Annotated in this window: 50 protein-coding genes, 1 tRNA gene and 1 pseudogene; 28 read left to right on the top strand and 24 right to left on the bottom strand. The window is 69.3% G+C overall.

Translation table 11 applies throughout. The features are described from left to right. Nucleotides 1-196: 196 nt before the first annotated feature. Nucleotides 197-1063, top strand: a complete 867-nt coding sequence (locus ACFYX4_RS25590) for a GNAT family N-acetyltransferase (RefSeq protein ID WP_389337773.1) — start codon at nt 197-199, stop codon at nt 1061-1063. Between the two features lie 19 nt (nt 1064-1082). Here ACFYX4_RS25590 and ACFYX4_RS25585 read toward each other — a convergent pair whose 3' ends face one another. Together ACFYX4_RS25585 and ACFYX4_RS25580 are read right to left on the bottom strand one after the other, a co-directional pair. Then, nucleotides 1083-1505, bottom strand: coding sequence for a heme-binding protein (locus tag ACFYX4_RS25585; RefSeq protein ID WP_389337769.1), 423 nt, complete (start codon nt 1503-1505; stop codon nt 1083-1085). A gap of 77 nt (nt 1506-1582) precedes the next feature. Next, on the bottom strand, nt 1583-2800 hold the full coding sequence (locus ACFYX4_RS25580; RefSeq protein WP_389337766.1) for an MFS transporter: 1218 nt from the start codon (nt 2798-2800) through the stop codon (nt 1583-1585). 143 nt (nt 2801-2943) lie between these two features. Here ACFYX4_RS25580 and ACFYX4_RS25575 point away from each other — a divergent pair, with 143 nt between their 5' ends. Both ACFYX4_RS25575 and ACFYX4_RS25570 read left to right on the top strand, forming a co-directional pair. Continuing rightward, on the top strand, nt 2944-3411 hold the full coding sequence (locus ACFYX4_RS25575; RefSeq protein WP_389337762.1) for a MarR family winged helix-turn-helix transcriptional regulator: 468 nt from the start codon (nt 2944-2946) through the stop codon (nt 3409-3411). Nucleotides 3412-3420: 9 nt separating this feature from the next. After that, nucleotides 3421-3873: a GNAT family N-acetyltransferase gene (locus tag ACFYX4_RS25570; RefSeq protein WP_389337758.1), complete on the top strand. Its 453-nt coding sequence runs from the start codon at nt 3421-3423 to the stop codon at nt 3871-3873. A gap of 91 nt (nt 3874-3964) precedes the next feature. Here ACFYX4_RS25570 and ACFYX4_RS25565 read toward each other — a convergent pair whose 3' ends face one another. Then, the gene (locus ACFYX4_RS25565) at nt 3965-5350 is read right to left on the bottom strand and encodes a serine hydrolase domain-containing protein (RefSeq protein ID WP_389337755.1); all 1386 of its coding nucleotides are present in this window, start codon (nt 5348-5350) and stop codon (nt 3965-3967) included. A gap of 153 nt (nt 5351-5503) precedes the next feature. Here ACFYX4_RS25565 and ACFYX4_RS25560 point away from each other — a divergent pair, with 153 nt between their 5' ends. Further along, complete coding sequence (locus ACFYX4_RS25560) at nt 5504-6070, top strand: dihydrofolate reductase family protein (RefSeq protein WP_389337752.1); 567 nt, start codon at nt 5504-5506, stop codon at nt 6068-6070. Nucleotides 6071-6105: 35 nt separating this feature from the next. On the opposite strand, the gene dnaB is transcribed toward ACFYX4_RS25560, so the two are convergent. Beyond that, nucleotides 6106-7584 carry a replicative DNA helicase gene (gene dnaB / locus ACFYX4_RS25555; protein ID WP_389337749.1) on the bottom strand — a complete coding sequence of 493 codons (1479 nt, stop codon included), beginning with the start codon at nt 7582-7584 and terminating at the stop codon, nt 6106-6108. Nucleotides 7585-8055: 471 nt separating this feature from the next. On the opposite strand from dnaB, the gene ACFYX4_RS25550 reads away from it, so the two are divergent. Then, a complete protein-coding gene (locus ACFYX4_RS25550) occupies nt 8056-9393 on the top strand; it encodes an MATE family efflux transporter (RefSeq protein ID WP_389337746.1) in 1338 nt (445 codons plus the stop codon). A 176-nt stretch (nt 9394-9569) separates the two neighbouring features. On the opposite strand, the gene rplI is transcribed toward ACFYX4_RS25550, so the two are convergent. The 4 genes from rplI to rpsF all read right to left on the bottom strand — a co-directional run bounded on the left by rplI (nt 9570) and on the right by rpsF (nt 11278). Further along, nucleotides 9570-10016: a 50S ribosomal protein L9 gene (gene rplI / locus ACFYX4_RS25545; RefSeq protein ID WP_389337743.1), complete on the bottom strand. Its 447-nt coding sequence runs from the start codon at nt 10014-10016 to the stop codon at nt 9570-9572. Between the two features lie 18 nt (nt 10017-10034). Beyond that, complete coding sequence (gene rpsR, locus ACFYX4_RS25540) at nt 10035-10271, bottom strand: 30S ribosomal protein S18 (protein ID WP_130439187.1); 237 nt, start codon at nt 10269-10271, stop codon at nt 10035-10037. Between the two features lie 45 nt (nt 10272-10316). Continuing rightward, a complete protein-coding gene (locus ACFYX4_RS25535) occupies nt 10317-10907 on the bottom strand; it encodes a single-stranded DNA-binding protein (RefSeq protein WP_389337739.1) in 591 nt (196 codons plus the stop codon). Between the two features lie 80 nt (nt 10908-10987). After that, nucleotides 10988-11278 (bottom strand): 30S ribosomal protein S6, encoded by a 291-nt coding sequence (gene rpsF / locus ACFYX4_RS25530; protein ID WP_004950685.1) that lies wholly within the window; start codon nt 11276-11278, stop codon nt 10988-10990. Nucleotides 11279-11564: 286 nt separating this feature from the next. On the opposite strand from rpsF, the gene ACFYX4_RS25525 reads away from it, so the two are divergent. The 3 genes from ACFYX4_RS25525 to ACFYX4_RS25515 all read left to right on the top strand — a co-directional run bounded on the left by ACFYX4_RS25525 (nt 11565) and on the right by ACFYX4_RS25515 (nt 14522). Then, the gene (locus ACFYX4_RS25525) at nt 11565-11876 is read left to right on the top strand and encodes a hypothetical protein (protein ID WP_389337736.1); all 312 of its coding nucleotides are present in this window, start codon (nt 11565-11567) and stop codon (nt 11874-11876) included. A gap of 343 nt (nt 11877-12219) precedes the next feature. Further along, nucleotides 12220-13341, top strand: a complete 1122-nt coding sequence (gene femX, locus ACFYX4_RS25520; RefSeq protein WP_389337733.1) for a peptidoglycan bridge formation glycyltransferase FemX — start codon at nt 12220-12222, stop codon at nt 13339-13341. Nucleotides 13342-13490: 149 nt separating this feature from the next. Beyond that, nucleotides 13491-14522 (top strand): alanine racemase, encoded by a 1032-nt coding sequence (locus ACFYX4_RS25515; RefSeq protein WP_389337730.1) that lies wholly within the window; start codon nt 13491-13493, stop codon nt 14520-14522. Between the two features lie 109 nt (nt 14523-14631). On the opposite strand, the gene ACFYX4_RS25510 is transcribed toward ACFYX4_RS25515, so the two are convergent. Both ACFYX4_RS25510 and ACFYX4_RS25505 read right to left on the bottom strand, forming a co-directional pair. Then, a complete protein-coding gene (locus ACFYX4_RS25510) occupies nt 14632-16131 on the bottom strand; it encodes a glycosyltransferase family 87 protein (protein WP_389337727.1) in 1500 nt (499 codons plus the stop codon). A 130-nt stretch (nt 16132-16261) separates the two neighbouring features. Further along, nucleotides 16262-18925, bottom strand: a complete 2664-nt coding sequence (locus ACFYX4_RS25505; RefSeq protein WP_389337724.1) for a transglycosylase domain-containing protein — start codon at nt 18923-18925, stop codon at nt 16262-16264. Between the two features lie 386 nt (nt 18926-19311). Here ACFYX4_RS25505 and ACFYX4_RS25500 point away from each other — a divergent pair, with 386 nt between their 5' ends. From ACFYX4_RS25500 to ACFYX4_RS25485, 4 genes are all read left to right on the top strand, one after another. Further along, entirely contained in the window at nt 19312-19995 is a 684-nt protein-coding gene (locus ACFYX4_RS25500; RefSeq protein ID WP_389337721.1) for a PadR family transcriptional regulator, read from the top strand. Nucleotides 19996-20039: 44 nt separating this feature from the next. Continuing rightward, nucleotides 20040-21122 (top strand): inositol-3-phosphate synthase, encoded by a 1083-nt coding sequence (locus ACFYX4_RS25495; RefSeq protein ID WP_389337718.1) that lies wholly within the window; start codon nt 20040-20042, stop codon nt 21120-21122. A gap of 105 nt (nt 21123-21227) precedes the next feature. Next, nucleotides 21228-22490 (top strand): MFS transporter, encoded by a 1263-nt coding sequence (locus tag ACFYX4_RS25490; RefSeq protein WP_389337715.1) that lies wholly within the window; start codon nt 21228-21230, stop codon nt 22488-22490. Nucleotides 22491-22608: 118 nt separating this feature from the next. Beyond that, nucleotides 22609-23106 carry a hypothetical protein gene (locus ACFYX4_RS25485; protein ID WP_389337712.1) on the top strand — a complete coding sequence of 166 codons (498 nt, stop codon included), beginning with the start codon at nt 22609-22611 and terminating at the stop codon, nt 23104-23106. Nucleotides 23107-23224: 118 nt separating this feature from the next. Here the strand turns inward: ACFYX4_RS25485 and ACFYX4_RS25480 are convergent, their stop codons facing one another. After that, nucleotides 23225-24691 carry a CCA tRNA nucleotidyltransferase gene (locus ACFYX4_RS25480; protein WP_389337709.1) on the bottom strand — a complete coding sequence of 489 codons (1467 nt, stop codon included), beginning with the start codon at nt 24689-24691 and terminating at the stop codon, nt 23225-23227. Nucleotides 24692-24952: 261 nt separating this feature from the next. On the opposite strand from ACFYX4_RS25480, the gene ACFYX4_RS25475 reads away from it, so the two are divergent. The 7 genes from ACFYX4_RS25475 (at nt 24953) to trxA (ending at nt 34720) form a co-directional block, all read left to right on the top strand. Next, entirely contained in the window at nt 24953-27337 is a 2385-nt protein-coding gene (locus tag ACFYX4_RS25475; RefSeq protein WP_389337706.1) for a DUF6049 family protein, read from the top strand. 44 nt (nt 27338-27381) lie between these two features. Then, nucleotides 27382-29667 carry a murein biosynthesis integral membrane protein MurJ gene (murJ, locus tag ACFYX4_RS25470; protein ID WP_389337703.1) on the top strand — a complete coding sequence of 762 codons (2286 nt, stop codon included), beginning with the start codon at nt 27382-27384 and terminating at the stop codon, nt 29665-29667. A gap of 137 nt (nt 29668-29804) precedes the next feature. Continuing rightward, the gene (locus tag ACFYX4_RS25465) at nt 29805-31523 is read left to right on the top strand and encodes a serine/threonine protein kinase (RefSeq protein WP_389337700.1); all 1719 of its coding nucleotides are present in this window, start codon (nt 29805-29807) and stop codon (nt 31521-31523) included. Nucleotides 31524-31549: 26 nt separating this feature from the next. Beyond that, nucleotides 31550-32275: an RNA polymerase sigma factor SigM gene (sigM, locus tag ACFYX4_RS25460; protein ID WP_389337696.1), complete on the top strand. Its 726-nt coding sequence runs from the start codon at nt 31550-31552 to the stop codon at nt 32273-32275. Beyond that, entirely contained in the window at nt 32272-33207 is a 936-nt protein-coding gene (locus ACFYX4_RS25455) for an anti-sigma factor family protein (RefSeq protein WP_389337693.1), read from the top strand. Before sigM ends, ACFYX4_RS25455 begins: the two co-directional genes overlap by 4 nt. 168 nt (nt 33208-33375) lie before the next feature. Then, nucleotides 33376-34344: a thioredoxin-disulfide reductase gene (gene trxB / locus ACFYX4_RS25450; RefSeq protein WP_389337690.1), complete on the top strand. Its 969-nt coding sequence runs from the start codon at nt 33376-33378 to the stop codon at nt 34342-34344. A gap of 46 nt (nt 34345-34390) precedes the next feature. After that, nucleotides 34391-34720 (top strand): thioredoxin, encoded by a 330-nt coding sequence (gene trxA / locus ACFYX4_RS25445; RefSeq protein WP_389337687.1) that lies wholly within the window; start codon nt 34391-34393, stop codon nt 34718-34720. A gap of 122 nt (nt 34721-34842) precedes the next feature. On the opposite strand, the gene ACFYX4_RS25440 is transcribed toward trxA, so the two are convergent. The 9 genes from ACFYX4_RS25440 to rpmH all read right to left on the bottom strand — a co-directional run bounded on the left by ACFYX4_RS25440 (nt 34843) and on the right by rpmH (nt 41739). Beyond that, the gene (locus ACFYX4_RS25440; RefSeq protein WP_389337684.1) at nt 34843-35460 is read right to left on the bottom strand and encodes a GNAT family N-acetyltransferase; all 618 of its coding nucleotides are present in this window, start codon (nt 35458-35460) and stop codon (nt 34843-34845) included. 329 nt (nt 35461-35789) lie between these two features. Further along, entirely contained in the window at nt 35790-36887 is a 1098-nt protein-coding gene (locus tag ACFYX4_RS25435; RefSeq protein ID WP_389337681.1) for a ParB/RepB/Spo0J family partition protein, read from the bottom strand. Continuing rightward, complete coding sequence (locus ACFYX4_RS25430; RefSeq protein WP_389338299.1) at nt 36884-37957, bottom strand: ParA family protein; 1074 nt, start codon at nt 37955-37957, stop codon at nt 36884-36886. The genes ACFYX4_RS25435 and ACFYX4_RS25430 overlap by 4 nt, the downstream gene beginning before the upstream one ends. A 265-nt stretch (nt 37958-38222) precedes the next feature. Further along, nucleotides 38223-38939: a 16S rRNA (guanine(527)-N(7))-methyltransferase RsmG gene (rsmG, locus tag ACFYX4_RS25425; protein WP_389337678.1), complete on the bottom strand. Its 717-nt coding sequence runs from the start codon at nt 38937-38939 to the stop codon at nt 38223-38225. A gap of 119 nt (nt 38940-39058) precedes the next feature. Beyond that, nucleotides 39059-39571: a protein jag gene (locus ACFYX4_RS25420; protein ID WP_389337675.1), complete on the bottom strand. Its 513-nt coding sequence runs from the start codon at nt 39569-39571 to the stop codon at nt 39059-39061. A 15-nt stretch (nt 39572-39586) separates the two neighbouring features. Beyond that, entirely contained in the window at nt 39587-40855 is a 1269-nt protein-coding gene (yidC, locus tag ACFYX4_RS25415; protein ID WP_389337672.1) for a membrane protein insertase YidC, read from the bottom strand. Nucleotides 40856-40858: 3 nt separating this feature from the next. Next, nucleotides 40859-41212, bottom strand: a complete 354-nt coding sequence (gene yidD / locus ACFYX4_RS25410) for a membrane protein insertion efficiency factor YidD (protein ID WP_389337669.1) — start codon at nt 41210-41212, stop codon at nt 40859-40861. After that, on the bottom strand, nt 41209-41580 hold the full coding sequence (rnpA, locus tag ACFYX4_RS25405) for a ribonuclease P protein component (RefSeq protein ID WP_389337666.1): 372 nt from the start codon (nt 41578-41580) through the stop codon (nt 41209-41211). Before rnpA ends, yidD begins: the two co-directional genes overlap by 4 nt. Nucleotides 41581-41601: 21 nt before the next feature. Then, the gene (gene rpmH / locus ACFYX4_RS25400; RefSeq protein WP_003956500.1) at nt 41602-41739 is read right to left on the bottom strand and encodes a 50S ribosomal protein L34; all 138 of its coding nucleotides are present in this window, start codon (nt 41737-41739) and stop codon (nt 41602-41604) included. Between the two features lie 377 nt (nt 41740-42116). Between rpmH and dnaA the strand changes: the two genes are divergently transcribed. From dnaA to ACFYX4_RS25355, 9 genes are all read left to right on the top strand, one after another. Continuing rightward, nucleotides 42117-44162 carry a chromosomal replication initiator protein DnaA gene (gene dnaA, locus ACFYX4_RS25395; RefSeq protein WP_389337663.1) on the top strand — a complete coding sequence of 682 codons (2046 nt, stop codon included), beginning with the start codon at nt 42117-42119 and terminating at the stop codon, nt 44160-44162. An 859-nt stretch (nt 44163-45021) separates the two neighbouring features. Then, nucleotides 45022-46152, top strand: a complete 1131-nt coding sequence (gene dnaN, locus ACFYX4_RS25390; RefSeq protein ID WP_389337660.1) for a DNA polymerase III subunit beta — start codon at nt 45022-45024, stop codon at nt 46150-46152. A 229-nt stretch (nt 46153-46381) separates the two neighbouring features. Beyond that, nucleotides 46382-47257 (top strand): phosphogluconate dehydrogenase (NAD(+)-dependent, decarboxylating), encoded by an 876-nt coding sequence (gene gnd, locus ACFYX4_RS25385; RefSeq protein WP_389337657.1) that lies wholly within the window; start codon nt 46382-46384, stop codon nt 47255-47257. 99 nt (nt 47258-47356) lie between these two features. Beyond that, the gene (gene recF, locus ACFYX4_RS25380) at nt 47357-48478 is read left to right on the top strand and encodes a DNA replication/repair protein RecF (protein ID WP_389337654.1); all 1122 of its coding nucleotides are present in this window, start codon (nt 47357-47359) and stop codon (nt 48476-48478) included. After that, a complete protein-coding gene (locus tag ACFYX4_RS25375) occupies nt 48475-49011 on the top strand; it encodes a DUF721 domain-containing protein (protein ID WP_389337651.1) in 537 nt (178 codons plus the stop codon). The genes recF and ACFYX4_RS25375 overlap by 4 nt, the downstream gene beginning before the upstream one ends. A gap of 457 nt (nt 49012-49468) precedes the next feature. Continuing rightward, the gene (gene gyrB / locus ACFYX4_RS25370; protein WP_389337648.1) at nt 49469-51547 is read left to right on the top strand and encodes a DNA topoisomerase (ATP-hydrolyzing) subunit B; all 2079 of its coding nucleotides are present in this window, start codon (nt 49469-49471) and stop codon (nt 51545-51547) included. Between the two features lie 42 nt (nt 51548-51589). Then, on the top strand, nt 51590-54184 hold the full coding sequence (gyrA, locus tag ACFYX4_RS25365; RefSeq protein WP_389337645.1) for a DNA gyrase subunit A: 2595 nt from the start codon (nt 51590-51592) through the stop codon (nt 54182-54184). An 18-nt stretch (nt 54185-54202) separates the two neighbouring features. Continuing rightward, nucleotides 54203-55150, top strand: a complete 948-nt coding sequence (locus ACFYX4_RS25360) for a DUF3566 domain-containing protein (protein ID WP_389337642.1) — start codon at nt 54203-54205, stop codon at nt 55148-55150. Between the two features lie 134 nt (nt 55151-55284). Beyond that, nucleotides 55285-55361, top strand: a tRNA-Ile gene (locus ACFYX4_RS25355). A 78-nt stretch (nt 55362-55439) separates the two neighbouring features. Here the strand turns inward: ACFYX4_RS25355 and ACFYX4_RS25350 are convergent. The 4 genes and pseudogenes from ACFYX4_RS25350 to ACFYX4_RS25335 form a co-directional block, all read right to left on the bottom strand. Next, nucleotides 55440-56231 (bottom strand): tyrosine-type recombinase/integrase, encoded by a 792-nt coding sequence (locus tag ACFYX4_RS25350; protein WP_389337639.1) that lies wholly within the window; start codon nt 56229-56231, stop codon nt 55440-55442. Nucleotides 56232-56275: 44 nt separating this feature from the next. After that, nucleotides 56276-56685, bottom strand: a pseudogene (locus tag ACFYX4_RS25345) (DUF2637 domain-containing protein); the annotation flags it as partial. A gap of 23 nt (nt 56686-56708) precedes the next feature. Continuing rightward, nucleotides 56709-57215 carry a cupin domain-containing protein gene (locus ACFYX4_RS25340; protein ID WP_389337636.1) on the bottom strand — a complete coding sequence of 169 codons (507 nt, stop codon included), beginning with the start codon at nt 57213-57215 and terminating at the stop codon, nt 56709-56711. Between the two features lie 82 nt (nt 57216-57297). After that, nucleotides 57298-57489, bottom strand: coding sequence for a hypothetical protein (locus ACFYX4_RS25335; protein WP_389337633.1), 192 nt, complete (start codon nt 57487-57489; stop codon nt 57298-57300). Nucleotides 57490-57671: the final 182 nt, after the last annotated feature.

The following is a 57671-nucleotide window of genomic DNA, read 5'->3' as shown; positions in this document are numbered from 1 at the left end:
GAACCGGAGTCGACCATACCGGGCATCGCCCCTAGCCCACATGCCCCCATCCCCGGGCGTGGGAACACTCGTGTTTCACGTGAAACAGCACCGCCCGACGACAGCCCGTGCGCTGGGACACGACATGGCCAAAAGCACGTACGTGTCCCGGGAATGAGGTGGACGACCAGGCCACCGGTCGGACAGCCTGATCCGCGTGCCGACTCCTTCCCCCGCCGCCCTCCCCATCCGCCGCCTGACGCACCGTGACCTCACGGCATGCGCCGACCTGTCAGAGAACCGGGGGTGGCCACGCGAGGAACACAAGTGGGGACTCCTGCTCACCGCCGGGACCGGCTACGGCATCGACGACCCCGACGGCGGCCTCGTCAGCGCCTGCGTGATCACCGAGTACGGCCCCCACGGACGACCCGCCCTCGCGGCCGTCGGCATGGTGCTGGTCGCGGAGCGGCATGCCAGGCAGGGCGTCGGCCGGCGGCTGATGCGACATGTCGTCTCCGCCATGGGCACCACTCCGCTCACCCTGCACGCCACGCCGAACGGGCGCCCGCTCTACGAGGAACTGGGCTTCAAGACCACGGGACGAGCCGAGATGGTGGTCGGGCGCTTCACCCCCGGCGATCCGGAGCCCGACACCATCACTCGCGCCGCCACGGCCGAAGACCTCCCCGCGATCATCAGGCTCGACGAGGAGGTGTTCGGCGCCGACCGCACCCATGTCATCGCCCGGCTTCCCGCCTTCGCCGACCAGGTGCGGGTCGCCGAGGAGAACGGCCGGATCATCGGCTACGCCGCCGCCTGGCCCAACATGGACACCCATGTCGTGGGCCCTCTGATCGCCCGGGACACGAGGACGGCGAAGGCACTCGTGGCGTCTCTGGCCGCCCGCACCGACCGCCCTCTGCGCACCGACATCGACGTACGGCACGAGGAACTGCTGACGTGGCTGAAGGCCCGGGGCCTGGAGTCCGTCGCCTTCAACGCCGTGATGACCTACGGGACCGCCGAACTGCCCGGTGACTGGAGCCGGCGATTCGCACCGCTCACGGTGGCGGCCGGCTGACGTTCCGGACGTCCCGCCGTCAGGCGAGGGCCTGCACGGCGGCCGTGGCGAAGCCGTGGTCCTGCTCCGGCGCGCCGCCGCCGACGCCGATCGCGCCGATCAGCCGGCCGTCGCGGTGGACCGGTACGCCGCCCGCGATGAAGAGCAGCGGCCGGTCGAGCGCCGTGGGCAAGGTGTGGAAGAGGCCGCCGGGCTGCACGGCGTCGACGAGGTCCGCGGTCGGGGCGTTCAGCTGGAGCGCCGTGTAGGCCTTGCGGGTGCTCGTCTCGCCGGAGATCAGCACGGCGCGGTCGTCGCGGCGGAAGGCCAGCAGATGGCCCCCTGCGTCCAGGACGGTGACGCTGACCGTGACCCCGGCGGCCTCGGCGGCGCTGCGGGCGGCCGCAACGAGGACATCGGCGTCGTCGACGGTCAGGGGGGCGACGGCGGTGGTGGTGCTCATGGAAGGAACTTCTCTCTGTATTCGGTGCGGTCGTGGGGGGCCTGGCGAGGGAACGGCCCCGGCCGGGCCGGACGGCCTCAGTGGTGGACGGCGGTCCGCTGCTCGGCCGGCGTGCCGGCGGCTACGACGGAGCTCGAGGAGCCGTCCGCGTTCTCGCGGCGCTCCAGCGCGGCGGAGACGAAGGCGAGCAGCAGGGCGGCCGCGGCGAGGGCGGCGCCGACCCAGTTCGGGGCGGTGTAGCCCAGTCCGGCGGAGATGACGATGCCGCCGAGCCAGGCGGACAGGGCGTTGCCGAGGTTGAAGGCGCCGATGTTCACCGCCGAGGCGAGTGTCGGAGCGCCGTGCGCCTGATCGAGGACGCGCTTCTGGAGCGGCGGTACGGAGGCGAACCCCAGGGCGCCGATCAGAGCGATCGTGACGGCCGCGAGGGCCTTGTTGTGGGCGGTCAGCGTGAAGAGGGCCAGGACGACGGCCAGGGCGCCCAGAGAGACGTACAGCATCGGCATCAGGGCGCGGTCGGCGAACTTGCCGCCGAGAAGGTTGCCGCCGACCATGCCGAGCCCGAAGAGGACCAGCAGCCAGGTGACGGAGCCGTCGGCGAAGCCGGCCACGTGGGTCATCATCGGCGCGATGTAGGTGATGGCCGCGAACACGCCGCCGAAGCCGAGGACGGTCATCGCCATGGCGAGCAGGACCTGGGCGTTCTTGAACGCGGCCAGCTCGTGGCGCAGGCGTACGCCCTCCGGCTCGGGCATCTCGGGCACCAGCTTGGCAATGCCGACCAGGCCGACGACGCCGAGCGCGGCGACGACGGCGAAGGTGACACGCCAGCCGATGCTCTGCCCGACGAGGGTGCCCAGCGGGACGCCGACGACGTTGGCGACGGTCAGGCCGGTGAACATCATCGCGATGGCTCCCGCCTTCTTGTCGGGAGCGACCAGCTCGGCCGCGACGACCGAGCCGATGCCGAAGAACGCGCCGTGCGCCAGCGAGGCGACCACGCGGCCGGCCAGCATGACGCCGAAGGCGGGGGCGACGGCGGACAGCAGGTTGCCGACGATGAACAGGCCCATCAGCAGCATCAGCATCCGCTTGCGGGGAACCCTGGTGCCGAGCACGGTCATCAGCGGGGCGCCGAACATGACGCCCAGCGCGTAGCCCGTCACGAGGAAGCCCGCGGTGGGGATGGAGACCCCGAAGTCGCCCGCGACCTCGGGCAGCAGGCCCATGATCACGAACTCGGTCGTTCCGATCCCGAAGGCCCCGATCGCGAGGGCCAGGAGCGCGAGAGGCATGGTGGATACGCCTTCCGAAAAGATTGCAGGTGCGCTTTACGAGCGTCCACAATAGTTGCAGACGCGGGATACTTGCAAACGCCGTCTATTGCGATGTTGTTTTATCCTGGGCTCAGCCGCTCCGGGACGGAGGAAGGACGCCCATGACCGCCACGGACCCCGCACTCACCGCCCTCGCTCAGGGCTGGTGCGCCCTCTCCCTGCTGCACGGCAGGATCGAGGCGCACATCGAGCGCGCGCTCCAGGCCTGCCACGACCTGAGCGTGCGCGAGTACTCGCTGCTCGACGTGCTCAGCCGTCAGCACGACGGCGAGGGCGGCCACCTCCAGATGAAGCAGGTCGCCGACGCGGTCGTCCTCAGCCAGAGCGCCACCACCCGACTGGTGACGCGCCTCGAGGACCGGGGGCTCCTGGAGCGTTACCTCTGCCCCACTGATCGTCGCGGCATCTACACGAACGTCACCGAGGCCGGTCTCCGCCTCCTCGGCGCAGCCCGCCCGACCAATGACGCGGCGCTGCGCGAAGCCCTCGACGAGGCGGCCAGGAAGCCGGAGTTGGCCCCGCTCGTCCGGGTCGTGGAGAACCTGAGCACCGCGCCCGCCGCTGCATAGGCTGCGGCCATGGGAGATCTTGAAATACGTGCCGCCGTCGCCGATGACGTCCCCGCGATCGTCGCCATGCTCGCTGACGACGCCCTGGGCGCGCAGCGGGAGTCACCGGACGACCTCGCCCCCTACCTCACCGCCCTGGAACGTCTCAGCGCGGACCCGAACCAGCGCCTGGTCGTCGCCGTTCGGGAAGGCCGCGTCGTCGGCACGCTCCAGTTGACGATCGTTCCGGGCCTCTCCCGGCGCGGGGCCACCCGGTCGATCATCGAGGGCGTACGCGTCCATGCCGACGAGCGCGGCAGTGGCCTCGGTACGCGGTTCATCGAGTGGGCGATCGAGGAGTCCCGGCGAGCGGACTGCCGGTTGGTGCAGTTGACGTCCGACTCCACCCGCACCGACGCCCACCGCTTCTACGAGCGGCTGGGTTTCGAGGCCTCGCACGTCGGCTTCAAGCTCCCCCTCTGAAGCTGCGGCAAGCAGGGAGAAGCAGCCCGCGGGAAGCGCCCTGTTTCACGTGAAACAGGGCGCTTCCTGACTCATCGTCGACTGAAGCGGGCTAACCGATCCCCCGCCATCCCTCCGGGTCGACGCCACCGGGTACGTCGGCGCCCTCGTCGTACGGCTGACGGGTCAACACGAACGAGCCGAGGTCCAGGTGGTCCACGGTGCCGTCCGGGCGTCGTACGGCCCGGAGGAGCTCGTCCGTGAAGTAGCCGTCCAGCCCCGTCCAGGTGCCGTCGTCGTTCGGCCGGAACCGTGAGCGCCGGCCGCCGCCGGAGAGCGGTCCGAGGAAGAGCAGCCCGTCAGCCGTGATCCGCAGTGCGTAGGGGCTGGTCCCCCAGTACCACTGGCCCGTCAGCTCCAGGACCGAGGCGTCGGCCTCCGGCAGGGGCCGCCATGGCTCGGGAATCCGCGGCTCGGCCTCGGCGACGATACGGACGAGGTCGGCGGCCACCTGGGTCACCAGCGGGCCGGAGGTGCAGTCGGCGAGCACCACCGCGGCGACGTCGTCGGCGACGCTCAGCGTGAGGCTCGCCAGGAATCCCGGCACCGAACCGGAGTGGCCCGCGAGCACGCGACCGCCCTGGTTCTCGATCCGCAGACCCAGCCCGTAAGCGCCGCCGTCGGCGAAGTCCGCCGGGTCGGCCGGCGCGGCGGGCGTCCGCATCTCCCGCAGCGACTCCGCGCTCAGCACCCGGTCGTCGCCGTGCGCGAGGAAGGCCGCGAACCGGGCCAGATCCCCGGACGTCGACCAGAGTTGACCGGCCGCGGCCATCCGTCCGAAGTCCTCGACGGGTTCGGGCAGCATGACGTCGGCCCACGGGTGCACCGCCCAGCCGCCCGCGTGAGGGGGCTCGGGACGTGCACTCGTACGGTCCAGGCTCAGGGGTTCGAGCACTTCACGCCGTAGCACCTCGTCCCACGGCGCTCCCCGGAGCTCTTCCACAAGAGCCCCCAGGAGGCCGTAACCGGGGTTGGAGTAGTGGAACCGGCGGCCGGCCGGATGCAGCACGGGACGGTCGCCGAGGACGTCGGTGAGGCCGGGACGCAACGCGCCCGGCGTCCGCTCCCACCAGGGCCCGGGCGTTTCGGCCGCCAGCCCGCCGGTGTGGGCGAGCAGCTGCGCGATCGTCGCCTCTCCCGCACCCGTGCCCGGCAGATGCTTCTCCAGGGGATCCCCGAGGTCGAGTGCCCCCTCGTCGCGCAGCCGCAGCACGAGCACCGCGGTGAAGGTCTTGGTGATCGAACCGATGCGGTACTGCACGTTCTCGTCTGGCGCGTGCCCGTCGACCGAGGTCCGCGCCCCGTGCCACACGGCTCGCCCGTCCCGTACGACGGCGGCGACCAGCGACGGAGACCGCCCCTCGGCCTGGGCCACGGCGATCCTGTGCAGCAGCGCACGCCGGGTACCGGGGAGCAGCTCTTCCTGCGATGTCGTCATGGGGCCAGTCCACCTGGCGTGACAGCGTGAGTCGAGCCCATTTCACCGGCCCGTGCAGGGTCTCGGGCTACCGGCGAGCCCGGATCGCGCACCGATGAGTTTCCCGCGCCGCGTCGGTCTGTACACCGGCACCCACGGACGGAAGGCTGGGCCATGCGGAAACTGATCTACGGCATGAACCTGACCCTGGACGGCTACATCGCCGCCGCCGACGACGACATCAGCTGGGGCGGGCCGCCGAGCGACGAGCTGTTCCAGTGGTGGCTCGACCACGAGCTGGCGAGTGGTCTGTCGCTGTACGGGCGCAAGCTGTGGGAGACGATGAGCTCCTACTGGCCGACCGGCGACCAGCAGCCCGACGCCAGCCCGGCGGAGATCGAGTTCGCACGGAACTGGCGGGACACGCCGAAGGTGGTGTTCTCCTCGACGATCGACAAGGTCGACTGGAACACCCGCCTGGTCACCGGCGACGCGATCGCCGAGATCACCCGGCTCAAGGCCGAGGACGGCGGCCCCATGAGCATCGGCGGCGCAACGCTCGCCGGGGCGGCCATGCGCGCCGGGCTGATCGACGAGTACGCGATCGCCACCCATCCGGTCCTGGTGGGCAGCGGCACGCCGTTCTTCACCGCACTGGACAACTGGGTGAACCTGAACCTGGTGGAGACGCGGACGTTCCCCGGCGGCGTGATCGTCACCCGGTACCGGACGAGACACTGAGCGACGTCAGCCGCGAGGCCCTACAGCCCGGCGGCTCAGGTCTGGGCCATGTCCACGAAGCGGGAGTAGTGGCCCTGGAAGGCGACGGTGATCGTCGCCGTCGGGCCGTTACGGTGCTTGGCCACGATCAGGTCGGCCTCGCCCGCGCGCGGTGACTCCTTCTCGTAGGCGTCCTCGCGGTGCAGCAGGATGACCATGTCGGCGTCCTGCTCGATGGAGCCCGACTCACGCAGGTCGGAGACCATCGGCTTCTTGTCGGTGCGCTGCTCGGGGCCACGGTTGAGCTGGGACAGCGCGATCACCGGGACCTCCAGCTCCTTGGCGAGGAGCTTGAGGTTACGGGACATGTCCGAGACCTCCTGCTGGCGGTTCTCGGCACGCTTGGAGCCGCCCGACTGCATCAGCTGGAGGTAGTCGATGACGACCAGCCGGATGTCGTTGCGCTGCTTGAGCCGGCGGCACTTGGCGCGGATCTCCATCATCGACAGGTTCGGGGAGTCGTCGATGAAGAGCGGGGCGGCCGAGACGTCCGGCATACGGCGGGCCAGCCGGGTCCAGTCCTCGTCGGTCATCGTGCCGGACCGCATGTGGTGCAGGGCGACCCGGGCCTCGGCGGACAGCAGACGCATCGCGATCTCGTTGCGGCCCATCTCCAGGGAGAAGATGACGCTGGGCAGGTTGTTCTTGATCGACGCGGCGCGCGCGAAGTCCAGCGCGAGCGTGGACTTACCCATGGCGGGACGGGCCGCGATGACGATCATCTGGCCCGGGTGCAGCCCGTTGGTGAGCGAGTCGAAGTCGGTGAACCCGGTCGGCACACCGGTCATCTCGCCGCTGCGCGAGCCGATCGCCTCGATCTCGTCGAGGGCGCCTTCCATGATGTCGCCGAGCGGGAGGTAGTCCTCGCTGGTGCGCTGCTCGGTGACCGCGTAGATCTCCGCCTGAGCGCGGTTGACGATCTCGTCGACGTCGTCGTCGGCCGCGTATCCCATCTGGGTGATCCGCGTGCCGGCCTCGACCAGGCGGCGCAGGACCGCCCGCTCGTGCACGATCTCCGCGTAGTACTCGGCGTTGGCCGCTGTGGGCACCGTCTGGACCAGCGTGTGCAGGTACGACGCGCCGCCGACCTTGTTGATCTCGCCGCGCTTGGTGAGCTCGGCGGCGATCGTGATGGGGTCGGCCGGTTCGCCCTTGGCGTAGACGTCGAGGATCGCCTGGTAGATCGTCTCGTGCGCGGGCTTGTAGAAGTCGTGGCCCTTGAGGATCTCGACCACGTCGGCGATGGCGTCCTTGGACAGGAGCATGCCGCCGAGCACCGACTGCTCGGCGTCCAGATCCTGCGGCGGCACCCGCTCGAAGGCCGTGCCGCCGCCTTCCCACTCGCCGTTGTCCCGGCCTCGGTCGTGCTGTTCGTCCCGCCCGCGGCCGGCGTCGCCACGCCGCCGGGAAGAAGGCAGACGATCGCTGGGGCCGCTGTCGGCCCAGGGATCGTCCAAGGGCTCGGAAATGCTCACCGAGCCACCTCCTCCCGTCCGCGGAGCGGACCTCGCCGCGCACGTCATTTCTACGTCACGGCACTGACAACTGAGAGGCCCAACTCCGGTTCTCGCGGGCCTGATCTGAGGGGGCTCCCCAGTCGACTCCGCAGCCGGTGGACGGAGCGGGCGCCGGACCACGGTAGGCCCGCGGGCACCGTCAGCCAATCTGGTTATCCACAGGCCATGTGGACGACGGCCCGGATGCTGTGGAGAACTCCGCAAAACCTGTGCACGACCCGGTGGACAGCCCTGTGAACAAGCCCTCTTCTTTTTTCTCGCCACCAAGCTGACCTGCACTTTTCCCATCCACCGGCTGTGCAGAAGAAAAACTTTCCCAGTCGGGCCAAGATCGCTTCGAACGGTGCGCGAGAAGTCAGCGGACCGAAAGATCAGTAAGGGTCATATCACACTTGTGTCGCTTACCTGTGGAAGATTAGATTGGTGCTCATGACACAGGCTCCCGCGACCGCCAAGGCCACCCGGCGACAGCACGATCGAGAGATCGTCGCACTGGCCGTCCCGGCCTTCGGCGCACTCGTCGCCGAGCCTCTTTTCGTCATGGTCGACAGCGCGATCGTGGGCCACCTCGGCACCGCCCAGCTCGCCGGCCTCGGCATCGCCTCCGCACTCCTCATGACCGCGGTCAGCGTCTTCGTCTTCCTCGCCTACGCCACCACGGCGGCCGTCGCCCGTCGCGTGGGCGCCGGCGACCTTCCGGCCGCGATCCGCCAGGGCATGGACGGCATCTGGCTGGCTCTGCTCCTCGGCGCCGCCGTGATCGCCGTCGTCCTGCCCACGGCCCCCGCCCTCGTGGAAGTCTTCGGCGCTTCCGAGACGGCCGCCCCGTACGCGACCACCTATCTGCGCATCTCGGCTCTCGGCATCCCGGCCATGCTCGTCGTACTGGCCGCGACCGGCGTCCTGCGCGGGCTCCAGGACACGAGGACACCGCTCTACGTCGCCATAGCGGGCTTCGTGGCCAACGCCGTCCTCAACGTCGGACTCGTCTACGGCGCGGAACTCGGCATCGCGGGCTCCGCCTGGGGCACCGTCGTCGCTCAGTGCGGGATGGCCGCGGTCTACCTCGTCGTGGTGATCCGGGGCGCCCGCCGCCACGGCGCCTCGCTGCGTCCCGACGCCGCCGGCATCCGGGCGTCGGCCCAGGCGGGCGTGCCCCTGCTGGTGCGCACCCTCTCCCTGCGAGCCGTCCTCATGATCGCCACAGCCGTGGCGGCGCGACTCGGTGACGCCGACATCGCGGCGCACCAGATCGTCCTGTCGCTGTGGAGCCTGCTCTCGTTCGCCCTCGACGCCATCGCCATCGCCGGACAGGCCATCATCGGGCGCTACCTCGGTGCCGGCGACACCCGTGGGGCCCGGGAGGCCTGTCGCCGCATGGTCGAGTGGGGCCTCGCCGTGGGTGTGGTGCTGGGCGTGCTGGTGGTGCTCGCCCGGCCGCTCTTCCTGCCGCTGTTCACCGGCGATCCGGTCGTGAAGGACGCCGCGCTGCCGGCCCTGCTCGTGGTGGCCCTCTCCCAGCCCATCTGCGGCATCGTCTTCGTCCTGGACGGTGTGCTGATGGGCGCGGGCGACGGCCCCTACCTCGCCTGGGCGATGGTGCTCATCCTGGCCGTCTTCGCTCCGGTCGCCCTGCTGGTGCCGGTCCTCGGCGGAGGGCTGACCGCCCTCTGGGGAGCGATGACGCTGATGATGGCGATGCGGTTGCTCACCCTCTGGCTCCGTGCCCGCTCGGGCCGCTGGATCGTCACCGGCGCGACGCGCTGACGTCGCACACGCCACGGACACCGCACACGCCGCACGCCGCACGCCGCACCGCAACGTCCCGCCCACGTTTCACGTGAAACCGGCCCTCAGTCCAGGAGCCGCTTCCGAGCATGCGGAAGGGGCCGCACCCCTAAAGGTGCGGCCCCTTCTTCAGCTCTATCAGCCGAGTGCGGCGATCAGGCCGCGATGACCTCGATGTTGACCTTGGCGGCCACCTCGGGGTGCAGACGCACGGACGTCTCGTGGGCGCCCAGGGTCTTGATCGGCGCACCGAGCTCGATGCGGCGCTTGTCGACCTCGGGGCCACCGGCAGCCTTGATCGCCGAGGCGATGTCGGCCGGGGTGACGGAACCGAAGAGACGACCGGCGTCGCCGGAGCGGACGGCCAGGCGGACCTTCACGCCCTCGAGCTGGGCCTTCACGGAGTTGGCCTGCTCGATGGTCTGGATCTCGTGGATCTTGCGAGCGCGACGGATCTGCTCGACGTCCTTCTCGCCGCCCTTGGTCCAGCGGATAGCGAACTTCCGCGGGATCAGGTAGTTGCGAGCGTAGCCGTCCTTGACGTCGACGACGTCGCCCGCGGCGCCGAGGCCGGAGACCTCGTGGGTGAGGATGATCTTCATGTGTCGGTCACCCTTCCCTTATCGCGCGGTGGCGGTGTAGGGCAGCAGCGCCATCTCACGGCTGTTCTTCACGGCCGTGGCGACGTCACGCTGGTGCTGCGTGCAGTTGCCGGTCACGCGGCGGGCACGGATCTTGCCGCGGTCGGAAATGAACTTCCGCAGCATGTTCGTGTCCTTGTAGTCCACGTACGTGACCTTGTCCTTGCAGAAAGCGCAGACCTTCTTCTTCGGCTTGCGCACAGGCGGCTTCGCCATGGTGTTTCTCCTGTGTGATCAAGAAGTTGGGGTACGAGCCCGCCCTCAGAAGGGGGGCTCGTCCGAGTAGCCGCCGCCACCGCCGCCGCCGGAGCTTCCACCCCAGCCGCCACCGCCGCCCTGGTTGCCGCCGGCGGGAGCGCTGGTCGCCCACGGGTCGTCGGAGGGAGCTCCGCCGCCCTGCTGCTGGCCGCCGCCGGAGCCACCGCCCCAGCCGCCGCCACCCTGGCCACCGCCGCCGTAACCGCCGCCGCCACCCTGGCCACCGCGACCGGTGGTCTTGGTGACCTTGGCCGTGGCGTTGCGCAGGCTGGGGCCGACTTCCTCGACGTCCAGCTCGTAGACCGTGCGCTTGACGCCCTCACGGTCCTCGTAGGACCGCTGCTTCAGCCGACCCTGCACGACGACGCGCATGCCTCGCTGGAGCGACTCGGCGACGTTCTCCGCCGCCTGACGCCAGACCGAGCAGGTGAGGAAGAGGCTCTCGCCGTCCTTCCACTCGTTCGTCTGGCGGTCGAAGGTGCGGGGGGTGGACGCGACACGGAACTTCGCGACCGCCGCACCGGAGGGGGTGAAGCGCAGCTCGGGGTCATCGACAAGATTGCCGATGACCGTGATGACGGTCTCGCCTGCCATGGGGAACCTCTCGGCGGGTTTGCTGCTGCTGGCTGCTGGTGCTGCTACTCAGATTCCCGAGATCAGCTGAGCGGGAGAGCTCAGTGGGTCTCGGGACGGAGGACCTTGGTCCGGAGGACCGACTCGTTCAGGTTCATCTGGCGGTCGAGCTCCTTGACGACCGCAGGCTCGGCCTGAAGGTCGATGACCGAGTAGATGCCCTCGGGCTTCTTCTTGATCTCGTAGGCGAGACGACGACGGCCCCAGGTGTCGACCTTCTCCACCTTTCCGTTGCCCTCACGGACGACGGAAAGGAAGTTCTCGATCAGCGGGGAGACAGCGCGCTCCTCGAGATCGGGGTCGAGGATGACCATCACCTCGTAGTGACGCATGTGGAACCCACCTCCTTCGGACTCAGCGGCCACGGTCGTTCCGTGGCAGGAGGGTTGTGATGCGTACGCAACGGTATCGGCCGCCACTGACAGTCGGGGGCGGCTTGCGACATCCCCGCGCCGAGCTGGGCGGACTCCCTGGCTGTGCCTGGGCAGACACCGGTGCAGACGCTACAGACTACCTGCACGCGTGCTTGCGGTTGAAATCAGGCCGGGAGGACCCTCAATCTGTACACATCGGGTGTGTACGGCGCTACGTTGCGCCGCCTTCCGCAGGAGGTGCCCCATGGCACAGGCATTGCGACCCAACACCGCCGGCTCTCTCTTCGCCACCGACGGCAAACCCCATCCGGTCCAGCGCGCTCTGATGGCCACGACCCTGGTTCTCGGGGTGGTGGCCTTCGTCACGGCGATGTTCGACAGTCTCCACCTGCTCAGCTCGTGGGCCGGCCTGGTGGGGATCGTCGCCGGCGCGTACGGGCAGTGGATCTCCGAGACCACCCGTGAGCGCTTCTTCCTGATCCTCGGCCTCGGCGCCTCCAGCGTCGGCTTCGGCCTCGGCATGGCGAACGGCGGCCTCTTCGGCGGCCTCTGGTGAGCTGACCGCCGACGGACCGGCCCCGGACACCGCCCGGACCACCCCGGCCCGACGGCCGGACACCGCCCCGGTCCGGCGACCGGGCACCGCCCGGGACCGACGCCGGACCCCCCGGACCGACGACCGGAGACCACCCCGCACCGACGCCGTACCGCCCCCGCACACCGTCCGCACCCCACCACCACACCGCCATCACTCGCCCCGCGAGCCGCCCCGACCGTCCGTCGGCCGGGGCGAAGGGCCTGTGCACCCCGTAGGGCTGCTCCCCAGGCGCAGTAGGCTTCGGCGCGAGAGCCGGAGCCCCTGTACCCATGGGGACACACCAGCCCGAGGAGCGCCCCGAATGAGCCTGACCCTGAGGACGATCAGCCGCGAGCAGCATCTGGCGTACATCCAGAGCCTGCCGTCGGCGAGCCACATGCAGGTTCCGGCCTGGGCAGACGTCAAGGCCGAATGGCGTTCGGAGAACCTCGGCTGGTTCGACGGCAGGACCGGTGAGCTCGTCGGCGTGGGTCTCGTCCTCTACCGCCAACTCCCGAAGATCAAGCGCTATTTGGCCTATCTGCCCGAGGGCCCGGTCATCAACTGGTATGCGCCGAATCTGACCGAGTGGCTGGAACCGATGCTCGCGCATCTCAGGCAGCAGGGCGCCTTCTCCGTGAAGATGGGCCCGCCAGTGATCATCCGGCGCTGGGAGGCCGCCTCCATCAAGGCGGGCATCCAGAACCCGGATGTGAAGCGACTGCGCGACATCGAGGCCGACTTCATCGAGCCGCGCGCCTTCGAGGTGGCCGACAAGCTGCGCCGGATGGGCTGGCAGCAGGGCGAGGACGGCGGCGCCGGCTTCGGCGACGTCCAGCCCCGTTACGTGTACCAGGTGCCGCTGGCGAACCGTTCCCTTGAAGAGGTCCACAAGAACTTCAACCAGCTGTGGCGCCGCAACATCAAGAAGGCCGAGAAGGCCGGCGTCGAGGTCGTCCAGGGCGGTTACCACGACCTGGAGGAGTGGCAGCGGCTGTACGAGATCACGGCCGTGCGCGATCACTTCCGGCCACGTCCGCTGTCGTACTTCCAGCGCATGTGGACGGCCCTCAACACCGAGGACCCCAACCGCATGCGGTTGTACTTCGCCCGTCACGACGGCGTGAACCTGTCGGCGGCGACCATGCTGATCGTCGGCGGCCACGTCTGGTACTCCTACGGCGCGTCCGACAACATCGGCCGCGAGTTCCGCCCCTCGAACGCCATGCAGTGGCGGATGCTGCGCGACGCCTACGCGCTCGGCGCGACCGTCTACGACCTGCGCGGCATCTCCGACTCGCTGGACGAGTCGGACCACCTGTTCGGCCTGATCCAGTTCAAGGTCGGCACGGGCGGACAGGCCGCCGAGTACCTCGGCGAGTGGGACTTCCCGCTGAACAAGCTGCTCCACAAGGCGCTCGACATCTACATGTCGCGCCGCTGAGCACGCGTTCGCCGCTTCGCGGACGTCACCGGCGGACGTCCGCCATCCGACGTCATCGTCCGACGTCACCAGCCGGGACAGCTCTCCTCCCTCCGAGCTTCCCTCACTCCCGACACTCCCCAGCCACGAGAAAGGTTCCGGGTCCGGCCATGGCGCTCACGCTTTACGTCGACACCGCGCGCTGGCGGGCGCATCACAAGCACGTGCAGGAGCAGTTCCCGGGACTCGTCCCGGTCTGCAAGGGCAACGGCTACGGATTCGGCCACGAGCGGCTGGCGGAGGAGGCCACGCGGCTGGGCTCCGACGTCCTCGCCGTCGGCACCACGTACGAGGCCGCGCGGATCAAGGACTTCTTCAGCGGTGACCTGCTGGTACTGACGCCCTACCGGCGAGGCGAGGAGCCCGTCCCGCTGCCCGACCGGGTCGTGCGCTCGGTGTCGTCGGTCGACGGCGTGTACGGGCTCGTGGGCGCTCGCGTGGTCATCGAGGTGATGTCCTCGATGAAGCGGCACGGCATCAGCGAGCAGGACCTGCCGCAGCTGCACGCCGCCATAGAGAACGTCCGCCTCGAAGGGTTCGCGATCCACCTGCCGCTGGACCGCACCGACGGCTCCGACGCCGTCGAGGAGGTCATCGGCTGGATGGACCGGCTGCGCGCGGCCCGGCTGCCGCTGCACACGATGTTCGTGAGCCACCTCAAGGCCGAGGAACTCGCCCGGTTGCAGCAGCAGTTCCCGCAGACCCGGTTCCGCGCCCGCATCGGCACGCGGCTGTGGCTGGGGGACCACGAGGCCACCGAGTACCGCGGGGCAGTCCTGGACGTCACCCGTGTCGCCAAGGGCGACCGGTTCGGCTACCGCCAGCAGAAGGCCGCCTCCGACGGCTTCCTGGTGGTCGTGGCGGGCGGCACGTCGCACGGGGTGGGCCTGGAGGCTCCCAAGGCCCTGCACGGCGTCATGCCGCGCGCCAAGGGCGTCGCCCGGGCCGGCCTCGCCACGGTGAACCGGAACCTCTCGCCGTTCGTCTGGGGCGGCAAGCAGCGCTGGTTCGCCGAGCCGCCGCACATGCAGGTGTCGATCCTGTTCGTCCCGTCGGACGCCCCGGAGCCCCAGGTCGGCGACGAGCTCGTGGCCCATCTGCGGCACACCACCACACAGTTCGACCGGATCCTGGACCGCTGAGCACAGCGCGGGGACCACGAAGGCCGTACACGGAACTTCCGTGTACGGCCTTTCGTCTGTGGTCTCCCGCCGAGCGGCCTCTCGTCCGCTCGGGCAGCGCCGTGTTCGCTCAGGGCGAACTGTCGGCCGCCTCCTGCTTGCCCCACTCCACCGCGGGGCGGTCGAAGTGGGCCGCGGGCCGGGACGGACGGGCCGCTGAGCCGAAGACGAAGACGTCCTCCGCCCCGTCGAGCACACCGCCCGAGGGATCGTCCTCGCCGGTCTGCCGGACCACGTCCCGCTCCGGCACCAGGATGTCCCGCACCACCATGACGCACAGGTAGAGGGTGCCCAGCAGGTGCACGCCGACGGCCCAGTGGTAGCCGTCGGTCGGCAGTCCCTTGTGGGCGTCTCCGCTGGTCGTGTACGCGAGGTACATCCAGATCCCCAGGAAGTACATGACCTCGGCCGCCTGCCAGATCAGGAAGTCCCGCCACTTGGGCCGGGCCAGGGCGGCCAGCGGCACCAGCCACAGGACGTACTGCGGCGAGTAGACCTTGTTGGTGAGGATGAAGGCCGCGACCATCAGGAAGGCGAGCTGGGCGAAGCGGGGTCGGCGCGGGGCGGTCAGCGTGAGTCCCGCGATGCCGATCGCGGACACCAGGACCAGGCCGGTGGCCAGCGTGTTGACGCTGTCGGTGGTGAGGGGGTCGTCGGAGTTCTGGGCCAGGATCAGCCAGAAGGAGCCGAAGTCGACGCCGCGCTCCTGGCTGAACGTGTAGAACTTCGACCAGCCCTCGAAGGCGAAGAGCATCACCGGCAGGTTCACCACGAGCCAGGCGACGAGCGCGCCACCGACGGCGGTGACGTACTCCCGCCACTTCCCCGCGCGCCAGCACAGGACCAGCAGCGGTCCCAGCAGGAAGACGGGATAGAGCTTGGCGGCCGTGGCGAGCCCCAGGAGGACGCCGAAGGCGAGGGGACGGCTCCGGGACCACATCAGCATCGCCGCGGCCGTCAGAGCGACCGCCAGCAGGTCCCAGTTGATCGTGGCGGTCAGGGCGAAGGCGGGCGCCAGGGCGACCAGCAGACCGTCCCAGGGGCGCCGGGTGTGCGTACGGGTCACGCACACGGCGATGACCGCCGCGCACGCCATCAGCATCCCGGCGTTGACCATCCAGTACCACTGCTCCTGGTGCTGGATGCTGCCGCTGCCCGGCGTCAGCCAGCTGGCCACCTCCATGAAGACACCCGTGAGCACCGGGTACTCGAGGTACGCCATGTCGCCGGGGAGCTTGTCGAAGTACGGCACGAGCCCGTCGGCGAAACCGCGCCCCTGGTAGAGGTGCGGGATGTCCGAATAGCAGGCCTGCGTGTACTGCGAGCTGGCCCCGTAGAACCAGCCGCCGTTGTAGCAGGGAGCCTTCTGGACCAGGCCGAGGGCGAACATCCCGATCGCCACGAGCGCGATGACCCGTACGGGAGTCAGCCAGGAGGTCCCGGTCAGGGCTCGCCGTCCCAGAGGGCCGCCGATCAGTTCGCTGCCGGCCGCAGCGATCTCGTCGTCCTTGGTGGGCCGTACCGGCTCCGGCTCGTGCACGCGCGCTGGCGTCGATTCTGCACTGGGCATGGGCCACATCCTGCCGTACGCACCTAGGAAAACGCCGAGGGCCGCCCCACCTGGTCGGGTGGGGCGGCCCTCGTTTCACGTGAAACACGGACATGTTTCACGTGAAACGCCCTTACGGGGCAATAGGCGACTAACCGTTCTGGCCGCCTCCGAAGAAGCCTCCACTGTCGTTGCCTCTCACGCTGCCTTCGGACTCCGAGGGGCTGGGCGACGGACTGGTCTCGCCTGAGCCGCCGTCCGCGCCTCCGTTGTCCGACCCACCCGATTCGTCGTCACAGCCGAAGAAGCTGGTGCATGTGTCACTCGGTGAGGGCGAGGGCTTGACCTCCGACTTGCTGGGACTCGGAGACGGCGACGGCGACTCCTCCTCTTCCTCGGTCTCGCTGACCGAGGGGCTGGGAGACGGCTCCGGGTCCTCGTTGAGGACCTCACCGATGTCCTCCGGAGTCGGGAAGTCCTTCGACGGCAGGCCGTCCATGGCCTCGGCCATGTAGTCGTGCCAGATCTCCGCCGGGAACGAGGCGCCGTGGATCTTCTTCTGGCCGCCCGTTCCGAACATCTCCAGGAAGCTGCGGTTCTTGTTCGTCTCGTCGTCGTCCATCCGGAACATGGTGATCGCGGTGGCGAGCTGCGGCGTGTAGCCGACGAACCAGGCCGACTTGTTGCCGTCGGTGGTGCCGGTCTTGCCTGCCACCTCACGGCCGCGGAGCTGGGCGGCGGTGCCGGTCCCGTCCTCGACGACGGTCTTCAGGATGTCCGTGACGTTGTCGGCGACCTTCGCGGTGAACGCCTGGTTCGTCACGGTCTTGTGCTTGTAGATCACGCCCTCCTTGCTGGAGACCTGATCCACGGAGTAGGGCTCCCGCTGCTTGCCGCTGGCCGCGAAGGTGGCGTAGGCGCCGGCCATGCGGATCGCGCTCGGGTCGGAGATGCCGATCGAGAACGACGGGAAGCCGGAGCCCGTGAGGCTGCCCTTCTTCAGGCCGGCGTTGAGGGCCGCCTCCCGCACCTTGTCCAGGCCGACGTCCATGCCCAGCTGCACGAAGGCGGAGTTCACCGACTCGCGCATGGCCTCGCGCAGGTCGATCTTGAACTTGGGTGGGGTGCCGTAGGAGGCCTGACCGTCATTGGTCTGGAGCCACTCCTGGCCCTTCTCGTTCTTCCAGACCGACCCGTCGTACTCACGGATCTTGAGCTTGTTCTCACCGCTGAACAGGCTCTTGGGGGAGACGACCGTGCGCTCGTCCTGAGCCTGCGACGACCCCAGATCGGGGTCGCGGACGCCCCAGGTCATCGCGGCCGCGAGCACGAACGGCTTGAACGTCGAACCGACCTGGGCGCCGGTCTGGTCGGAGTTGTTGGTGAAGTGCTTGGTGGCGTCCGCACCGCCGTAGATCGCCTCGATGGCACCGCTCGTCGGGTTGACGGAGGCCCCGCCGAACTGGACGTGCGTATCCGTCTCCGGGCGCTGCTCCGGCTTGATGTTGGCCTTCTGGACCTTCGTGACGGCCGCCTCGAGTTCCTTGACCTTGCTCTTGTCGAAGGTCGTGCGGATCGAGTAGCCACCCCGCTGCAGATCATCCTGCGTGATCCCGGTTTCCTCGCTGTGGGTGACCACGTAGCTGTTCGCGAGGTCGACGAGGTAGCCGATCTGTCCGCTCAGCGCGGTGTTCGACCGCGGGTTCTGCCACTTCGGGAGCTGGGAGTGCTTGACCCGCTCGGTGAGGTCCAGGTGCTTGTACTCGACCATCTTGTCGAGGGTGTCCTGCATCTGGTTGAGCGCCCGCCTGGCGTTCGCCTCGGCCGTGGCGGCCGGGTCGATCGACCTCGCGCCCGCGGGGTCGTAGTACGTGGCGCCCTTCAGCATGGCGGCCAGGAAGGCGCACTCGCCCGGATTGAGCTCGAGTGCCGGCTTGTTGAAGTACGCGCGGGCTGCGGCCTGGATCCCGTAAGCGCCGCGCCCGTAGTACGCGGAGTTCAGGTAGCCGGCCATGATCTTGTCCTTGTCGACCTCCGCCCCCACCTTGACGGCGACGAAGATCTCCTTGACCTTCCGGGAGACCGTCTGGGACTGGTCGTTCAGCATGGCGTTCTTGACGTACTGCTGGGTGATGGTCGAGCCACCCTGCGTCTGGCCGCCCCGCGCCATGTTGAACACGGCTCGGGCGATGCCCTTGGGGTCGATGCCGTTGTCATCGTAGAAGGTCTTGTTCTCCTGCGAGATCACCGCCCAGCGCATCGCCTCGGGGATCTGCGAGAGGTCGACGATCTGCCGGTTCGTCTCACCACCGGTGGCGACCATCTGGCTGCCGTCCGCCCAGTAGTAGACGTTGTTCTGCGCCTCCGCCGTCTTGTCGACGTCCGGGACGGACACCATGGCGTACCCGATGCCCGCGGCGGCCACCAGACTGCCGAAGAAGGCGACGAACAGACCGGTGACGAGCTTCCAGGACGGCGTCCAGCGGCGCCAGCCGTCCTTGCCCCACCGTGGATAGTCGATCAGGCGCTTGCCGGGCGGCGGCCCGGACGGGCCGCCGCGGCGGCCCCCCACGGGTTCGGCTGCTCTCCGGCGGCCACCCGCGCTTCTCTGGGCCGCGCGACGGGCCTCGGCCCGGCCGCTGGACGCCCCTTCGCCTCCCAACCCGTAGAAGCCCGACCCGTTGGAGTCGGAAGGAGACCCGGTGGCGCCTCGCGGTGCCGCTCGGCGGCCGGAGGGCGAGCCGGGCTGGCCGCGTCGGGCCGCGGCACGTCCGCCCTCCTGCGGCTGCGGCGGTTTGCGACGGTGCTCGCTCATCGAACGATTACTCCTCGGGCAGGCGCATCCGTGCGCGCCTGGAAACGGCGGCTGGTTCCCTGTCCCCCCGAAGTACGGACGCGGTCGCTCGCTCATTCATCCGTACGGCACCGGAGACCTCGACGCCCCCCGGCGTCACGCGGGTCCCGGTGATGTGCATGGCGCACAGACTACGCACCGCCAAAACCTGCCTAGCCCCGAAGTTCACCCCAAACCCGACAACTTGCCCTCAACTAATCCGTGATGTGACCCCGTTCACGATCTCCCCTCTTGTCGCATCTCGGAGGCCGCTCTATCGTCGTGATGTATCGAGTCGATACATCAGCGCGACATAAAACCGTCCGGGGAACCCGCCACAGCGGGTCGGGGCAGAGGGGAGGCGACCCATGAGCCGGCGTTCCGGGATCCTTGAGTTCGCCGTCCTCGGTCTCCTCCGCGAATCCCCGATGCACGGCTATGAGCTGCGCAAACGACTCAATACATCGCTGGGGGTGTTCCGTGCGTTCAGTTACGGAACGCTGTATCCCTGCCTCAAGACGCTGGTCGCCAACGGCTGGTTGATCGAAGAGGCGGGAAGCACGCCGGAGGACGCCCTCGCCGCCTCCCTCACCGGCCGCCGTGCCAAGATCGTCTACCGGCTGACGGCGGAAGGTAAGGAACACTTCGAGGAGCTGCTCTCCCAGACGGGGCCCGACGCGTACGAGGACGAGCACTTCGCCGCTCGCTTCGCCTTCTTCGGGCAGACCTCCCGCGATGTGCGCATGCGCGTCCTGGAGGGCCGCCGCAGCCGCCTGGAGGAGCGTCTGGAGAAGATGCGCGCCTCCCTGGCGCGCACCCGGGAGCGCCTCGACGACTACACGCTCGAGCTCCAGCGCCACGGGATGGAGTCCGTGGAGCGCGAAGTGCGCTGGCTGAACGAGCTCATCGAGAGCGAGCGGGCCGGACGGGACCTGAGAGGTTCCGCTTCCGGGGAGTCCGCTCAGCAGGACACCACATCTGGAGCGCCGGGCGGCCTGCCCCGTGCCGGGGAGACCCCCCGGACGGATACGCCCGACGACACCGCCACGTGAGCGCCCGGTCAGGGCCTCACTCGTACACACAGGGAGCAACCGGAATGGGTTCGGTTCGCGTAGCCATCGTCGGCGTGGGCAACTGCGCCGCGTCGCTGGTGCAGGGCGTGGAGTACTACAAGGACGCCGACCCGGCGTCCAAGGTCCCGGGCCTGATGCACGTCCAGTTCGGCGACTACCACGTCCGCGACGTCGAGTTCGTCGCCGCGTTCGACGTGGACGCCAAGAAGGTCGGCCTGGACCTCTCGGACGCCATCGGCGCCTCCGAGAACAACACCATCAAGATCTGCGACGTGCCCACCACCGGTGTCACCGTGCAGCGCGGCCACACCCTCGACGGTCTCGGCAAGTACTACCGGGAGACCATCGAGGAGTCCGCCGAGGAGCCGGCCGACATCGTCCAGGTCCTCAAGGACAAGCAGGTCGACGTCCTCGTCTGCTACCTGCCCGTCGGCTCCGAGGACGCGGCGAAGTACTACGCCCAGTGCGCCATCGACGCCAAGGTCGCCTTCGTCAACGCCCTCCCGGTCTTCATCGCCGGCACCAAGGAGTGGGCGGACAAGTTCACCGAGGCGGGCGTCCCGATCGTCGGCGACGACATCAAGTCCCAGGTCGGCGCCACCATCACGCACCGCGTCATGGCGAAGCTGTTCGAGGACCGGGGCGTCGTCCTGGACCGCACGATGCAGCTGAACGTCGGCGGCAACATGGACTTCAAGAACATGCTCGAGCGCGACCGCCTCGAGTCCAAGAAGATCTCCAAGACCCAGGCCGTCACCTCGCAGATCCCCGACCGCGAGCTCGGCGAGAAGAACGTCCACATCGGCCCGTCCGACTACGTGGCCTGGCTCGACGACCGCAAGTGGGCGTACGTCCGCCTGGAAGGCCGCGCCTTCGGCGACGTCCCGCTGAACCTGGAGTACAAGCTCGAGGTCTGGGACTCCCCGAACTCGGCCGGCGTCATCATCGACGCCCTGCGCGCCGCGAAGATCGCCAAGGACCGCGGCATCGGCGGCCCGATCCTCTCCGCGTCGAGCTACTTCATGAAGTCCCCGCCGGTCCAGTACTTCGACGACGAGGCCCGCACGAACGTCGAGAAGTTCATCAAGGGCGAGGTCGAGCGCTAGCCGGACCGCTGCGCGCACCAGCTCGCTGAGTCGCTCCTGCCAGGGCCGAAGAGGGTCCCCGGGTCGCAGGCCCGGGGACCCTCTTCGTATGTGAGGCTGTGCCCCATGCCTGTCGTCCGTGATCTGCGCGTCCTGCTGCGGTTCGGCAACTTCCGGCGTCTGCTCGCCGTGCGGCTGCTCTCGCAGTGCGCCGACGGCGTCTACCAGGTCGCGCTGGCCACCTACGTCGTCTTCTCGCCGGAGAAGCAGACCTCGGCCGCGGCGATCGCCTCGGCGATGGCCGTGCTGCTGCTGCCCTACTCCCTGGTGGGTCCTTTCGCCGGCGTCCTGCTGGACCGCTGGCGCCGCCGGCAGGTCTTCCTCTACGGCAACCTGCTGCGTGCCCTGCTGGCGTCGGCGACCGCGGTCCTGATGATCACGCCGGTCCCCGACTGGCTCTTCTACGTCTCCGCGCTGTGCGTCACCGCGGTCAACCGCTTCGTCCTCGCCGGTCTCTCCGCGTCCCTGCCCCGGGTCGTCGACGGCGAGCGCCTGATGATGGCCAACTCCCTCTCCCCGACGGCCGGAACCCTGGCGGCGACGGCCGGCGGCGGTCTCGCCTTCGTCGTCCGGCTGGCGGCAGCGGACTCCGACGCGGCCGTCGTCCTGCTCGGCGCCGCCCTGTATCTGTGCGGGGCGCTCGCCTCGCTGCGCATGGCCCGGGACCTGCTCGGTCCCGATGCCGCGTCGGTGCAGCCGCGGTTCTCGGCAGCGCTCGCCGGGACGGTCCGCGACCTGGTGGCGGGCGTACGGCATCTCGCCGAGCCGTCGCGCCGGGAGGCCGCGTCGGCGCTCGCCGCGATGACGCTGATGCGCTTCTGCTACGGCGCCCTGCTGGTCATGCTGCTGATGCTGTGCCGGTACGCCCTGACCTCCGACACCGACGACGGTCTCGCCCTGCTGGGGCTGGCTTTGGGCGTCTCCGGCGCCGGCTTCTTCGCCGCGGCCGTGGTGACGCCGGGGGCGGCGGGACGGCTCGGGCCGGGTGGCTGGATCGTCGTGTGCGCGGGAGCCGCCGCGGTGCTGGAGCCAGCCCTGGGCCTCCCGTTCGCCACCGTCCCCCTGCTGGCCGCGACGTTCTTCCTGGGCCTGACCACCCAGGGCGCGAAGATCGCCACGGACACGATCGTGCAGTCCTCGGTCGACGACGGCTTCCGTGGCCGGATCTTCTCCGTTTACGACGTGCTGTTCAACGTCGCCTTCGTGGGCGCGGCCGGGCTGGCCGCGCTGATGCTGCCGCCGGACGGGCGCTCGGCGGCCCTGGTGGTCACGGTGGCCGTGATCTACGGAGCGGTTGCTGTGGCTATGGCCCGCTTTGCTCGTGCATAAGGGTCACATCAACGCCACAGAGTGCTCTAGGAAAAGCAAAGTGCCACCGGGGGCCCGGTAACTTACGTGGGTCTTACTTTGCGCCAAGCGCGCCCAGTTCCAGGGGGGACTACCCACCATGACCACGCCGCCGCCCCAGGGCCAGAACCCGTACGCCCAGACGCCCGCTGACCCCACGGCGCAGCAGCCCGGCCTGCCGGGAGTCCCCACCCAGGGCACGCCCGCTCCCTACGCTCCCTTCCCCCACCAGGGCGCCCCGGTGCCCCCGCCGGCGCCGCAGCGGCAGGTGGGCAAGAAGGTGAAGCGCATCCTCGTCGTGATAGCCATCGCCATCCTCATCGGTGTCGTCAAGGCCGGCATCGGCTGGTGGGCGACCTCGACGGACGCGGAGACGACCTCGGTCGGCGCCTGCCTGCACAACGAGGGCAGCGAGACCTCGCCCGACCTCAACGAGGTCGACTGCGGCTCCGCCAACGCGGAGTTCACGGTCGTCGAGAAGTTCGACGGCACGAGCAACGACACCAAGTGCGAGGCCGTCACCAAGGAGTGGACGGTCTCCTACATCCAGTCCGGTGGCGGTCATGACGTGGTGCTCTGCCTGAAGGAAACGAAGTAAGGCCGCAGCACAGAAGCGTGCACAGAAGCGGGAAGGGGCGGTGTTTCACGTGAAACACCGCCCCTTCGGTCTGTGGAACGGGTCATGTTTCACGTGAAACATGACCCGTTCCACAGACTCAGCTCTGCTCGGCCCACCACTCCTTGAGTGCCGTCACCGCCGCGTCGTGCTCCATGGGCCCGTTCTCCAGCCGCATCTCCAGCAGGAACTTGTAGGCCTTGCCGATGGCGGGGCCAGGTCCGACGCCCAGGATCTCCATGATCTGGTTGCCGTCGAGGTCCGGACGGATCGCGTCCAGCTCCTCCTGCTCCTGAAGCTGGGCGATCCGCTCCTCCAGCCCGTCGTACGCACGCGAGAGCGCCGCCGCCTTGCGCTTGTTGCGCGTGGTGCAGTCCGAGCGGGTCAGCTTGTGCAGACGGTCGAGGAGCGGACCCGCGTCCCGCACATAGCGGCGGACCGCGGAGTCCGTCCACTCCCCGGTGCCGTACCCGTGGAAGCGGAGGTGGAGTTCGACCAGACGTGAGACGTCCTTCACCAGCTCGTTGGAGTACTTCAACGCGGTCATACGCTTCTTCGTCATCTTCGCCCCGACCACCTCGTGGTGGTGGAACGAGACCCGGCCGTCCTTCTCGAAGCGACGGGTGCGCGGCTTGCCGATGTCGTGCAGCAGCGCGGCCAGCCGGAGGGTGAGGTCGGGGCCGTTCTCCTCCAGCGCGATCGCTTGTTCCAGCACGATCAGCGTGTGCTCGTACACGTCCTTGTGCCGGTGGTGCTCGTCGCTCTCCAGCCGCAGGGCGGGGAGCTCCGGCAGGACGTGCTCGGCGAGCCCGGTCTCGGCCAGCAGCGCCAGTCCCTTGCGCGGGTGCGCGGACAGGATCAGCTTGTTCAGCTCGTCCCGGATCCGCTCGGCGGAGACGATCTCCAGGCGGTCGGACATCTCGTTCATCGCCGTGATCACCTCGGGGGCGACCTCGAAGTCGAGCTGGGCGGCGAAGCGGGCGGCACGCATCATGCGCAGGGGGTCGTCCGAGAAGGACGCCTCGGGAGTGCCCGGCGTGCGCAGCACCTGCGCCGCGAGGTCGTCGAGGCCGCCGTGCGGATCGACGAACTCCTTCTCGGGGAGCGCCAGGGCCATCGCGTTCACGGTGAAGTCCCGCCGGACCAGGTCCTCCTCGATGGAGTCCCCGTACGACACCTCGGGCTTGCGGGAGGTGCGGTCGTAAGCCTCCGACCGGTAGGTGGTGACCTCGATCTGGAAGGTCCGGTCGGCGTCTCCGACCCGGGCGTTCTTCTGCGCCCCGACGGTGCCGAAGGCGATCCCGACCTCCCAGACGGCGTCCGCCCAGGGCCGGACGATCTTCAGGACGTCCTCGGGGCGGGCATCCGTCGTGAAGTCGAGGTCGTTGCCGAGCCGGCCCAGCAGCGCGTCCCGGACCGAGCCGCCGACCAGGGCGAGGGAGAAGCCGGCCTCCTGGAAGCGGCGGGCGAGGTCGTCGGCGACCGGGGCGACCCGCAGCAGTTCGTCGACCGCGCGGTGCTGCACCTGGTTCAGGGCGCTGAGGTTGTCTTCGTTGGCGTTCGGCACAACAGAAGAGGGTACGTGGCCCCGCGGCCCCCGGGCGCCCTGATTATGGTGGGGGACAACTCCCCCGGACCGGCGCAAGATCAGCTTTCACGACGTACACTCCCACCCCTCTATATACGTAGGCGCAGCGGACAGTCGTCGGTTCTTCCCGATCTTGTGGAGCGGTCCGCGGCACTTCCCCTCAGCGCGCATCGTTACCATGCGTGGACGCACTTTCCGACGACCACTGACGACCACTGACGACGAGGGACGGACGAGCACGTGGCCGAGGCGGCAGACTTCCCGGGGACGACCCCCTCACCTGCCCGCCGCTGGCTGCGGCGCGCCGGAGCGCTGCTCGCGGCGGCGCCTCTGCTGGCCGGTCTGCTCCAGCTGCCCGCCCCCGTCGCGCACGCCGCCGTCCAGGACTCCGTCAAGGCCGCCACCGGCGCGGGCTCGGTGGCCGTCGCCGTGGACTCCCTCACACCCAGCGCCCCCACCGCCGGCGACACGCTGACCGTGTCCGGCACCGTGACCAACAACGGCAAGCAGACGGTCACCGGAGCCCAGGTGGACCTGCGGGTGGGAGCCCCGCTGGCGACCCGGTCAGCCGTCGCCACCACCGCCGACCGCGCCGACGACCTCGCGGGCGCCGGCGCCGGAACCGAGGTGGGCGGCAAGTACGTGGCCAAGTTCGCCCAGCTCACCCCCGGCATCGCCCAGTCGTTCAGCATCTCCGTGCCGGTCGACGCGCTCAAGCTCAAGGACGACGGGGTCTACCCCCTGAACGTCTCCCTCTCGGGTCAGACGTCCGCGAGGCTCTGGGAGCAGACGCTGGGCGTCCAGCGCACCTTCCTGCCCTGGCACCCGGACGCGGCGGCCACGGCGACCCGGACGACCGTGCTGTGGCCGCTGCTCTCCACCGTCCACATGACGGCGGAGACCGGTTCCGACGAGCAGCAGACGCCGGTCTTCCTCGACGACGACCTCGCCAAGGAGATCTCTCCGGGCGGTCGCCTCGACCAGCTCGTGACCCTGGGCAGATCCCTGGACGTCACCTGGGTGATCGACCCGGACCTGCTGGCGTCCGTCGACGCGATGGCCGACCGCTACACCGTCCGCAGCGACCTCGACACCCCCACGGCCGGCGCCCACCAGGCGGTCGCCAAGCGGTGGCTCGCCGAGCTCCAGGACGCGGTGCGGGGCAAGGAGGTCGTCGCCCTGCCCTTCGGCGATCCCGACCTCGCCTCCCTCGCGCACAACGGCACGGGCGTCACCGGCTCGCTGAACCAGCTCAAGGCGGCCACCGACGTCGCCGCCACCACGGTGGAGACGGTGCTCCACGTGACCCCGAGCACCGACTTCGCCTGGCCGACGGAAGGCGCCGTCGACCCGTCGATCGTGAAGGTCGCCACCTCCGCCGGCGCGGACAAGGTGATCACCCGCAGCGACAGTCTCCGGGAGACCGGACTGACGTACACCCCCTCCGCGGCCCGGCCCATCGGCGGCGGCACCACGGCGGTCGTCGCGGACGCGGAGCTGTCGACGGCGTTCACCGGCGACCTGACGAGGGCCTCCACGTCCACGCTGGCCGTGCAGAAGTTCCTCGCGCAGAGCCTGGCGCTGAACCTCCAGACGGGCAGACAGCGCAGCATCGTCGTCGCCCCGCCGCGCATGCCGACCGCGAGCCAGGCCCAGGCGATGGCGGAGGCGGTCACGGCGCTCCAGAACGGCACCTGGTCGCAGCCCCAGCAGCTCACCGCGGCGGCCTCGGCCAAGCCCGACCCCGCGGCCGCCACCAAGGTGCCGGCGCAGTCGAAGTACTCCGCCGCGCTGCGTAAGCAGGAGCTGCCCCGCTCCGCCTTCGAGCGGATGGCGGCCACCCAGGCCAAGCTCGACAACTTCGAGCTGATCCTCACCGACGAGTCCCGGGTGGTCACTCCCTTCGGGCGGGCGATCAACCGTGAGATGGCCACGTCATGGCGGGGCCGGGTCACCGCGGCGCGCACCTTCCGCCAGGACGTGCAGACCTACCTGACCACGCTCACCAGCCAGGTCAAGCTGATCGAGAAGTCGGAGACCAAGCTCTCGGGGCGCAGCGCCACCATCCCCGTGACCGTGCAGAACAACCTGGTGCAGGGCGTCGACCGCCTGGTGCTGCGCCTCACGTCGACGAACCCGACGCGTCTGGAGATCGGCGGCGACGACTACTCCGAGCAGCTCATCGAGGTCTCCGGCGGGCACAGCACGACGGTGAAGTTCACCACGTCAGCCAACGTGAACGGCCAGACGTCGGTGGTCGCCCAGCTCTACACGGAGGACGGCCGCCAGTACGGCGCCCCGGTCAGGTTCGACGTGAAGGTCACCGAGATCACGGCGGCTGCCATGCTGGTCATCGGCGGCGGTGTGCTGCTGCTCGTGCTGGCCGGCTTCCGCATGTACACCCAGCGCAAGCGCGCCGCGGCCCGGGAGGCCGAGGAGGACGCCCGCGACGGGGCGGAGGCCCCCGAGGACGCCGCGATCGCGGCCGTTCCGGAGGGCCGGCCGGCCGAGGAGCCGGGTGCGGAGGCCGGGGCGGACGCCCCGGTGCAGCCGAGTGACGAGACGCTGGACACCGCAGCGGAAAGCACCGGCCCGTCCGGGACGGGTGAGAGAGTGGACCGTTGAGGATGTCGTGGCCGGTCGGCCCGGGACGATGAGGTGGGGTAACCATGAACGCGCCGTACGACGGTGACCGCGGCCAGGCCGCGGGCAGCTCGGGTCACCCCGAGGGCCCGCCGCCCGACGGCCAGGTGCCGCCGCAGCACCCCGCGGACATGTACCTCCAGGACGCCTACGACCAGGACCCCTACCGCGGCCAGGACCTCACCGCGCAGGATCCGGTCGTCGAGGCGCTCTACGACCGTGCCGCCCACCCGCCGCCGCCCCCGGGCACGTACCAGCCGCAGCAGCCGATGTACGGGCAGCCGGAGCAGTCCCCGTACGCGCCCGACCCACGGGTGTGGGCGCAGACCCCGGCGCCCGAGCCGGAGGGTCCCACCCAGTACCTGCCGTACGGCGACAATCCCCGCACCACCCAGTTCGTGGGGGTGGACGACCTGGTCACCCACTCCGGCGAGGAGCGGCACGAGCCCGACGCGTTCGCGCATCTCTTCCGGGACCAGCAGCAGGGCGGCGTCCGCCCGCTGACGGATCCTCCGGCCGTCCCGGGACCGACCGCGGCCCCTGGCGGCCCCGGGCCGGCGGCTCCCCGCCCGCCGGCGCACGCGGAGCCGTCGCCCGCGATCGACGAGACCATGAATCTCACCGCCACTCCCGCCGCGCCCCCGCCCCCGGCCCCGGCGCCCGCCCCGGCCGCGAAGAAGGGCGGCCGGGCCTCGGGCCTGCTGAAGTCCAGCGCGGTGATGGCGGCGGGCACGATGGTCTCGCGCCTCACCGGCTTCGTCCGGTCCGCGATGATCGTGTCGGCGCTCGGCCTCGGTCTGCTGGGCGAGTCCTTCCAGGTGGCCTACCAGCTGCCGACGATGATCTACATCTTGACCGTCGGCGGCGGTCTCAACTCGGTCTTCGTGCCCCAGCTCGTCCGCGCCATGAAGGAGGACGACGACGGCGGCGAGGCGTACGCCAACCGGCTCCTGACCCTGGTCATGGTGGCCCTTGCCGCGCTGACCGCGCTCGCCATGTTCGCGGCGCCGCTGCTGGTCAGCGCGCTGTCGACGAAACTGGCCTCGAACCCCGCCGCCAACGAGACCGCGGTCACCTTCACCCGCTACTTCCTGCCCTCCATCTTCTTCATGGGCGTCCACGTGGTGATGGGACAGATCCTCAACGCCCGCGGCCGGTTCGGCGCGATGATGTGGACCCCGGTCCTGAACAACATCGTCATCATCGTGACGCTCGGCTCGTTCCTGTGGGTCTACGGCAGCGCGGCCGACTCCCGGATGAAGGTCGAGACCATCCCCGCGGAGGGGGTGCGGCTGCTGGGCGTCGGCGTCCTGCTCGGACTCGTCGTGCAGGCCCTCGCGATGATCCCGTACCTGCGGGAGACCGGGTTCCGGCTCAGGCTGCGCTTCGACTGGAAGGGCCACGGCCTGGGCAAGGCCGCCATGCTCGCCAAGTGGACGATCCTCTTCGTGCTGGCCAACCAGGCCGGGGCGCTCGTCGTCACCCAGCTCGCCACCGCCGCGGTCAGCGAGACCAAGATCGACGGCACCGGCTTCAGCGCCTACGCCAACGCCCAGCTGATCTGGGGCCTCCCGCAGGCCATCATCACCGTCTCCCTGATGGCCGCCCTGCTGCCCCGCATCTCGCGCTCCGCGTCGGAGGACGACGCAGGCGCCGTCCGCGACGACATCTCCCAGGGCCTGCGCACGACCGCCGTCGCGATCGTGCCCATCGCCTTCGGCTTCGTCGCGCTCGGCGTCCCGATGTGCACCCTGATCTTCGGTCCCTCGGGCATCGCCGCGGCCACCAACATGGGCTACATGCTGATGGCCTTCGGCATCGGCCTGATCCCGTACTCCGTGCAGTACGTCGTCCTCCGCGCGTTCTACGCCTACGAAGACACCCGCACGCCCTTCTACAACACGGTCATCGTCGCCGCGGTGAACGCGAGCGCGTCGGCGGTCTGCTTCCTGGTGCTGCCCGCCCGCTGGGCGGTGGTCGGCATGGCCGCTTCCTACGGCCTCGCCTACGTCATCGGCGTCGGCATCGCCTGGCGGCGGCTGCGCAAGCGGCTGGGCGGCGACCTGGACGGCGGACGCGTGCTGCGCACGTACACCCGGCTCAGCCTGGCCTCGGTGCCGGCGGCGCTGCTCAGCGGAGCCGCCTGCTATGGGATCATCCAGACGCTCGGCCAGGGCGTCCTGGGCTCCTTCGCCGCGCTGCTGGCCGGCGGGGCCGTCCTGCTCGGCGTCTTCTTCGTCGCCGCGCGCCGCATGCGCATCGAGGAGCTCAACTCCCTCGTCGGCATGGTGCGCGGACGCCTGGGTCGCTGAGGCGAGGGGTAGGCGCACAACCATCGTCCGCCGCCGCGTGTCGTGCATAGCGGCGGACTGTGGGCACAATTGGGTTCGGCGTCGGACGGCGCGCACGAGGTCGGACGCGCGCAATGAATGGGGAGGCAGGAACGACGGTGGCGGAACGGACTACGGCTGCCGTCGACGTGGCAGACAACAGCGGTGACGAGCCGCTGACCGCGCAGGCGGACCAGTCCACGGCCGACGGGGTGGCCAAGAACCGGGAGCGGGACACGGACAGCGACGAGGCACAGGGGAGCGAAGGGACGGAAGGTCCCGCGAAGGCCTCACCGCCGGAACTGCACAGCGGCCACAAGCTCGCCAGACGCTACCGTCTCGAGGACTGCGTCACCCGTCTGGACGGCTTCAGCAGTTGGCGGGCGGTCGACGAGAAGCTCCGTCGCGCCGTCGGCGTCCACGTCCTGCCCGCGGACCACACCCGGGCCCGTTCCGTCCTGGCGGCGGCCCGTTCCTCCGCGCTGCTCGGCGACCCCCGCTTCGTCCAGGTGCTGGACGCGGTGGAGGAGAACGACGTCGTCTACGTCGTCCACGAGTGGCTGCCCGACGCCGTCGAGCTGACCACGCTCCTGGCCTCCGGGCCGCTGGAGCCGCACGACGCCTACCAGATGGTCAGCCAGATCGCCTCCGCCATGGCCGCCGCCCACCGCGAGGGCCTCGCCCATCTGCGGCTGAACCCCAACGCGGTGCTGCGCACCTCCACGGGCCAGTGGCGGATCCGCGGCCTCGCCGTGAACGCGGCGCTGCGGGGGGTCACCTCCGACAGCCCCCAGCGCACCGACACCGAGGCGATCGGCGCCCTGCTGTACGCGGCGCTCACCCAGCGCTGGCCGTACGAGGACGACGCCTACGGTCTGTCCGGGCTGCCCAAGGACGTGGGGCTCATCGCACCCGACCAGGTGCGGGCCGGCGTCCACCGGGGCCTGTCCGAGCTCTCCATGCGCGCCTTCGTCAACGACGGCGCGACCGCCTCCCGCCACGAGGCCGCGTGCACCACGCCGGAGGAGCTGGTGAAGGCGATCGGCGAGATGCCCCGCATCCGTCCGCCGGAGCCCTCGTTCAACGCGCCGCCGGACTACCAGCGCACGACGTACCAGCAGGGCACCTACGGGCGTCCCGCACCGCACCCGGGCGTCACCCAGCCGGTGGCCGCCCCGCCGCCTCCGCTCCAGGGCCGGACCGGCAGCGCCCTGAAGTGGACGGTCTCCGCTCTGCTCATCGCCGCCCTCGGCCTGGGCAGCTGGCAGCTCGCGGACGCCCTGATGAACCAGGGCAACAACTCCGAGGACACCGACCAGACGCAGACGACGGACGGCGGCGACAAGAACAGCCCGGCGCCCAAGCCGATCCGGACGCTCAGCATCAAGGACGCCGCGGAGTACTACCCGGACGGCAAGCCCCAGCACGCCGAGGACGCGAAGCTCACCTACGACGGCGACAGCTCCACGTACTGGCGCTCCTACTCCTACAGCGACGGTCCGAAACTCGCGCCCTTCAAGGAGGGCGTGGGCCTCGTGTACGACCTCGGGTCGAAGCAGAGCGTGTCGACCGCCGCCATAGGGCTCCACTACGGCGGCGACCGCACGTCGGCCACGCTGTACGCGGCGGATTCGCTCTCCTCGTCCGCTCCCCTCAGCTCCATGAAGAAGATCGCCGACGCGACGACCTCCGGCGAGGAACTGAAGATCTCCGCCAAAACGCCGGTGCAGACGCGGTACGTTCTCGTCTGGATCACCGAGGTGCCCTACTCGGGGGCGGACGACTACAGCGGCAACGGATTCAAGCAGGCCGTCACGGATGTGAAGTTCACGGGCTGAGATCTCACGGAGGGGGAGGTGGTCCGATGGGGGACGGCGCCGGTTTCGACGCAGCGAGCGATCAGGACCTCCTCGCCCGCCACGTGGACGGCGACCCCGACGCCTTCGGCGAGCTCGTACGGCGGCACCGGGACCGGCTGTGGGCCGTGGCGCTGCGGACGCTGGGAGACCGTGAGGAGGCCGCTGACGCGGTCCAGGACGCCCTGGTGTCCGCCTACCGGGCCGCCCACACGTTCCGCGGCCAGTCCGCCGTGACGACCTGGCTGCACCGCATCACCGTGAACGCCTGCCTGGACCGGGCCCGCAAGGCCGCCTCTCGCAAGACCTCGCCCGTCGACGACACCGAGCGCCTGGAGCAGCTGCTGGAGCCGCACGAGTCGGCCTCCGCCCCAGCCGAGCGCAACGATCTGCACCGCCAGCTCCTCGAAGCCCTCGGCACCCTCCCGCCCGACCAACGCGCGGCGCTCGTCCTGGTGGACATGCAGGGCTACCCCGTCGCCGAGGCCGCCCGCGTGCTCGACGTGCCGACCGGGACGGTGAAGAGCCGCTGTGCCCGCGGCAGAGCCAGGCTCCTGCCGCTCCTCACCCATCTCCGGCCGGAGAACCCCGCTGGTGGAAGGCAAAACGAGGCGGGACGGAACCGGGCGCAGGGGACATCCGTCCCACCGGCAGCGGGCCCTCGCGGTGAGGGTCCTGACAGCGCCGGGACCGGCGATTCAGCTGCTGTGAAGGGCGGAGGTGGGCGAGCGTGACATCGACGACGGACACGGCCGGGCACCCGGACGTCGCGGAGATCTCCGACCTCGCCGAGGGGCTGCTGCCCCCCTCCCGGAGCGCCGAACTGCGCCGGCACCTGGACGCGTGCGAGCTGTGCACGGAGGTCCACGCCTCGCTCGAGGAGATCCGCGGCGTTCTGGGCACCCTGCCGAAGCCTTCGCGCATGCCGGACGACGTCGCCCACCGCATCGACGCCGCGCTCGCCGCGGAGGCACTGCTTAATACCGCGGTGCCGGACACGGCGGCTCTCGCACAGGACACGGTGACTCCCGCTCAGGACAGGGAGACTGCCGCGCAGGACACCGCCGCGCTCGCGCAGCCGCGCGTTTCACGTGAAACAACGCCCTCGACCGCCCGCCCCTTCGGCCACGCCCGCGCCACCGGCACCGGACCGGGACGCAAGGAGCGCAAGCGGGCCGGCCGCCGCAAGGCCGTCGTCCTCGGCGCCGCCTTCGCGGCGGCCATCGGGCTCGGCGCGGTCCTGGTCCCGTCACTCACGGGACATGACGGCCCAGGCACCACCGCACAGGAGCGGAAGACCACCGCCGCTGACACCTTCTCCGCGGGCAAGCTGGAGCAGCAGGTGACGGATCTCCTCGCCGGCTCCCAGAACGACAGGTCTCCGCGCAGCAGCGTGGGAATCCAGGGAGAGCCCGACGGCAACAGCCCGAGGGTGTTCCAGCAGCCCGTGGTCCCCGAGTGCGTGCAGAAGGGCATCGGCCAGAGCGACTCCGCCCTCGCCATCGAGGAGGGCACCTACAAGGGGAAGGACGCCCTGCTCGTCGTGCTGCCCGACACCTCGGACGGCACCCGGGTCAACGCCTACCTCATGGACGCGACCTGTCAAAAGGATCCGTCGGTCGGCACGGCCGAGGTCCTGCTGCAGAACTCCTACACGCGCCCCTGACCGAACAGGCTTCGCCTCCGTTCTGCGTGGTGTCCCATACGGGGTCGTCCCCTCCGTGTGCCCGGCCACACCGGGAATGCACGCCCCTTAGGATCCGTTGGGTGGGGTGAGAGTTCAGAGAGGCTCCCACCGCTCGACCGACGCAGTCCAGAGACGAGGAATCAAGCCGTGAGCGACGTCCGAAACGTGATCATCATCGGCTCCGGGCCCGCCGGCTACACGGCGGCGCTGTACACCGCACGCGCGTCGCTGAAGCCGCTGGTGTTCGAAGGTGCCGTCACCGCGGGCGGCGCACTGATGAACACCACCGAGGTGGAGAACTTCCCCGGCTTCCAGGACGGCATCATGGGCCCCGAGCTCATGGACAACATGCGCGCCCAGGCCGAGCGTTTCGGCGCCGAGCTGATCCCCGACGACATCGTCTCCGTCGACCTCTCGGGTGAGATCAAGACCGTCACGGACACGGCGGGCACGGTCCACCGGGCCAAGGCCGTCATCGTGACCACCGGCTCGCAGCACCGCAAGCTGGGCCTGCCCAATGAGGACGCCCTCTCCGGCCGCGGTGTCTCGTGGTGCGCCACCTGTGACGGCTTCTTCTTCAAGGACCAGGACATCGCCGTCATCGGCGGCGGCGACACCGCGATGGAGGAGGCCACCTTCCTCTCCCGCTTCGCCAAGTCCGTGACGATCGTCCACCGTCGGGACACCCTGCGCGCCTCCAAGGCGATGCAGGAGCGGGCCTTCGCCGACCCGAAGATCAAGTTCGTCTGGGACAGCGAGGTCGCGGAGATCCAGGGCGACCCGAAGCTGGCCGGGCTGAAGCTGCGCAACCTCAAGACCGGTGAGCTCTCCGACCTGCCGGTGACCGGCCTGTTCATCGCGATCGGCCACGACCCGCGCACCGAGCTCTTCAAGGGCCAGCTCGACCTGGACGAGGAGGGCTACCTGAAGGTCGCCGCGCCCTCCACGCGGACGAACGCGACCGGTGTCTTCGCCGCCGGTGACGTGGTCGACCACACCTACCGCCAGGCGATCACCGCGGCCGGCACCGGTTGCTCCGCCGCTCTCGACGCCGAGCGCTACCTCGCCGCCCTCGCCGACGAGGAGCAGGCGGAGCCCGAGAAGACCGCCGTCTGACCCCCCTCTCCCTCCCCACCGCACACATCAGTTAAAGGAGCCCGCCGTGGCCGACCTCAAGAACGTGACCGACGACTCCTTCGAGCAGGACGTCCTCAAGAACGACAAGCCTGTTCTGGTGGACTTCTGGGCCGCCTGGTGCGGTCCGTGCCGCCAGATCGCTCCGTCCCTCGAGGCGATCGCCACCGAGTACGGCGACAAGATCGAGATCGTCAAGCTCAACATCGATGAGAACCCGGGTACGGCTGCCAAGTACGGCGTGATGTCCATCCCGACGCTGAACGTCTACCAGAACGGCGAAGTCGCCAAGACGATCGTCGGCGCCAAGCCGAAGGCCGCGATCATCCGCGACCTCGAGGACTTCATCGCCGAGTGAGCGCAAGGCCGTCGCACGGACGGCTGATGTTTCACGTGAAACACCGAATGGGCCGGCCCCCGCAGGGCCGGCCCATTCGCTTGTCCTCCCTGCCCGCATAGACGGGAACGGCTTACGGCGGCTCACAGCGGTCGCAGCGCCGGCTCCTTCTGTACCGCCCCCAGCAGCCGGTCGAGGGCCATCTCCACGTCTTCCTTCCAGGAGAGCGTGGTGCGCAGCTCCAATCTCAAGCGGGGATGCGAGGGATGAGGGCGGACCGTCTTGAAGCCCACCGCCAGGAGATGGTCGGCCGGCAGCAGACAGGCCGGCTCCTTCCAGCGGGCGTCCCCGAACGCCTCGATCGCCTTGAAGCCACGGCGCAGCAGATCCTTGGCGACCGTCTGCACCATCACCCGGCCCAGTCCCTGCCCCTGGTAGCCCGGCACGATGAACGCCGTCATCAACTGCACGGCATCGGGGGACAGGGGGCTCGTCGGGAACGCCGTCGAGCGGGGGACGTAGGCAGGCGGGGCGTAGAGCACGAAGCCCACCGGAACCTCGTCGACGTAGACGACCCGACCGCAGGATCCCCAGTCCAGCAGGACGGCCGAGATCCACGCTTCCTTCTCCAGGGCGCCTCGCCCTTCTCCTACCGCTGCCTTACCGCTGACGGGGTCGAGTTCCCAGAAGACGCACGAGCGGCAGCGCTGGGGGAGGTCCTGAAGATTGTCCAGCGTGAGCGGTACGAGCCGACGCCCCATGAAGGCTGTTCCTCGCTTCCTTCGCCCGCGGCGTCGCGAGCGGCTGTGAGAGCACTCCGTTCTCTGAGCAGGCTGCCGACGAAGCCTCCGACCGCGCCCAACCCCAGTCCCGCGCTCATCAGCCCGGTCCGGCTCATCGTTCGCATGGCCTCCGCCTCCCCCTCAGAGGTGCTGCCCGGTGAATGCGCCATACCCTCACGCATCGTATCGACGATGAGATGGCCTCGGTACGGCGTGAAAGCAAAGAGCGGGCCGTGTCCGATGGGTATCGGACACGGCCCGCTCTGCCGGTCGGACGAGAGCGATGCCGCCCGTCGGACCGAAAGGACTCAGTCCTCCGCGTCCTCGGGCTCGCTCTCCAGGAGGCTCTTCTGGAGGGCCAGCCTCTCGCCCGGAGCGAGGGTGCTGAGGATGCGCTCGAGGTCGTCCGGCGAGGCGAACTCGACGGTGATCTTGCCCTTCTTCTGCCCCAGCTCCACCTTCACCCGGGTCTCGAAGCGGTCCGAGAGCCGGGTCGCCAGTTCGCTCAGCGCCGGAGCAACACGGCTGCCGGCCCTCGGGCCCTTGGGACGCTGTGCCCTCTGCGGCCGGGAGCCCATCAGGGTCACGATCTCCTCGACGGCGCGCACCGACAGCCCTTCGGCCACGATGCGGTGCGCCAGCCGGTCCTGCTCCTCCGAGTCCTCCACCGAGAGCAGCGCCCGGGCGTGTCCCGCCGAGAGCACTCCGGCGGCCACCCGCTTCTGGACCGCCGACGAGAGCTTCAGCAGACGCAGTGTGTTGGAGACCTGCGGGCGGGACCGGCCGATGCGGTCCGCCAGCTGGTCGTGCGTGCAGTTGAAGTCCTTCAGCAGCTGGTCGTAAGCGGCCGCCTCTTCCAGCGGGTTCAGCTGAGCCCGGTGGAGGTTCTCCAGAAGGGCGTCCAGGAGAAGCTTCTCGTCGTCCGTGGCCCGCACGATCGCCGGGATGGCCTCCAGCCCCGCTTCACGGCAGGCACGCCAGCGGCGCTCACCCATGATGAGCTCGTAGCGGCTCGGCCCGGTCTGCCGTACGACGACCGGCTGGAGGAGACCGACCTCCTTGATGGAGGTGATCAGTTCCTGAAGCTCGTCCTCGTCGAAGACCACACGCGGCTGGCGCGGGTTCGGCGCGATGTCGTCGAGGGGGATCTCGGCGAAGTGGGCGCCCAGGGGAGGGCCGGGCGTTTCCGGGGGACTGCTCGGCAACGACTCCTCTGTTTCACGTGAAACAGGCAGCGTCGCCACCTTGGCCGCGGCCACTCCGCGGTCGGTCGTCAGGACCGGGGCAGTCGCCGGGGAGGTGTTGACCACGCTTCCCAGTGCCGCCGAGGCCGGCGACTTCTCGGTCGGGGCAGCGGGGATCAATGCGCCGAGACCCCGCCCCAGCCCCCTCCGTCGCTCACTCACTGGATCCCCTCCACCATGCTCGGGTTGTTCTGGGCGCCGGCATGGGCATGGCTGGCGTCATAGCTGACGTCGATGCCCTTCAGCGCGATCTCTCGGGCCGCCTCAAGATAGGAGAGGGCACCGCTCGATCCAGGATCGTAAGTCAGCACCGTCTGCCCATAGCTCGGCGCCTCGGAGATGCGGACCGAGCGCGGAATGCTCGTCCTCAGCACCTCGTCGCCGAAGTGGGTGCGCACCTCCTCCGCGACCTGCGACGCGAGACGCGTCCGGCCGTCGTACATGGTGAGCAGGATGGTCGACACATGCAGCGCGGGGTTGAGGTGCCCCCGCACCAGGTCGACGTTGCGGAGCAGCTGGCCCAGTCCCTCCAGCGCGTAGTACTCGCACTGGATCGGGATCAGCACCTCCTGGCCGGCGACGAGCGCGTTGACCGTCAGCAGGCCGAGCGAGGGCGGGCAGTCGATGAGGATGTAGTCCAGAGGCTGCTCGTAGGCCTGGATCGCTCGCTGGAGTCGGCTCTCGCGCGCCACCAGCGACACCAGCTCGATCTCCGCACCGGCGAGATCGATCGTGGCGGGAGCGCAGAAGAGGCCCTCGACATCGGGGACGGGCTGCACGACCTCCGCCAGCGGGCGGCTCTCGACCAACACGTCGTAGATGGACGGCACCTCGGCGTGGTGATCGATCCCCAGGGCGGTGGAGGCGTTGCCCTGCGGGTCGAGGTCGATCACCAGGACACGGCCGCCGTGCAGGGCCAGGGAGGCGGCAAGATTGACGGTCGTCGTCGTCTTGCCGACGCCGCCCTTCTGGTTGGCGACCACGATGACACGGGTCTGCTCGGGCCGGGGAAGGCCCTCTCCGGCTCGGCCCAGCGCCTCCACCGCCAGTTGGGCAGCACGACCGATCGGAGTGTCGTCCATCGGGGGCGGTGTTTCACGTGAAACATCCTCCCCCATCGACTCGGTGCGGGGACCGGGGACCGGATCGGTCATCGGTCCCGCGATGTTGGCGTCGGACCGCAAGGATTCACTCTCCTCGACTTCAGGCTCGCAATGAACAGAGCCTCCCATGTCTTCGGGGTCGTGAACCAGTGAGGCCTGGGGTTCTGTGGAGAAATCCACCTCTGTGGACAACTCCGTCCCCTTGTCGAGTGAGCCCAGAGGCTTTCGGTCGCGGGGTTCGGCCGCGGCGCGGCCCCGGCTGATGATGCCCTGAAGCAGTGAGCGACGTTTCACGTGAAACACGATGCACAGCGCCCGGCACCGAACTGCCGCGACACTCCGTCATACGGAGGTGCGGCAGCTTGTGTGGAGTACGGCAGCGCGCCGGGCCGCCTCAGCGACGGCGCCGTGCCCGCCCCGTCCGGGCCGCCTTTGCCCGCTTGGCGGCGAACCGCACACCGCCGGGGCTCTCCCCGACCTCGACCCGCACCACGGTGGAGAGCGGATCGACCACACCCTCGCCGACATGGTGGATCGACGTGCCCACCGCGCCGAGCTTGGTCAGAGCGGTGGCGGCGCTCTTCAGCTCCTCCTCGGCCGTGTCGCCCTTGAGCGCGAGCATCTCGCCGTAGGGGCGCAGCAGGGGAATGCCCCAGGTGGCCAGGCGGTCCAGTGGTGCCACGGCGCGGGCGGTCACCACATGGACCGGCGGCAGCTTGCCCATGACCTCCTCGGCGCGGCCACGGATGACGGTCACATGGTCCAGGCCGAGCAGCTCGACGACCTCGGTGAGGAAGGTCGTCCGCCGCAGAAGCGGCTCCAGGAGAGTGATCTTCAGGTCCTCGCGGACCAGGGCCAGGGGGATGCCGGGCAGGCCGGCGCCGGAGCCGACGTCGCACACCGTCACGCCCTCAGGGACCACCTCGGAGAGCACCGCACAGTTCAGCAGATGCCGCTCCCAGAGGCGGGGCACCTCACGTGGACCGATGAGCCCGCGCTGCACACCCGCCTCGGCCAGGAGCTCGGCGTACCGGACCGCATCCGTGAAGCGATCACCGAACACCGCTCGGGCCTGCTCGGGCGCAGGGGGGAGCTCCGCTGCCTCCGTCACGGGGACCGTCCTTCCGTACCGCACCGGCGCGTCGAGCGCCGGCCTCCAGAACTACCAAGGCTGACAAAGACCGGCCCCGCCTGCACAACAGACGGGGCCGGAGGAATGTGTGAACCGAATCAGTTGGGGAGGACGACGACGAAGCGCTGCGGCTCCTCGCCCTCGGACTCGCTGCGCAGGCCGGCCGCCTTCACCGCGTCGTGGACGACCTTGCGCTCGAAGGGGGTCATGGGCCGCAGTTTCACCGGCTCGCCGCTGTTCTTCGCGTCGGTCGCGGCCTTGGCGCCCAGCTCGGAGAGCTCGGTGCGCTTCTTGGCGCGGTAGCCCCCGATGTCCAGCATCAGCCGGCTGCGGTCGCCGGTCTCCCGGTGCACGGCCAGACGCGTCAGCTCCTGAAGGGCTTCCAGCACCTCGCCGTCACGGCCGACCAGCTTCTGGAGATCGCGGCCGCCCGCGTCGCTGATGATCGACACGGAGGCGCGATCTGCTTCGACGTCCATGTCGATGTCGCCGTCGAGATCGGCGATGTCCAGCAGACCCTCGAGGTAGTCCGCCGCGATCTCACCCTCCTGCTCCAGGCGGGTCAGGGTGTCTGCACCCTCGGCAGCGGCGGAGGTGGTGCCTTCCGTCACGGGATGGGCTCCTTCTTACTTCTTGGACGGGGACTTGGGGCGCTGCGGGCCGCCCTTGCGCTGCCCGGACTGAGCCTTGCTGCGGCCGCCGGCGGAGCCGGGCTTCGATTTGGCGGCGTCGGCGGGCTTGTCGTCCTCCGGCTCGTCGGTCTTGCTCAGCGAGGTCGTGGTCTCGCCGGCCGCCTTCGGGGCCGTGGTCTGGCGCTGGGACTTGGTCTGGCGCTTGGGCTGCTGGCGCCTGCCCGCCGCGGCGGTCGTGGGCGTGCCGTCCTCGGTCAGGGTGGCGGTCTGGGCCTCGCCCTTCACCACGGTGCCGTCGGCCTGGGCCGCGAGGCCCACCTTGCTCAGCCCGTTGATGAACTTGCGCTCGTGCTCGTTGCGGTCGCGGCCCTTGGCCACGATCGCCTTGACGATCGCCTTCTCGCCACGGCCGCGCGTCTTGCCGTGCTGCGTGACCCGCTTGTAGAGGCGCTCCAGGTAGGCGGCCTGAGCCGTGGAACCCGGGGTCGGGTTGTTGTGGATGACGTACATCTGCTGGCCCATGGTCCACACGTTGGTGGTCAGCCAGTAGACGAGGACACCGACGGGGAAGTTGATGCCGAAGACGGCGAACATGACCGGGAAGATGTACATGAGCATCTTCTGCTGCTGCATGAACGGCGTCTTCACGGTGGTGTCGACGTTCTTCGTCATCAGCTGGCGCTGGGTGAAGAACTGCGAGGCCGACATCATCACGATCATGACCGCGGTGACGATGCGGACGCTGGTCAGCGAGGCGTCGAGGGCCGTGACGTCAGCCGCGCTGTCGGTGAACTTGGCGGCCAGGGGCGCGCCGAGGATGTGCGCCTTCTGGGCGCTCTCCAGCAGGCTCTGGTTGATCACACCGATGGTGTCACCGTTGGCGATGCTGTTGAGCACGTGGTACAGGGCGAAGAAGAACGGGGACTGCGCCAGGATGGGAAGACACGAGGACAGCGGGTTGGTCCCGGTGTCCTTGTAGAGCTTCATCATCTCTTCGGACTGGCGCTGCCGGTCGTTCTTGTAGCGCTCCTGGATCTTCTTCATCTCGGGCTGGAGCGTCTGCATCGCCCGTGTCGCCTTGATCTGCTTCACGAAGAGCGGGATCAGGCAGATTCGGATCACGATCACGAGGGACACGATGGACAGGCCCCAGGCCCATCCGGTGTCAGGGCCGAAGAGGGCGCCGTACACCTTGTGGAACTGGACGATGACCCAGGAGACAGGTGTCGTGATGAAACTGAAGAGGCTGGCAATCGTGTCCACTAATCATGCTCCTTGGGCATGGGACGGGGTCTCTGCGGCCGGGCTCGAAGGACGGTCGCCTTCGGTGGCCGTTTCGGCGGCGGAGGTCCCGCCCTTGCGTGCGCGCCAGGCGTCGCGCAGCATTTCGTGCCACCTCGGTCGCTTGCGCGGCGGGACATGGTCCACACCGCCCAGCGACCAGGGGTTGCACCGCAGGATGCGCCAGGCGGTGAGGGCCGTTCCCTTGATCGCACCGTGCCGGTCGACGGCCGTGTAGCCGTAGTGGGAGCACGACGGGTAGTACTTGCACACCGGCCCGAGCAGCGGACTGATCGTCCACTGGTAGAGCTTGATCAGGGCCAGCAGCGGGTACTTCATCGCGCGCCCCCTCCCAGTAGCCGTTGAAGGGCGGCATCGAGGTCTTGGACCAGCTGTGCGTGGTCGGCGTCGCCCGCACCGGGCAGCGCTCGTACGACTACCAGGCTACCGGGGGGAAAAAGGGCGACTCGATCGCGCATCAGATGACGCAGTCTGCGCTTCACGGTGTTGCGTACGACCGCGCCTCCCACAGCCTTGCTCACGACGAAACCCGCACGCGTCGGGGGAGCGCTCTCCCCAGGCGCGTGCGGGTCCGTGGCACCGCTGTGAAAATGGACGACGAGAGTCGGGCGTCCGGCCCGACGGCCTCGCCGTACCGCGGTCGCGAAGTCCTCGCGCCGCCTCAGCCGGTTCTCGGTGGGCAGCACGACGGCATGACCTGACCGGGATCAGGCGGACAGGCGGGCGCGACCCTTGCTGCGGCGGGACGCGAGAATCGCGCGGCCGGCACGGGTACGCATACGCAGCCGGAAGCCGTGGGTCTTCGCGCGACGACGGTTGTTCGGCTGGAAGGTGCGCTTGCTCACTCGGGGGCTCCAGAAATCGATCGGTAGTGGCGGGGTGCCGTCCTGGCTGTCACCGTGCGCCCACGAGTAGCTCGCGTCAACGCCCGAGTGCACCGCTTCCCGATCACCTGACGCGATCTGTGCCCATCGGAGGCAGGCGGCAGCAGCCATCGACAACTCGACCTGGTTACGGTACGCGGGGCTACGCCATCCGGTCAAACCAGGGGTCACCGGGCGACACTTGTCCACAGCCTGGGGACAACAACTTGAACCGTACCGGCCGCGCTGACTACCGTGGCTGGACTCCGATTCGTTCCTTTGTCCCTGACTCCGTCAGATGCGAATCCCGATCCGTCCCACCGTCACCCGTTCGTGGGACCAGCGAGAGAGCGTGCCCTGTGGCTGACGTACCTGCCGATCTTGCCGCAGTGTGGCCACGCGTACTGGAGCATCTGCTCAGCAAAGGTCGGGGGCAGGGCGTCGAGACCAAGGACGAGCACTGGATCCGGCGCTGTCAGCCGCTCGCGCTGGTCGCCGACACGGCCCTGCTCGCCGTACCGAACGAATTCGCGAAGGGTGTGCTGGAAGGCCGTCTCGCCCCGATCGTCAGCGAGACGCTGAGCCGCGAGTGCGGCCGCCCCATCCGTATCGCGATCACCGTCGACGACTCCGTGGGCGAGCCCCCCGCGCCGGCGTCCGCCGCCGCGCCGCGCTACGAGGAGCCCGAACTTCCGTCCGGCCAGTACGACAGCCCGTACGACAACCGGTACGAGGGCTACGGCCGACACCGCTCCGACCAGCACCCCGGCGGCCACAGCGGACACGGCGGCCAGGGAGGTACGGGTGATCCCGGCGAGCACGGCTCCCGGCAGGACCCGCTGCCCACCGCCCGGCCGGCCTACCCCTCGGAGTACCAGCGCCCCGAGCCCGGTGCCTGGCCGCGGGCCGCGCAGGACGACTACGGCTGGCAGCAGCAGCGCCTCGGCTTCCCCGAGCGCGACCCCTACGCGTCGCCGTCGCAGGACTCCTACGGCGGTCCCTCCGGCCAGGACGCCTACGGGTCGTCCGCCCAGGACGGGTACGGCGGTCCGCCGCAGGACGGATACGGCTCGCCCTCCCAGGACTACCGCCCCCAGCAGATGGAGCGGCCGCCGTACGACGCGTCGCACTACGACCAGAAGCCGTCGCCCTACGACCAGAAGCGCCAGGACTACGAGCCCCCGCGCCCGGAGTACGAACCGCAGCGCCCGGAGTACGACCAGCGCGACCCGGCCCGGCGTGAGCTGCCCGAGCCGTCGGGCGGCTCCGGTCATCCGCACCGCGGCGGTCCGATGGGCCCCGGTCAGCCAGGCGCCGGCGGTCCCGGTCCGTCGTCGGCGCAGTCCGCGCAGGCGAACGGGCCCGCTGAGCCGACCGCGCGGCTGAACCCGAAGTACCTGTTCGACACCTTCGTCATCGGCGCCTCCAACCGCTTCGCGCACGCGGCCGCGGTCGCCGTCGCCGAGGCGCCCGCCAAGGCGTACAACCCCCTCTTCATCTACGGGGAGTCGGGCCTCGGCAAGACGCACCTGCTGCACGCGATCGGGCACTACGCGCGCAGCCTCTACCCGGGCACGCGCGTGCGGTACGTGAGCTCCGAGGAGTTCACCAACGAGTTCATCAACTCCATCCGCGACGGCAAGGGCGACAGCTTCCGCAAGCGCTACCGGGAGATGGACATCCTGCTCGTCGACGACATCCAGTTCCTCGCGGACAAGGAGTCGACGCAGGAGGAGTTCTTCCACACGTTCAACACGCTCCACAACGCGAACAAGCAGATCGTGCTCTCCAGCGACCGGCCGCCCAAGCAGCTGGTCACGCTGGAGGACCGGCTGCGCAACCGTTTCGAGTGGGGTCTGATCACCGACGTCCAGCCGCCCGAGTTGGAGACGCGCATCGCGATCCTGCGCAAGAAGGCGGTGCAGGAGCAGCTCAACGCCCCGCCGGAGGTGCTGGAGTTCATCGCGTCCCGGATCTCGCGCAACATCCGCGAGCTGGAGGGGGCGCTGATCCGGGTGACGGCGTTCGCGTCGCTCAACCGGCAGCCGGTGGACCTGGGGCTGACGGAGATCGTCCTGAAGGACCTGATCCCCGGCGGCGAGGACTCGGCCCCGGAGATCACCTCCACGGCCATCATGAGCGCGACCGCCGACTACTTCGGGCTCACGGTCGAGGACCTGTGCGGCACCTCGCGCGGCCGGGCGCTGGTGACGGCACGGCAGATCGCCATGTACCTGTGCCGCGAGCTGACGGACCTGTCGCTGCCGAAGATCGGCGCGCTGTTCGGCGGCCGCGACCATACGACGGTCATGCACGCGGACCGCAAGATCCGCAATCTGATGGCCGAGCGGCGCTCCATCTACAACCAGGTGACCGAGCTGACCAACCGCATCAAGGCCGGCTGACCGAGCCGCGCACGACCGTCGAGGGCGTCCCGGGGAGCAGTTCCCGGGGCGCCCTTCTTCGTGCTCCTGTCATCCGCTGTTCGATTAACTGCCGGGTTACGGCCACTCTCCACAGATTCGGCGACTTTTTCCCCTCCACAGCCTGGGGACTGCGAAGTTGTCCAGATCGCGTCCACAGGCGCCCCTGTTGAGAGACCATCAGAGCAGGTCATGTGGTTGTGGATTCGTGGACGAAGGATCTCCACAGGCTGTGGACAACGAGATGATCCACACCCTGTGCACGAAGTTGTCCACCGGCAACCCACAGACTTCGGCCGGTTGTCCCCAGCCGAGGGCCGCTTCTCCACATGGCTGTCCACTGTTCGGCAACCTGACGCGCCTGCTCACCGCGTCGAGTGAAAGGCGTCACACGAAGCTGCCGAGGGGGGCTGTGGGAAACGGGGAGAAACCTGGGGACGGCGCTGGGGAGAACTCGCCCCAGCCTGTGCACGGGGTGTGCAGAACTTTCATTTCTCCACAGACGACCCTGGTTTTCCACTGCCTCCACCCACAGGGTCGGTGGACAAAATCTCGCCTCTGAGCTGCGAAAACAGGGTTATCCACCGTTTCCACAGGCCCTACTACTACTCCCAACTAGAGAGAGCGAGAAATCCGTTTCGAAGGGGGTCCTGTGCACAACTCGCTCTTCGGCGCCCGACTGCCCCTCGTCACGACTTGACCCCGAGAGGCACCTACTGTCAGTGCGGTGCGTCAGACTGGTCCCCGGTGGTCCTTCCCCCCTCGGGGGCCGACGACACCGAGACAGACGACGAAGGCCAGGCAGGGCGAGAAGCGCCGGCAACAGCAGGAGGCGGCAAGAGTGAAGATCCGGGTGGAACGCGACGTACTCGCGGAGGCCGTGGCCTGGGCGGCGCGCAGCCTCCCGGCCCGTCCGCCGGCGCCTGTCCTCGCCGGCCTGCTGCTGAAGGCCGACGACGGCGCCCTCAGCCTCTCCAGCTTCGACTACGAGGTCTCGGCGCGCGTCTCGGTGGAGGCCGAGGTCGAGGAGGAGGGCACGGTCCTCGTCTCCGGCCGCCTGCTCGCGGACATCTGCCGCGCCCTCCCCAACCGTCCGGTGGAGATCTCCACAGACGGTGTACGGGCCACGGTGGTCTGCGGCTCCTCGCGGTTCACGCTCCACACACTGCCTGTGGAGGAGTACCCGGCGCTGCCGCAGATGCCGAACGCGACGGGCACGGTCCCCGGCGAGGTCTTCGCCTCCGCCGCCGCCCAGGTCGCCATCGCCGCCGGCCGTGACGACACGCTGCCCGTCCTCACCGGTGTGCGCATCGAGATCGAGGGCGACACGGTGACGCTGGCCTCCACCGACCGCTACCGCTTCGCGGTCCGCGAGTTCCTGTGGAAGCCGGAGAACCCGGACGCGTCCGCGGTCGCCCTGGTGCCCGCCAAGACGCTCCTCGACACCGCCAAGGCGCTCACGAGCGGCGACAGCGTCACACTGGCGCTGTCCGGCTCGGGCTCGGGCGAGGGCCTCATCGGTTTCGAGGGCGCCGGCCGCCGCACCACGACCCGGCTGCTGGAGGGCGACCTCCCGAAGTACCGCACGCTGTTCCCGACCGAGTTCAACTCCGTCGCCGTGATCGAGACCGCCCCCTTCGTGGAGGCCGTCAAGCGTGTGGCCCTGGTCGCCGAGCGCAACACCCCGGTCCGGCTCAGCTTCGAGCAGGGCGTGCTCATCCTGGAGGCCGGCTCCAGCGACGACGCACAGGCTGTGGAGAGGGTCGACGCCCAGCTCGACGGCGACGACATCTCGATCGCCTTCAACCCGACCTTCCTGCTGGACGGCCTGAGCGCCATCGACTCGCCGGTGGCCCAGCTGTCGTTCACGACGTCCACGAAGCCCGCACTGCTGAGCGGCAAGCCGGCGCTGGACGCCGAGGCGGACGAGGCCTACAAGTACCTGATCATGCCGGTGCGGCTGAGCGGCTGAGCCGAGCCGTCGGCGCGGCCCCGGGAGGCCGCTGCCGCGGTCCGGGGTCGTGGTCCGGCCCGGTTGTCCACAGACGGTGGACAACCGGGTGGGTCTGTGGGGAGAAGCCGCAGGTGGGGCCGTACGTCTGAGCGCGTATGCCCACAGCTGTGCACGACCGTCCGGGTTTAGGCTCGGACATGGGTACGAAGGTGCCCCACACGCCACACAGCGACCTAAGGAACAACTGATGGAGCTCGGTCTCGTCGGCCTCGGCAAGATGGGCGGCAACATGCGCGAGCGGATCCGCCGCGCGGGCCACACCGTCCTCGGATACGACCGGAACCCGGATCTCGCCGACGTCCACAGCCTCTCCGAGCTTGTGGGCAAGCTCGAAGGCCCCCGGGTGATCTGGGTGATGGTTCCGGCCGGCGCCCCCACGCAGTCGACGATCGACGAGCTCGCCGAGCTGCTGGAGCCGGGCGACGTCGTCGTGGACGGCGGCAACTCCCGCTGGACGGACGACGAGAAGCACGCCGAGGAGCTGGCCGCCAAGGGCATAGGCTTCGTCGACTGCGGCGTCTCCGGCGGCGTCTGGGGCCTGGAGAACGGCTACGCGCTGATGTACGGCGGCGACGCGGAGAACGTCGCCAAGGTGCAGCCGGTCTTCGACGCCCTCAAGCCCGAGGGCGACTTCGGCTCGGTGCACGCCGGCAAGGTCGGCGCCGGCCACTTCGCCAAGATGGTCCACAACGGCATCGAGTACGCCATGATGCAGGCCTACGCCGAGGGCTGGGAGCTGCTGGAGAAGGTCGACTCGGTCACCGACGTGCGCGAGGTGTTCCGCTCCTGGCAGGAGGGCACGGTCATCCGTTCCTGGCTGCTGGACCTCGCGGTCAACGCCCTCGACGAGGACGAGCACCTGGACAAGCTGCGCGGCTACGCGCAGGACTCCGGCGAGGGCCGCTGGACGGTGGAGGCCGCCATCGACAACGCGGTGCCGCTCCCGGCGATCACGGCGTCGCTGTTCGCGCGGTTCGCCTCCCGCCAGGACGACTCCCCGCAAATGAAGATGATCGCCGCGCTGCGCAACCAGTTCGGCGGCCACGCGGTCGAGAAGAAGTGACGCCCGGCCGGGCAGAGGCAGGCCGGGCACGACGAGACGAAACGATCCACAGGGCCGCGTGAGCGGTCCACGACGCCGGGGGAGGTCGGCGAAACGATCATGCACGTCACGCATCTGTCGCTGGCCGACTTCCGCTCCTATCCCCGGGTCGAGGTCCCGCTCGACCCGGGGGTCACGGCCTTCGTCGGCCCCAACGGACAGGGCAAGACGAACCTCGTCGAGGCCGTGGGCTATCTCGCCACGCTCGGCAGCCACCGCGTCTCCTCGGACGCCCCCCTGGTCCGCATGGGCGCCGACCGCGCGGTCATCCGGGCGCAGGTCCGCCAGGGCGAGCGGCAGCAGCTGATCGAGCTGGAGCTGAACCCGGGCAAGGCGAACCGGGCCCGCATCAACCGGTCCTCGCAGGTCAGGCCCCGGGACGTGCTGGGGATCGTACGGACCGTGCTGTTCGCGCCGGAGGACCTCGCCCTGGTGAAGGGCGACCCCGGGGAGCGCCGGCGCTTCCTGGACGAGCTGATCACCGCGCGCTCCCCGCGCATGGCCGGCGTGCGCTCCGACTACGAGCGCGTGCTCAAGCAGCGCAACACCCTGCTGAAGTCGGCCGCGCTGGCCCGTAGGCACGGCGGGCGTTCCATGGACCTGTCCACGCTCGACGTCTGGGACCAGCACCTCGCGCGCGTGGGCGCCGAGCTGCTCGCCCAGCGGCTCGACCTGGTCGCCGCGATCCAGCCGCTCGCCGACAAGGCGTACGAGCAACTGGCCCCCGGCGGTGGGCCGATCGCCCTGGAGTACAAGCCGTCGGCCCCCGGCGAGGCGCACACGCGCGAGCACCTCCACGACCAGCTGATGGCGGCGCTCGCCGACGTCCGCAAGCAGGAGATCGAGCGGGGCGTCACCCTCGTCGGCCCCCACCGGGACGACCTGACGCTCAAACTCGGCCAGCTGCCCGCCAAGGGATACGCCTCCCACGGCGAGTCCTGGTCCTACGCGCTCGCGCTGCGCCTGGCCTCCTACGACCTGCTGCGCGCCGAGGGCAACGAGCCGGTGCTGGTCCTCGACGACGTCTTCGCCGAGCTGGACGCTCGCCGTCGTGAGCGGCTGGCGGAGCTGGTCGCGCCCGGCGAGCAGGTGCTGGTGACGGCCGCGGTCGACGACGACGTACCGCATGTGCTCGCGGGAGCGCGGTACACCGTGTCCGAGGGGACGGTGGAGCGCGTATGACAGCGGAGGAGCCCGCGCCCAAGAAGGCGGCCGAGCCGTCCGGCGTCGACCTCGCGCGCGTGGCGCTGCGGGCGGCGCGCGAACAGGCACGCGCGCGGGGGGACGCGGCGCAGCAGAAGAAGCAGGCGCGACGCGGCGGCGGGCTGCGCTCGGGCGCGCGGGCGGACGGCCGGGACCCCATGGCGCTCGGCGCCGCGATCAACCGGCTGCTCACCGAGCGGGGCTGGGAGGCGCCGGCCGCGGTGGGCGGGGTGATGGGCCGCTGGCCGCAGATCGTCGGCGAGGACGTCGCCAAGCACTGCGTGCCCGAGCGGTACGACGAGGACGAGCGGGTGCTGGTCGTGCGCTGCGACTCCACGGCCTGGGCGACCAATCTGCGGCTGCTCGCGCCGACGCTGGTCGCCCGTCTCAACGAGGACCTCGGGCACGGCCGGGTCAAGCAGATCAAGGTGCAGGGTCCGGGCGGTCCCGCCCGCCGTTACGGCCCGCTGCGGGCTCCGGGCAGCACGGGCCCGGGCGATACCTACGGGTGATCTGCGTCACGTAGGAATGCCCGAAGCGGTCTTCGTGTACCGCGCGGGCCGTCGCCCCGTCCGTCCGCGGACTGATCTCCGTCGACACCCGCCCATCCTCCTCAGCCCTGCTCAATGGGCTCGAATCGCCCGTACACGGGGGCGAATCCGGACCTGACTCCCCGGTAGCCAAGGGTTGACACCCGGAAGCGCTGAGTGCCTCTGTGAGCCTCTTGGAGCCCCGCTCCGCATATGGGGACCCGGCGGAGACCGGTTGAGGGCGGCACATGCGTACTCAGGTACCGGCAAACCCCCATCACTGTCGGCGCTACCGGTAGACTGGAAGCCAATCCCGCCCCGAACGTGGGGACCGCCCGGGAGAAGCTGAGCAACGCTGAGTCAAGGCTTACCAACGCAACATGCCGCAGCCGCTCCGGCGCCCTTCCCTCACAGGGGGGTACCCCCAGGAGCTCGGCTCGTGCTGTGCCAGAAAGGGCGCTTCGTGGCCGATTCCGGCAACCCCAACGAGAACATCCCGTCCACCGACGCCGGCGTCGAGGCCACCGCCTCGAACGGCGAGGTCACCGCCTCGTACGACGCCAGCGCCATCACCGTCCTCGAGGGTCTGGACGCGGTCCGCAAGCGACCCGGTATGTACATCGGCTCGACCGGCGAGCGCGGTCTGCACCACCTGGTGCAGGAGGTCGTCGACAACTCCGTCGACGAGGCGCTCGCCGGACACGCGGACACCATCGACGTCACGATCCTGGCCGACGGCGGTGTCCGCGTCATCGACAACGGCCGCGGCATCCCGGTGGACATCCACCCGGTGGAGAAGAAGCCGGCCGTCGAGGTCGTGCTGACCGTGCTGCACGCGGGCGGCAAGTTCGGCGGCGGCGGCTACGCGGTCTCCGGCGGTCTGCACGGCGTCGGCGTCTCCGTCGTGAACGCCCTGTCGTCCAAGGTGTCGGTGGAGATCAAGCGGGACGGCTTCCGCTGGACGCAGGACTACAAGATGGGCGTGCCGACCGCGCCCCTCGCCAAGCACGAGGCCGTCGAGGACTCCGGCACGTCGGTGACCTTCTGGGCCGACGCGGACATCTTCGAGACCACGGAGTACTCCTTCGAGACGCTCTCGCGGCGTTTCCAGGAGATGGCGTTCCTCAACAAGGGCCTCACGATCAACCTTGCCGACGAGCGCGAGTCCGCCAAGGCCGTGACCGGTGCGGACGAGGCGGGCGCGGACGAGAAGGCCGAGGTCAAGACCGTCTCGTACCACTACGAGGGCGGCATCGTCGACTTCGTGAAGTACCTCAATTCCCGCAAGGGCGAGGCGGTGCACCCCTCTGTCATCGACCTGGAGGCCGAGGACAGGGACAGGCAGCTGTCCCTCGAGGTCGCGATGCAGTGGAACAGCAGCTACACCGAGGGCGTCTACTCGTTCGCGAACATCATCCACACGCATGAGGGCGGCACGCACGAAGAGGGCTTCCGCTCCGCGCTGACGAACCTGATCAACAAGTACGCGCGCGACAAGAAGCTGCTGCGGGAGAAGGACGACAACCTCACGGGCGACGACATCCGCGAGGGTCTGACCGCGATCATCTCGGTCAAGCTGAGCGAGCCCCAGTTCGAGGGCCAGACCAAGACCAAGCTGGGCAACACGGAGGCCAAGACCTTCGTGCAGAAGGCGGTCTACGAGCACCTCAACGACTGGCTGGACCGCAACCCGGTCGAGGCCGCGGACATCATCCGCAAGGGCATCCAGGCGGCCACCGCGCGCGTGGCGGCCCGCAAGGCCCGCGACCTGACCCGCCGCAAGGGTCTGCTGGAGTCGGCGTCCCTGCCGGGCAAGCTCTCCGACTGCCAGTCGAACGATCCCGTCAAGTGCGAGATCTTCATCGTCGAGGGCGACTCCGCCGGCGGCTCGGCCAAGTCCGGCCGCAACCCGCAGTACCAGGCGATCCTCCCGATCCGCGGCAAGATCCTCAACGTGGAGAAGGCGAGGATCGACAAGATCCTCCAGAACCAGGAGATCCAGGCGCTGATCTCCGCCTTCGGCACCGGGGTCCACGAGGACTTCGACATCGAGAAGCTCCGCTATCACAAGATCATCCTGATGGCGGACGCCGACGTCGACGGCCAGCACATCAGCACCCTGCTGCTGACCTTCCTGTTCCGCTTCATGCGGCCGCTGGTCGAGGCCGGGCACGTGTACCTGTCGCGTCCCCCGCTCTACAAGATCAAGTGGGGCCGGGACGACGTCGAGTACGCGTACTCCGACCGCGAGCGCGACGCGCTGATCGAGATGGGCCGCCAGCGCGGCAAGCGGGTGCGTGAGGACTCGATCCAGCGCTTCAAGGGTCTCGGTGAGATGAACGCCGAGGAGCTGCGCGTGACCACCATGGACCAGGAGCACCGCGTCCTCGGCCAGGTCACCCTCGACGACGCCGCGCAGGCCGACGACCTGTTCTCGGTCCTCATGGGCGAGGACGTCGAGGCCCGCCGGCAGTTCATCCAGCGCAACGCCAAGGACGTCCGCTTCCTCGACATCTGAGTCGGTCTCAGCTGACCGCACCAGGAAGGACCCCCACCAGCAATGACCGACGAGAACACTCCCGTCACCCCTGAAGACGGCGGCGACATCGCCATGCGCGTCGAGCCCGTCGGGCTCGAGACGGAGATGCAGCGGTCGTACCTCGACTACGCGATGTCCGTCATCGTCTCGCGTGCGCTGCCCGACGTCCGGGACGGCCTCAAGCCCGTCCACCGGCGCGTGCTGTACGCGATGTACGACGGCGGCTACCGGCCCGAGCGCGGCTTCTACAAGTGCGCCCGCGTGGTCGGCGACGTCATGGGCAACTACCACCCGCACGGTGACTCCTCGATCTACGACGCGCTGGTCCGTCTCGCGCAGCCGTGGTCGATGCGCATGCCGCTCGTCGACTCCAACGGCAACTTCGGCTCCCCGGGCAACGACCCTGCGGCGGCCATGCGGTACACCGAGTGCAAGATGGCGCCGCTGTCGATGGAGATGGTCCGCGACATCGACGAGGAGACCGTCGACTTCACGGACAACTACGACGGCCGCTCCCAGGAGCCGACCGTCCTGCCCGCCCGGTTCCCGAACCTGCTGATCAACGGCTCGGCCGGCATCGCGGTCGGTATGGCGACCAACATCCCCTCGCACAACCTGCGCGAGGTCGCGTCCGGTGCCCAGTGGTACCTGGAGAACCCCGAGGCCTCCCACGAGGAGCTGCTGGACGCGCTGATCGAGCGCATCAAGGGCCCCGACTTCCCGACCGGCGCGCTGGTGGTGGGCCGCAAGGGCATCGAGGAGGCGTACCGCACGGGCCGCGGCTCGATCACCATGCGGGCGGTCGTCGAGGTCGAGGAGATCCAGAACCGCCAGTGCCTGGTGGTCACGGAGCTGCCCTATCAGGTCAACCCCGACAACCTCGCGCAGAAGATCGCCGACCTGGTGAAGGACGGCAAGATCGGCGGCATCGCGGACGTCCGCGACGAGACGTCGTCCCGCACCGGCCAGCGCCTGGTCATCGTCCTGAAGCGGGACGCGGTCGCCAAGGTCGTCCTGAACAACCTGTACAAGCACACCGACCTCCAGACCAACTTCGGCGCGAACATGCTGGCGCTGGTCGACGGCGTGCCGCGCACGCTCTCCCTGGACGCGTTCATCCGCCACTGGGTGACGCACCAGATCGAGGTCATCGTCCGCCGTACGCGCTTCCGGCTGCGCAAGGCGGAGGAGCGGGCGCACATCCTGCGCGGCCTGCTGAAGGCCCTGGACGCCATCGACGAGGTCATCGCGCTGATCCGGCGCAGTGACACCGTCGACGTGGCGCGCACGGGCCTGATGGGCCTCCTGGAGATCGACGAGATCCAGGCCAACGCCATCCTCGAGATGCAGCTGCGCCGACTGGCCGCCCTGGAGCGCCAGAAGATCGTCCAGGAGCACGACGAACTCCAGGCGAAGATCAACGAGTACAACGCGATCCTCGCCTCGCCGGTCCGCCAGCGCGGCATCGTCAGCGAGGAGCTGGCCGCGATCGTCGAGAAGTACGGCGACGACCGCAAGACCATGCTGGTGCCGTTCGACGGCGACATGTCCATCGAGGACCTGATCGCCGAAGAGGACATCGTCGTCACCATCTCGCGCGGCGGCTACGTCAAGCGCACCAAGACGGACGACTACCGCTCTCAGAAGCGCGGCGGCAAGGGCGTGCGCGGCACGAAGCTCAAGGAAGACGACATCGTCGACCACTTCTTCGTCTCGACCACGCACCACTGGCTGCTGTTCTTCACCAACAAGGGCCGCGTCTACCGCGCCAAGGCGTACGAGCTGCCGGACGCCGGCCGGGACGCGCGCGGGCAGCACGTGGCGAACCTGCTGGCCTTCCAGCCGGACGAGGCGATCGCGGAGATCCTCGCGATCCGCGACTACGAGGCGGTGCCGTACCTGGTGCTGGCCACGAAGGCGGGACTGGTCAAGAAGACACCTCTGAAGGATTACGATTCGCCCCGCTCCGGCGGTGTGATCGCGATCAATCTTCGCGAGCGCGAGGACGGTACCGACGACGAACTGATCGGCGCCGAACTGGTCTCGGGCGACGACGATCTGCTGCTGATCAGCAAGAAGGCCCAGTCGATCAGGTTCACCGCCACGGACGACGCTTTGCGTCCCATGGGCCGCGCCACCTCGGGTGTCAAGGGCATGAGTTTCCGTGAGGGGGACGAACTGCTCTCGATGAATGTTGTTCGACCCGGTACGTTCGTGTTCACTGCCACAGACGGCGGGTACGCGAAGCGCACCGCCGTCGACGAGTACCGCGTCCAGGGTCGCGGCGGCCTCGGCATCAAGGCTGCCAAGATCGTGGAGGACCGCGGTTCGCTGGTCGGCGCGCTGGTGGTCGAGGAGACGGACGAGATCCTCGCCATCACGCTGTCGGGCGGTGTGATTCGTACGCGAGTCAACGAGGTCAGGGAGACGGGCCGTGACACCATGGGCGTCCAACTGATCAACCTGGGCAAGCGCGATGCCGTCGTGGGCATCGCACGTAACGCCGAGGCGGGGCGCGAGGCGGAGGAGGTCGACGGTGACATCGCCGTGGACGAGACCGTCGAGGACGCCGCGACCACCGGCACGGACGAGGGCGAGGCGCCCTCGGCCGAGTAGCACGAGGAGTGAGTCATCGTGAGCGGAGCCACGGGCGCCGGTTCGGTCGGTACATCGGCCGGTACGTCTGACGGCCCTTCCACCGGCAGCGCCGGCAAGGAATCGGACGACGGCGGCCGTGGCTCCGCCGCGGGGGCGAAGGACGCGCGTGCGAACGACGCGCGGGGGGCCGACGGCCGTGCGGGCGACACCCGTGCGGCCGACGCGCGGGTGACGGACCCGCACACGACCAACCTCAAGGCGATCAAGCCGTCGGACAAGCCGCCGACGAAGGGCTCACGCTCGCCTGACACGCATGGATCCCAGGGGGGAACTGTGACGGACACCCGAGGCTCGCAGACCCGGCAGCAGGCGGCCGGAGCGGGCTCGGCCGCTCCGGGCTCTTCCGGCGTTACCGGAGCGTCCGGGGTTTCCGGTGCTTCCGGCGCCAAGGCGCAGCAGCGGGGCGCCGAGACTCAGCAGACGGCCTCCCCGCTTCCCGGGGAGCGGCAGTCCCAGCAGGCCGCCGGGCCCTACCACCCGCCGCAGGCCTACTCCTCGCAGGCTCCGGCCGGCGCGGTGCGCCGACCGCGGACCGGCGCCCGCACCACGCCCCGCGTCCGCAAGGCGCGGCTGCGGGTGGCGAAGGCCGACCCGTGGTCGGTGATGAAGGTCAGCTTCCTGCTCTCCATCGCGCTGGGCATCTGCACGATCGTCGCGGCCGCCGTGCTGTGGATGGTCATGGACGCGATGGGCGTTTTCTCGACGGTCGGCGGCACCATCTCCGAGGCGACCGGCTCGAACGAGTCGAACGGCTTCGACCTCCAGTCGTTCCTGTCCCTCCCCCACGTCCTGATGTTCACGTCGATCATCGCGGTCATCGACGTCGTCCTCGCGACGGCCCTCGCGACGCTCGGCGCGTTCATCTACAACCTCTCCGCCGGCTTCGTCGGCGGCATCGAGCTGACGCTGGCCGAGGACGAGTGACGCCGGGCGCGGAGGCCACGGCTCCGGCCCGTAAACCTCCGCGCGGGCTCCTTCAGGAACCGATTTTGGGACTGCCCACGTCGTGCGCTAACCTTCAGGAGTCAGCGCGCGGGACACACACCGCAGAGCGCGGCGGGGCTATAGCTCAGTTGGTTAGAGCGCATCCCTGATAAGGATGAGGCCACAGGTTCAAATCCTGTTAGCCCCACCAGCCAGAAGGCCCCCGGACCATCGGTCCGGGGGTCTTTTGACACCACCAGTTGACACCAACGGCGGTGAACGGCAGCCGTCAGCCGATCAGCGGGTCCTCCAGCAGCTCCGCGAGCATCGTCACAGCCTCCCGCTCGCTGTCCCCCACCACGTGCGTGTAGACGTCCATGGTCATGCTGATCCGGCTGTGCCGGAGGATCGCCTGAGCGACCTTGGGGTGGACCTTCAGGAAGGCCAGCAGGGTTCCGCAGGTGTGCCTGGCGAGCCGGACCGTGATGCGGCGGACGCCGGCGCGCTTGACGAGGCGATCGAAGGACCGGGAGAAGCCGGTGGGGTCGATCATGCCGCCGTGCTCGGAGGAGAAGATCAGATCGTGGTCTTCCTGCTGGTCCCAGAGGTCACCGGCGATCTTCCTCTCCAGCTCCTGGAGCTCCCGGCGCTCCTCCAGGGCGCGGGCGCAGAACTCCGGGAGCGAGAGCACGGCCTGTGAGGACTCGGTCTTGAGGTCCTTGAGGACGAGGCCTACGCCCTTCTCCTGCTGTACCTGCTTCACCGGGGTGAAGTGGCCGGCCTCGAAATCGATGTCCTGCCAGCGCAGCCCGAGGACCTCACTGCGGCGCAGGCCGAGGACGAGCACCAGGACGCAGGCCGCGTAGAGGCGATGGGCGCGGACGGAGCGGAGGAACGTGATCGCTTCCCGCGCGCTCCATGCCGTGCCCTTGTCCTTGGCGACCTTGGGCATGTCGACCAGGAGGGCGACGTTGCGCGTGAGCAGCTCTTCGCGCATGGCCCGGTTGAGGGCGTTGCGGAGGACACGCAGCACCTCGAAGCGGGTGGCCGCGCCCACCTTCTCCCGTCTCAGCGTGGCCATGAGAGCGCGGAGCTGGGCGGGCGCCAGTTTGGTCAGCGGCTTCTGGTGTGGGCGAGCAGGGTTCCGCCGAGGAAGGCGACGGCGGGCCAGCCCGCGACGAGGATGCGCAGCCACGCCGGGACGTCGTCGAGGTCGAGCAGGCCGGCCGTGGCGACGTTCGCGCCGAGAGACGCGGCCAGCGCGTTGCCGAGGTGGGGCAGCAGGTAAAGCCGGACCTTGGACTCGTACTTGACGTAATGACGAACCAGCACCAGGCCGCACCCTTGGCGGAGCCGGAGCGCAGTCGACGCCAGGCGGCGACGAGCAGCAGGTCGACCGAGACGGGATAGGCCCAGGCCTTCCAGCCGTCCTGTCCGGCCGCCACGGCGAGGTCGTGGATGTGCGCGAAGGACAGCGCGGCGGCGATGAGCGCCTGGACGAGCACCGCTCGGTTTGGCTGTGCGCGTCTGATCAGTGTGCGTGGGAGAGCTGGTGTAGTTACTCACCGAGAAGCTTGAGCTGGTACCTGTTGGTGAGTTCGGCGACCCACTCGTCGGAGAACCCGAGACCGTACCGTTCGCCTAGCTCGGCCCGGCGCTTGAGGAACTCGGCAGGATCAGAGGCCGTCTCGCTGACCGTGCCCAGCGCGTCGAAGAACCCCTCGAAGCCTGCGGGGGAGATGATTTCCAGGATCCTCGCCGGTTCCGGTCCAGCGTTCCAGAAGGTATGCAGGATCCCTCGCGGTTTGAGGATGTACGAGCCTGGACCTGCCGTGGCCTCCTCGTCGCCCACTCGTGCGCCGACCCTGCCCTGCAGGACGTACGAGAACTCGTCCTCGCGGCTGTGAACGTGTGGCGGTATGAGACGGCCCGGCTCGATGGGGTGCTCGACGATCGAAAACTGGTTGCCGGTCTCCTCGCCCCAGATCTTGAAGTCGACTCCAATGCCCGCGAGCCAGATCGACTTGCCCTCGTCTGGTTCGACTACGAAGCGGAGAGCCCCCATAACGGCCTCCCAGGTGTCGGTTTTGCCGTCTTCTGTAACTCTATGACCGATTCATAGGAGGCGCCCGGCATGCTCACTCCGATCATCCCTGCCGCCCGCACCCCAGACCATCGAGCGGAACGTAAGCAGCACTGGTGGTTTCGTCGTCGCAGGCCAGCGATTCCAAGTCGGATTGGCTTACGCCCGCCTGGTCGTCAAAGTCCACTTGGACACCACCATTTTCCGCACCACGACGAAGGAAGTAGTGAGGCGCGCCTTCGGTGAGTACACCCACCGGAAGATCGTCTAAGGGCAGACGTCAAGCATCATCCGACGTCAATCCGTCAACCATCAACTGAGACTAGACAAGCCCCGCACGTCCGTGTCGGGTCCCAGGTGATGCCTGACGTTCTGGTCCCAGGTGATGCTTGACGGTGGGCCTAGAGAACATAGGGAGCCCCGTGGGGCTTGTTCGCT

Source organism: Streptomyces sp. NPDC002328 (genome assembly GCF_042890065.1).
In the GTDB taxonomy this organism is placed as follows: Bacteria; Actinomycetota; Actinomycetes; order Streptomycetales; family Streptomycetaceae; genus Streptomyces.
The sequence above is the reverse complement of the archived record's forward strand: the minus strand, read 5'-3'. Positions and strand labels throughout refer to the sequence as shown.

Excerpts from the sequence above, each read along its gene's own strand:
- ACFYX4_RS25585 (WP_389337769.1), bottom strand. The coding sequence starts at position 1,505 with ATGAGCACCACCACCGCCGTCGCCCCCCTGACCGTCGACGACGCCGAT.
- ACFYX4_RS25580 (WP_389337766.1), bottom strand. The coding sequence starts at position 2,800 with ATGCCTCTCGCGCTCCTGGCCCTCGCGATCGGGGCCTTCGGGATCGGA.
- ACFYX4_RS25575 (WP_389337762.1), top strand. The coding sequence starts at position 2,944 with ATGACCGCCACGGACCCCGCACTCACCGCCCTCGCTCAGGGCTGGTGC.
- ACFYX4_RS25570 (WP_389337758.1), top strand. The coding sequence starts at position 3,421 with ATGGGAGATCTTGAAATACGTGCCGCCGTCGCCGATGACGTCCCCGCG.
- ACFYX4_RS25565 (WP_389337755.1), bottom strand. The coding sequence starts at position 5,350 with ATGACGACATCGCAGGAAGAGCTGCTCCCCGGTACCCGGCGTGCGCTG.
- ACFYX4_RS25560 (WP_389337752.1), top strand. The coding sequence starts at position 5,504 with ATGCGGAAACTGATCTACGGCATGAACCTGACCCTGGACGGCTACATC.
- ACFYX4_RS25550 (WP_389337746.1), top strand. The coding sequence starts at position 8,056 with ATGACACAGGCTCCCGCGACCGCCAAGGCCACCCGGCGACAGCACGAT.
- rplI (WP_389337743.1), bottom strand. The coding sequence starts at position 10,016 with ATGAAGATCATCCTCACCCACGAGGTCTCCGGCCTCGGCGCCGCGGGC.
- rpsR (WP_130439187.1), bottom strand. The coding sequence starts at position 10,271 with ATGGCGAAGCCGCCTGTGCGCAAGCCGAAGAAGAAGGTCTGCGCTTTC.
- ACFYX4_RS25535 (WP_389337739.1), bottom strand. The coding sequence starts at position 10,907 with ATGGCAGGCGAGACCGTCATCACGGTCATCGGCAATCTTGTCGATGAC.
- rpsF (WP_004950685.1), bottom strand. The coding sequence starts at position 11,278 with ATGCGTCACTACGAGGTGATGGTCATCCTCGACCCCGATCTCGAGGAG.
- ACFYX4_RS25525 (WP_389337736.1), top strand. The coding sequence starts at position 11,565 with ATGGCACAGGCATTGCGACCCAACACCGCCGGCTCTCTCTTCGCCACC.
- femX (WP_389337733.1), top strand. The coding sequence starts at position 12,220 with ATGAGCCTGACCCTGAGGACGATCAGCCGCGAGCAGCATCTGGCGTAC.
- ACFYX4_RS25515 (WP_389337730.1), top strand. The coding sequence starts at position 13,491 with ATGGCGCTCACGCTTTACGTCGACACCGCGCGCTGGCGGGCGCATCAC.
- ACFYX4_RS25510 (WP_389337727.1), bottom strand. The coding sequence starts at position 16,131 with ATGCCCAGTGCAGAATCGACGCCAGCGCGCGTGCACGAGCCGGAGCCG.
- ACFYX4_RS25505 (WP_389337724.1), bottom strand. The coding sequence starts at position 18,925 with ATGAGCGAGCACCGTCGCAAACCGCCGCAGCCGCAGGAGGGCGGACGT.
- ACFYX4_RS25500 (WP_389337721.1), top strand. The coding sequence starts at position 19,312 with ATGAGCCGGCGTTCCGGGATCCTTGAGTTCGCCGTCCTCGGTCTCCTC.
- ACFYX4_RS25495 (WP_389337718.1), top strand. The coding sequence starts at position 20,040 with ATGGGTTCGGTTCGCGTAGCCATCGTCGGCGTGGGCAACTGCGCCGCG.
- ACFYX4_RS25490 (WP_389337715.1), top strand. The coding sequence starts at position 21,228 with ATGCCTGTCGTCCGTGATCTGCGCGTCCTGCTGCGGTTCGGCAACTTC.
- ACFYX4_RS25485 (WP_389337712.1), top strand. The coding sequence starts at position 22,609 with ATGACCACGCCGCCGCCCCAGGGCCAGAACCCGTACGCCCAGACGCCC.
- murJ (WP_389337703.1), top strand. The coding sequence starts at position 27,382 with ATGAACGCGCCGTACGACGGTGACCGCGGCCAGGCCGCGGGCAGCTCG.
- sigM (WP_389337696.1), top strand. The coding sequence starts at position 31,550 with ATGGGGGACGGCGCCGGTTTCGACGCAGCGAGCGATCAGGACCTCCTC.
- ACFYX4_RS25440 (WP_389337684.1), bottom strand. The coding sequence starts at position 35,460 with ATGGGGCGTCGGCTCGTACCGCTCACGCTGGACAATCTTCAGGACCTC.
- ACFYX4_RS25430 (WP_389338299.1), bottom strand. The coding sequence starts at position 37,957 with ATGGGAGGCTCTGTTCATTGCGAGCCTGAAGTCGAGGAGAGTGAATCC.
- yidD (WP_389337669.1), bottom strand. The coding sequence starts at position 41,212 with ATGAAGTACCCGCTGCTGGCCCTGATCAAGCTCTACCAGTGGACGATC.
- gnd (WP_389337657.1), top strand. The coding sequence starts at position 46,382 with ATGGAGCTCGGTCTCGTCGGCCTCGGCAAGATGGGCGGCAACATGCGC.
- recF (WP_389337654.1), top strand. The coding sequence starts at position 47,357 with ATGCACGTCACGCATCTGTCGCTGGCCGACTTCCGCTCCTATCCCCGG.
- ACFYX4_RS25375 (WP_389337651.1), top strand. The coding sequence starts at position 48,475 with ATGACAGCGGAGGAGCCCGCGCCCAAGAAGGCGGCCGAGCCGTCCGGC.
- gyrA (WP_389337645.1), top strand. The coding sequence starts at position 51,590 with ATGACCGACGAGAACACTCCCGTCACCCCTGAAGACGGCGGCGACATC.
- ACFYX4_RS25350 (WP_389337639.1), bottom strand. The coding sequence starts at position 56,231 with ATGGCCACGCTGAGACGGGAGAAGGTGGGCGCGGCCACCCGCTTCGAG.
- ACFYX4_RS25340 (WP_389337636.1), bottom strand. The coding sequence starts at position 57,215 with ATGGGGGCTCTCCGCTTCGTAGTCGAACCAGACGAGGGCAAGTCGATC.